At 63.0% G+C, this 55,136-nt stretch carries 57 protein-coding genes and 1 pseudogene (2 of these 58 running past the window's edge); 25 read left to right on the top strand and 33 right to left on the bottom strand.

Going from position 1 to position 55,136, the window contains the following annotated elements; all coding sequences use genetic code 11:
- Window positions 1–96, top strand: partial view of a LysE family translocator gene (locus ASD12_RS29090; RefSeq protein WP_056594983.1) — the 3' end only. 519 nt of this gene lie to the left of the window's left edge; only the last 96 of its 615 coding nucleotides appear in the window; its start codon lies beyond the left edge, outside the window; it ends in the stop codon at window positions 94–96.
- A gap of 189 nt (window positions 97–285) precedes the next feature.
- Here the strand turns inward: ASD12_RS29090 and ASD12_RS29085 are convergent, their stop codons facing one another.
- Window positions 286–1,227 carry a nucleoside hydrolase gene (locus ASD12_RS29085; protein ID WP_056595245.1) on the bottom strand — a complete coding sequence of 314 codons (942 nt, stop codon included), beginning with the start codon at window positions 1,225–1,227 and terminating at the stop codon, window positions 286–288.
- Between the two features lie 315 nt (window positions 1,228–1,542).
- On the opposite strand from ASD12_RS29085, the gene ASD12_RS29080 reads away from it, so the two are divergent.
- Both ASD12_RS29080 and ASD12_RS29075 read left to right on the top strand, forming a co-directional pair.
- The gene (locus ASD12_RS29080) at window positions 1,543–1,968 is read left to right on the top strand and encodes an Hsp20 family protein (protein ID WP_023760739.1); all 426 of its coding nucleotides are present in this window, start codon (window positions 1,543–1,545) and stop codon (window positions 1,966–1,968) included.
- A 65-nt stretch (window positions 1,969–2,033) separates the two neighbouring features.
- On the top strand, window positions 2,034–2,288 hold the full coding sequence (locus tag ASD12_RS29075) for a DUF1150 family protein (RefSeq protein ID WP_023760740.1): 255 nt from the start codon (window positions 2,034–2,036) through the stop codon (window positions 2,286–2,288).
- A 68-nt stretch (window positions 2,289–2,356) separates the two neighbouring features.
- Here ASD12_RS29075 and ptsN read toward each other — a convergent pair whose 3' ends face one another.
- The 7 genes from ptsN to ASD12_RS29040 form a co-directional block, all read right to left on the bottom strand.
- Window positions 2,357–2,821, bottom strand: coding sequence for a PTS IIA-like nitrogen regulatory protein PtsN (gene ptsN / locus ASD12_RS29070; RefSeq protein ID WP_013529589.1), 465 nt, complete (start codon window positions 2,819–2,821; stop codon window positions 2,357–2,359).
- 106 nt (window positions 2,822–2,927) lie between these two features.
- On the bottom strand, window positions 2,928–3,512 hold the full coding sequence (gene raiA / locus ASD12_RS29065; RefSeq protein ID WP_056594980.1) for a ribosome-associated translation inhibitor RaiA: 585 nt from the start codon (window positions 3,510–3,512) through the stop codon (window positions 2,928–2,930).
- Between the two features lie 264 nt (window positions 3,513–3,776).
- The gene (rpoN, locus tag ASD12_RS29060) at window positions 3,777–5,303 is read right to left on the bottom strand and encodes an RNA polymerase factor sigma-54 (RefSeq protein WP_056594978.1); all 1,527 of its coding nucleotides are present in this window, start codon (window positions 5,301–5,303) and stop codon (window positions 3,777–3,779) included.
- A gap of 261 nt (window positions 5,304–5,564) precedes the next feature.
- On the bottom strand, window positions 5,565–6,383 hold the full coding sequence (lptB, locus tag ASD12_RS29055; RefSeq protein WP_056594977.1) for an LPS export ABC transporter ATP-binding protein: 819 nt from the start codon (window positions 6,381–6,383) through the stop codon (window positions 5,565–5,567).
- On the bottom strand, window positions 6,383–6,967 hold the full coding sequence (locus ASD12_RS29050; RefSeq protein ID WP_056594976.1) for an LptA/OstA family protein: 585 nt from the start codon (window positions 6,965–6,967) through the stop codon (window positions 6,383–6,385). The genes lptB and ASD12_RS29050 overlap by 1 nt, the downstream gene beginning before the upstream one ends.
- The gene (gene lptC / locus ASD12_RS29045) at window positions 6,954–7,667 is read right to left on the bottom strand and encodes an LPS export ABC transporter periplasmic protein LptC (protein WP_056594975.1); all 714 of its coding nucleotides are present in this window, start codon (window positions 7,665–7,667) and stop codon (window positions 6,954–6,956) included. The genes ASD12_RS29050 and lptC overlap by 14 nt, the downstream gene beginning before the upstream one ends.
- Before the next feature lie 338 nt (window positions 7,668–8,005).
- Window positions 8,006–8,200, bottom strand: coding sequence for a hypothetical protein (locus ASD12_RS29040; RefSeq protein WP_056594974.1), 195 nt, complete (start codon window positions 8,198–8,200; stop codon window positions 8,006–8,008).
- A gap of 168 nt (window positions 8,201–8,368) precedes the next feature.
- On the opposite strand from ASD12_RS29040, the gene sppA reads away from it, so the two are divergent.
- The 4 genes from sppA (at window position 8,369) to ASD12_RS29020 (ending at window position 11,121) form a co-directional block, all read left to right on the top strand.
- Window positions 8,369–9,325 carry a signal peptide peptidase SppA gene (sppA, locus tag ASD12_RS29035; protein ID WP_056594972.1) on the top strand — a complete coding sequence of 319 codons (957 nt, stop codon included), beginning with the start codon at window positions 8,369–8,371 and terminating at the stop codon, window positions 9,323–9,325.
- An 82-nt stretch (window positions 9,326–9,407) separates the two neighbouring features.
- Window positions 9,408–9,692, top strand: coding sequence for an integration host factor subunit beta (locus ASD12_RS29030; protein ID WP_006200394.1), 285 nt, complete (start codon window positions 9,408–9,410; stop codon window positions 9,690–9,692).
- Between the two features lie 57 nt (window positions 9,693–9,749).
- Entirely contained in the window at window positions 9,750–10,118 is a 369-nt protein-coding gene (locus ASD12_RS29025) for a LapA family protein (RefSeq protein WP_056594970.1), read from the top strand.
- Window positions 10,119–10,155: 37 nt separating this feature from the next.
- Window positions 10,156–11,121: an ornithine cyclodeaminase family protein gene (locus ASD12_RS29020; RefSeq protein WP_056594968.1), complete on the top strand. Its 966-nt coding sequence runs from the start codon at window positions 10,156–10,158 to the stop codon at window positions 11,119–11,121.
- Here ASD12_RS29020 and ASD12_RS33750 read toward each other — a convergent pair.
- From ASD12_RS33750 to ASD12_RS29010, 3 genes and pseudogenes are all read right to left on the bottom strand, one after another.
- Window positions 11,118–11,267: pseudogene (locus tag ASD12_RS33750) on the bottom strand (EVE domain-containing protein); the annotation flags it as partial. The gene ASD12_RS29020 and the pseudogene ASD12_RS33750 overlap by 4 nt on opposite strands.
- A gap of 4 nt (window positions 11,268–11,271) precedes the next feature.
- On the bottom strand, window positions 11,272–11,667 hold the full coding sequence (locus tag ASD12_RS29015; RefSeq protein ID WP_056594966.1) for a VOC family protein: 396 nt from the start codon (window positions 11,665–11,667) through the stop codon (window positions 11,272–11,274).
- A 77-nt stretch (window positions 11,668–11,744) separates the two neighbouring features.
- Entirely contained in the window at window positions 11,745–12,434 is a 690-nt protein-coding gene (locus tag ASD12_RS29010; RefSeq protein ID WP_056594964.1) for a YafY family protein, read from the bottom strand.
- Between the two features lie 136 nt (window positions 12,435–12,570).
- On the opposite strand from ASD12_RS29010, the gene ASD12_RS29005 reads away from it, so the two are divergent.
- From ASD12_RS29005 to ASD12_RS28980, 6 genes are all read left to right on the top strand, one after another.
- Complete coding sequence (locus tag ASD12_RS29005) at window positions 12,571–13,656, top strand: class I SAM-dependent rRNA methyltransferase (RefSeq protein WP_056594962.1); 1,086 nt, start codon at window positions 12,571–12,573, stop codon at window positions 13,654–13,656.
- Window positions 13,657–14,514: an RNA methyltransferase gene (locus ASD12_RS29000; protein ID WP_056594960.1), complete on the top strand. Its 858-nt coding sequence runs from the start codon at window positions 13,657–13,659 to the stop codon at window positions 14,512–14,514.
- 13 nt (window positions 14,515–14,527) lie between these two features.
- Window positions 14,528–15,040: a signal peptidase II gene (gene lspA / locus ASD12_RS28995; protein WP_056594957.1), complete on the top strand. Its 513-nt coding sequence runs from the start codon at window positions 14,528–14,530 to the stop codon at window positions 15,038–15,040.
- A 57-nt stretch (window positions 15,041–15,097) separates the two neighbouring features.
- On the top strand, window positions 15,098–16,087 hold the full coding sequence (locus tag ASD12_RS28990; RefSeq protein WP_056594955.1) for an MDR family oxidoreductase: 990 nt from the start codon (window positions 15,098–15,100) through the stop codon (window positions 16,085–16,087).
- Window positions 16,088–16,230: 143 nt separating this feature from the next.
- On the top strand, window positions 16,231–18,522 hold the full coding sequence (locus ASD12_RS28985; RefSeq protein ID WP_056594953.1) for a PAS domain-containing hybrid sensor histidine kinase/response regulator: 2,292 nt from the start codon (window positions 16,231–16,233) through the stop codon (window positions 18,520–18,522).
- Between the two features lie 169 nt (window positions 18,523–18,691).
- Window positions 18,692–19,579 (top strand): GNAT family N-acetyltransferase, encoded by an 888-nt coding sequence (locus tag ASD12_RS28980; RefSeq protein ID WP_082525740.1) that lies wholly within the window; start codon window positions 18,692–18,694, stop codon window positions 19,577–19,579.
- 77 nt (window positions 19,580–19,656) lie between these two features.
- Here the strand turns inward: ASD12_RS28980 and ASD12_RS28975 are convergent, their stop codons facing one another.
- Together ASD12_RS28975 and grpE are read right to left on the bottom strand one after the other, a co-directional pair.
- Window positions 19,657–20,289: a trimeric intracellular cation channel family protein gene (locus ASD12_RS28975; RefSeq protein WP_056594949.1), complete on the bottom strand. Its 633-nt coding sequence runs from the start codon at window positions 20,287–20,289 to the stop codon at window positions 19,657–19,659.
- Window positions 20,290–20,406: 117 nt separating this feature from the next.
- A complete protein-coding gene (gene grpE / locus ASD12_RS28970) occupies window positions 20,407–21,042 on the bottom strand; it encodes a nucleotide exchange factor GrpE (RefSeq protein ID WP_056594947.1) in 636 nt (211 codons plus the stop codon).
- Window positions 21,043–21,280: 238 nt separating this feature from the next.
- On the opposite strand from grpE, the gene ASD12_RS28965 reads away from it, so the two are divergent.
- From ASD12_RS28965 to ASD12_RS28955, 3 genes are all read left to right on the top strand, one after another.
- A complete protein-coding gene (locus tag ASD12_RS28965) occupies window positions 21,281–21,481 on the top strand; it encodes a hypothetical protein (protein WP_056594945.1) in 201 nt (66 codons plus the stop codon).
- Between the two features lie 120 nt (window positions 21,482–21,601).
- A complete protein-coding gene (locus ASD12_RS34710) occupies window positions 21,602–21,847 on the top strand; it encodes a hypothetical protein (protein WP_056594943.1) in 246 nt (81 codons plus the stop codon).
- Window positions 21,848–22,171: 324 nt separating this feature from the next.
- A complete protein-coding gene (locus ASD12_RS28955) occupies window positions 22,172–23,194 on the top strand; it encodes a fatty acid desaturase (RefSeq protein WP_056594941.1) in 1,023 nt (340 codons plus the stop codon).
- Between the two features lie 131 nt (window positions 23,195–23,325).
- Here the strand turns inward: ASD12_RS28955 and ASD12_RS28950 are convergent, their stop codons facing one another.
- From ASD12_RS28950 to cysG, 7 genes are all read right to left on the bottom strand, one after another.
- Window positions 23,326–23,946 carry a DJ-1/PfpI family protein gene (locus tag ASD12_RS28950; RefSeq protein ID WP_056594939.1) on the bottom strand — a complete coding sequence of 207 codons (621 nt, stop codon included), beginning with the start codon at window positions 23,944–23,946 and terminating at the stop codon, window positions 23,326–23,328.
- Between the two features lie 56 nt (window positions 23,947–24,002).
- Window positions 24,003–24,218: a GMC family oxidoreductase N-terminal domain-containing protein gene (locus ASD12_RS28945; RefSeq protein WP_056594937.1), complete on the bottom strand. Its 216-nt coding sequence runs from the start codon at window positions 24,216–24,218 to the stop codon at window positions 24,003–24,005.
- Between the two features lie 96 nt (window positions 24,219–24,314).
- Window positions 24,315–24,848 (bottom strand): DUF934 domain-containing protein, encoded by a 534-nt coding sequence (locus ASD12_RS28940; RefSeq protein ID WP_056594935.1) that lies wholly within the window; start codon window positions 24,846–24,848, stop codon window positions 24,315–24,317.
- Window positions 24,849–25,026: 178 nt separating this feature from the next.
- Window positions 25,027–25,791, bottom strand: coding sequence for a phosphoadenylyl-sulfate reductase (locus ASD12_RS28935; RefSeq protein ID WP_056594933.1), 765 nt, complete (start codon window positions 25,789–25,791; stop codon window positions 25,027–25,029).
- Window positions 25,766–27,436, bottom strand: a complete 1,671-nt coding sequence (locus ASD12_RS28930) for a nitrite/sulfite reductase (protein ID WP_056594931.1) — start codon at window positions 27,434–27,436, stop codon at window positions 25,766–25,768. Before ASD12_RS28930 ends, ASD12_RS28935 begins: the two co-directional genes overlap by 26 nt.
- Before the next feature lie 43 nt (window positions 27,437–27,479).
- Complete coding sequence (locus ASD12_RS28925; protein WP_056594929.1) at window positions 27,480–27,785, bottom strand: DUF2849 domain-containing protein; 306 nt, start codon at window positions 27,783–27,785, stop codon at window positions 27,480–27,482.
- On the bottom strand, window positions 27,782–29,233 hold the full coding sequence (cysG, locus tag ASD12_RS28920; RefSeq protein WP_056594927.1) for a siroheme synthase CysG: 1,452 nt from the start codon (window positions 29,231–29,233) through the stop codon (window positions 27,782–27,784). The genes ASD12_RS28925 and cysG overlap by 4 nt, the downstream gene beginning before the upstream one ends.
- 418 nt (window positions 29,234–29,651) lie before the next feature.
- On the opposite strand from cysG, the gene ASD12_RS28915 reads away from it, so the two are divergent.
- A complete protein-coding gene (locus ASD12_RS28915) occupies window positions 29,652–30,101 on the top strand; it encodes a host attachment protein (protein WP_056595243.1) in 450 nt (149 codons plus the stop codon).
- A gap of 222 nt (window positions 30,102–30,323) precedes the next feature.
- Window positions 30,324–32,108, top strand: coding sequence for a YbaL family putative K(+) efflux transporter (ybaL, locus tag ASD12_RS28910; protein WP_056594925.1), 1,785 nt, complete (start codon window positions 30,324–30,326; stop codon window positions 32,106–32,108).
- A 57-nt stretch (window positions 32,109–32,165) separates the two neighbouring features.
- On the opposite strand, the gene ASD12_RS28905 is transcribed toward ybaL, so the two are convergent.
- Window positions 32,166–32,975 carry a helix-turn-helix transcriptional regulator gene (locus ASD12_RS28905; protein WP_056594923.1) on the bottom strand — a complete coding sequence of 270 codons (810 nt, stop codon included), beginning with the start codon at window positions 32,973–32,975 and terminating at the stop codon, window positions 32,166–32,168.
- 216 nt (window positions 32,976–33,191) lie between these two features.
- Here ASD12_RS28905 and ASD12_RS28900 point away from each other — a divergent pair, with 216 nt between their 5' ends.
- Window positions 33,192–34,112: a zinc-binding dehydrogenase gene (locus ASD12_RS28900; protein ID WP_056594921.1), complete on the top strand. Its 921-nt coding sequence runs from the start codon at window positions 33,192–33,194 to the stop codon at window positions 34,110–34,112.
- Between the two features lie 26 nt (window positions 34,113–34,138).
- Here the strand turns inward: ASD12_RS28900 and ASD12_RS28895 are convergent, their stop codons facing one another.
- From ASD12_RS28895 to ASD12_RS28880, 4 genes are all read right to left on the bottom strand, one after another.
- Window positions 34,139–34,891, bottom strand: a complete 753-nt coding sequence (locus ASD12_RS28895; protein WP_056594919.1) for an SDR family oxidoreductase — start codon at window positions 34,889–34,891, stop codon at window positions 34,139–34,141.
- A 146-nt stretch (window positions 34,892–35,037) separates the two neighbouring features.
- Window positions 35,038–37,311, bottom strand: coding sequence for a transglycosylase domain-containing protein (locus ASD12_RS28890; RefSeq protein ID WP_056594917.1), 2,274 nt, complete (start codon window positions 37,309–37,311; stop codon window positions 35,038–35,040).
- Between the two features lie 377 nt (window positions 37,312–37,688).
- Complete coding sequence (locus ASD12_RS28885; RefSeq protein ID WP_056594915.1) at window positions 37,689–38,072, bottom strand: hypothetical protein; 384 nt, start codon at window positions 38,070–38,072, stop codon at window positions 37,689–37,691.
- 113 nt (window positions 38,073–38,185) lie between these two features.
- Window positions 38,186–38,977, bottom strand: coding sequence for a hypothetical protein (locus tag ASD12_RS28880; RefSeq protein ID WP_244483011.1), 792 nt, complete (start codon window positions 38,975–38,977; stop codon window positions 38,186–38,188).
- Here ASD12_RS28880 and ASD12_RS35645 point away from each other — a divergent pair.
- Window positions 38,963–39,226: a hypothetical protein gene (locus ASD12_RS35645; protein ID WP_244483010.1), complete on the top strand. Its 264-nt coding sequence runs from the start codon at window positions 38,963–38,965 to the stop codon at window positions 39,224–39,226. The two genes, ASD12_RS28880 and ASD12_RS35645, sit on opposite strands and share 15 nt — an antisense overlap.
- Before the next feature lie 57 nt (window positions 39,227–39,283).
- On the opposite strand, the gene ASD12_RS28875 is transcribed toward ASD12_RS35645, so the two are convergent.
- From ASD12_RS28875 to ASD12_RS28855, 6 genes are all read right to left on the bottom strand, one after another.
- A complete protein-coding gene (locus tag ASD12_RS28875) occupies window positions 39,284–40,198 on the bottom strand; it encodes a hypothetical protein (protein WP_056594911.1) in 915 nt (304 codons plus the stop codon).
- An 18-nt stretch (window positions 40,199–40,216) separates the two neighbouring features.
- A complete protein-coding gene (locus tag ASD12_RS34990) occupies window positions 40,217–40,363 on the bottom strand; it encodes a hypothetical protein (protein ID WP_082525739.1) in 147 nt (48 codons plus the stop codon).
- A 24-nt stretch (window positions 40,364–40,387) separates the two neighbouring features.
- Complete coding sequence (locus tag ASD12_RS28870; RefSeq protein WP_056594910.1) at window positions 40,388–40,642, bottom strand: GlsB/YeaQ/YmgE family stress response membrane protein; 255 nt, start codon at window positions 40,640–40,642, stop codon at window positions 40,388–40,390.
- A gap of 110 nt (window positions 40,643–40,752) precedes the next feature.
- A complete protein-coding gene (locus ASD12_RS28865; protein WP_056594907.1) occupies window positions 40,753–40,956 on the bottom strand; it encodes a hypothetical protein in 204 nt (67 codons plus the stop codon).
- 83 nt (window positions 40,957–41,039) lie between these two features.
- Window positions 41,040–41,660 carry a ribonuclease D gene (locus tag ASD12_RS28860; RefSeq protein WP_056594906.1) on the bottom strand — a complete coding sequence of 207 codons (621 nt, stop codon included), beginning with the start codon at window positions 41,658–41,660 and terminating at the stop codon, window positions 41,040–41,042.
- 124 nt (window positions 41,661–41,784) lie between these two features.
- Window positions 41,785–43,170: a M20/M25/M40 family metallo-hydrolase gene (locus ASD12_RS28855; RefSeq protein ID WP_056594904.1), complete on the bottom strand. Its 1,386-nt coding sequence runs from the start codon at window positions 43,168–43,170 to the stop codon at window positions 41,785–41,787.
- Window positions 43,171–43,591: 421 nt separating this feature from the next.
- On the opposite strand from ASD12_RS28855, the gene polA reads away from it, so the two are divergent.
- Window positions 43,592–46,549 (top strand): DNA polymerase I, encoded by a 2,958-nt coding sequence (gene polA, locus ASD12_RS28850; protein ID WP_056595241.1) that lies wholly within the window; start codon window positions 43,592–43,594, stop codon window positions 46,547–46,549.
- Window positions 46,550–46,684: 135 nt separating this feature from the next.
- Here the strand turns inward: polA and ASD12_RS28845 are convergent, their stop codons facing one another.
- Together ASD12_RS28845 and ASD12_RS28840 are read right to left on the bottom strand one after the other, a co-directional pair.
- Complete coding sequence (locus ASD12_RS28845; RefSeq protein ID WP_162252302.1) at window positions 46,685–47,845, bottom strand: PHB depolymerase family esterase; 1,161 nt, start codon at window positions 47,843–47,845, stop codon at window positions 46,685–46,687.
- Between the two features lie 272 nt (window positions 47,846–48,117).
- Window positions 48,118–48,522 carry a Fur family transcriptional regulator gene (locus ASD12_RS28840; RefSeq protein ID WP_056594898.1) on the bottom strand — a complete coding sequence of 135 codons (405 nt, stop codon included), beginning with the start codon at window positions 48,520–48,522 and terminating at the stop codon, window positions 48,118–48,120.
- A gap of 245 nt (window positions 48,523–48,767) precedes the next feature.
- On the opposite strand from ASD12_RS28840, the gene ASD12_RS28835 reads away from it, so the two are divergent.
- The 4 genes from ASD12_RS28835 to ASD12_RS28820 all read left to right on the top strand — a co-directional run.
- Window positions 48,768–50,972: a caspase family protein gene (locus ASD12_RS28835; protein ID WP_056594896.1), complete on the top strand. Its 2,205-nt coding sequence runs from the start codon at window positions 48,768–48,770 to the stop codon at window positions 50,970–50,972.
- 158 nt (window positions 50,973–51,130) lie between these two features.
- Complete coding sequence (locus ASD12_RS28830; protein ID WP_244483009.1) at window positions 51,131–51,478, top strand: hypothetical protein; 348 nt, start codon at window positions 51,131–51,133, stop codon at window positions 51,476–51,478.
- Window positions 51,475–52,182, top strand: a complete 708-nt coding sequence (locus ASD12_RS28825) for a hypothetical protein (RefSeq protein WP_056594894.1) — start codon at window positions 51,475–51,477, stop codon at window positions 52,180–52,182. The genes ASD12_RS28830 and ASD12_RS28825 overlap by 4 nt, the downstream gene beginning before the upstream one ends.
- Before the next feature lie 50 nt (window positions 52,183–52,232).
- On the top strand, window positions 52,233–55,136 hold the 5' portion of the coding sequence (locus ASD12_RS28820; protein ID WP_082525738.1) for a caspase family protein. 75 nt of this gene lie beyond the right edge of the window; only the first 2,904 of its 2,979 coding nucleotides appear in the window; it begins with the start codon at window positions 52,233–52,235; its stop codon lies beyond the right edge, outside the window.

The raw sequence follows: 55,136 nt of genomic DNA, 5'->3' as shown, positions 1-55,136 counted from the left end.
CTGCTGTCGACCAGCCGAATCAAGCTTTTGTCGAGGATCAGCGGCAGCTTCATGGTCGGCGGCGGCCTGTGGCTGGCGTTTTCGAGGGCGAAGTAAGCGCCCTTCCCTCGCCCCGTTTACGGGGGTCCGAAGGACGGGCGAGACAGGCGGCTCGCCCCGGCATGGGTGGTCGCGAAGCGATCGGGTGAGGGGCAGCTCCAAGGCTGCAAATAGCAAGTCAACGCTTGTGCCGCCCCTCATCCCCCTGCCGGGACCTTCTCCCCGCAAACGGGGTGAAGGGAGCTCTCACAGCCGCCCCAGCCTCTCCACCAGCAAGGCGAAAAAGCCGTCATGGTCGATCTCGCGCATCACCATGGCGTTCTTCGGCCGCTTGGTGACGCCCCACCAGTCGATCACGGTCATGCCCATGGTCAGTTCCGAATTGGTTTCCACGCTGACATTGCAGTTGCGGCCCTTGAACAGGTCCGGCTTCAACAGATAGGCGATGACGCAGGGGTCGTGCAGCGGCCCGCCGTCGGTGCCGTACTTCTCCTCGTCGAAGCGCTCGAAGAACTCCAGCATCTCTGCGGTCGCGGTGCCGACCGTGGTGCCGAGCGCGCGGAAGGCCAGCGTGCGCTTGGCGGTGGTCAGCGCCTTGTGGGTGACGTCGAGCGGCATCATCACGATCGGAATGCCGGACTTGAGCACAACGTCGGCGGCATGCGGATCGACATAGATGTTGAACTCGGCCGACGGCGTGACATTGCCGCCTTCGAAGAAGCCGCCGCCCATCAGCACGATTTCCTTGATGCGCGGTGCGATGCGCGGTTCGCGGATCAGCGCCAGCGCAATGTTGGTGAGTGGCCCGAGCGCGCAAAGCGTGATTGTGCCGCTCTCTTCCCCCATCAGTGTCTCGACGATGAAATCGACCGCGTACTGGTCCTGCAGCTTCATCGTCGGTTCGGCCAATTGCGGTCCGTTGAGGCCGGTCTTGCCATGCACTTCCTCGGCGGTGACCAGTTCGCGCATCAGGGGCCGGATAGCGCCGGCATAGACCTTGATGTCCGGGCGGCCGGCCAGCTCGCAGATCTTGCGGGCATTCTTTTCGGTAAGCTTCAGCGGCACGTTGCCGGCAACCGCTGTGATGCCGACGATCTCCAGTTCGGCGCTGCCGAGCGCCAGCAAAATGGCGACGGCATCATCCTGGCCGGGATCCGTGTCGATGATGATCTTGCGTGATTGGGGCATTTCAATTCCTTGTTTGGCGAGGCCGTGGACCTGAATGAATCCGATCGAAACATCCAAATGACGCCGAAGCGGCCGAGAGCTGCCATGTCGAACCGCTCGACCGGGGAAGACAGTCCCGGCTCGCGCGCTTCTCCTTGCATCTGCTCGCCGTTTCAAGCGCCATGTCGATCATTCCTGTGAGTCCACGACCTGGTCTTTTTGGGCGGGTCTTTTGACGGCTTGAACTTGGTCGCGGGGCGGACCATATCAAGACCATCGGGAAAAATGCCATCTGGGTTTTTCCACTTTATGTCGCTCTTGAGAGGACAGTGTAACATGAGCCGAATGACGCCCTTTTCCAGCCCGCTTCTCCTTGGTTTCGACGCCATGGAAAAGACTCTGGAGCGCTTGGCGAAGTCCGGTGACAGCTACCCTCCCTACAACATCGAACGCCTCAGCGGCGCCGACGGCAAGACCGAAAGGTTGCGCATCACATTGGCGGTTGCCGGTTTCGCCGAAAGCGATCTCGATGTCACCACGGAGGAAAACCAGCTGGTCGTGCGCGGCCGTCAGACCGACGACACCGAGCGCGAATTTCTTCATCGCGGGATCGCCGCGCGCCAGTTCCAGCGCTGTTTCGTGCTGGCCGACGGCATGCGGGTGATCGCGGCGGAGCTGAAGAATGGCCTTTTGTCGATCGACCTCGATCGGCCGGAGTCCGAACGGCTGGTACGGAAAATAAACATATCGGTGAAAGACTGATCTTTACCGATGGCTCTCATGCGGGATGGCCTTGAGCGGCGTCCTCGCGCCAAGGAGGCTTTGAAATGACCAGAACTGAAAATATCACCATGACCAATGGCGAATTCGCCCATCTCGGCGAGGGCTCGGTCGCTTATCTCAGAAAGGTCTCGAGCGACGAATTGCTCGGCCGTTTCCCGAATCTCGGCGAAATTGCTCCCGGCATGGAACTGTGGGCGCTGTTTGCCGCCAATGGCCAGCCGATCCTGCTTTCCGACGCGCGTGACCGCGCTCTGGCCGGCGCCATGGAAAACGACCTGACCACGGTCGCCATTCACTGACAGCAATTTCCGGCTGAAACGGAAAGGGCCGCCCATGGCGGCCCTTGTGGCGGTATCACTCTCAAAATTCAGGCCGCGTGCGAGGCCTGGGTGTCCGACAACAGCGCGTGGATCGCCGCGGCGTCGCGCGTGCCCCTGATCTTGGCCACCGTGTCGGCGTCGCGCAACACCCGTGCGATGCGCGACAGTGCCTTGAGATGATCGGCGCCCGCCCCTTCCGGTGCCAGCAGCAGAAACACCAGATCGACCGGCTGATCGTCCAGCGATTCGAAATCGACAGGCGTCTCTAGCCGGGCGAAAACACCGGCGATGCGCTTCACGCCGGCCAGCTTGCCGTGCGGAATGGCGATGCCATTACCGACGCCGGTCGAGCCCAGCCGCTCACGCTGCAGGATGGTGTCGAACACTTCCCGCTCCGGAATGCCCGAAATCGCAGCTGCCCGTTCGGACAGCAGTTGCAGCAGCTGCTTCTTGGAGTTCGCCTTCAACGCCGGCAATATCGCCGGAACGTTGATAAGATCGCTCAGATCCATGCTTGAAAAATCCCTTGTTCGCCTGCCGTCACCAGTCCTCACCCCTCGTGCGGCCGGCTTTTATCCCCGTGCGACCCTTGTCGTCACGCCCGTGCGACCCTTGTCGTCACGCTTGGGCGACCTTGGTCGTGGACGGGTCGATCCAGCCGATGTTTCCATCGGGCCGGCGATAGACGATGTTGAGATGGTCGTTTCTGGCGTTGCGGAAGACGAAGACCGGGCTGTCCTTGGTGTCGAGCTCGATGACCGCCGACGCCACCGACATGGTTTTCAGCGTCATGGTTGATTCGGCGACGATGGCCGGTGCGAAATTCTCCGGAATGTCCTCGTCGTCATCGGCAAGCGGCGCCATCACCGTATAGGCAATGTCGGTCGGTTCGCCATTGGCGGCGCCCAAATTGTGCGATTTCAGCCGGCGTTTGTAACGCCTCAGGCGGGTCTCCAGACGATCCGCCGCCGCCTCGAAGGCAAGCGTCGGATCCTGGGCATCGCCGGTGGCCTGCAGCGAAGTGCCGGAATCCAGCCGGATCATGCAATCCGCCGAGTAGCGCGAGCCCGATTTGATGACCGTGACGTGTCCGGCAAAGCCGCGATCGAAATATTTGCCAATCGCTTCGCCGACACGATCGTTGATGCGTGTACGAAACGCATCGCCGATATCCATGTGTTTTCCCGATATGCGCAGATTCATCTGAAAACTGACCTTCCTTGCTCAGGCTTCAAACTGGCCCGAGTTTATACTCGTGATCCGTGCGCACAAGCTTTGCGGCGTCACTCGCGCCGATTTTAAATCCGAACTTTCCGGTTGATCACAAGCCGCCCTTTGACCGTCCCGAGGCCAACGTCGTGACGGACCATCCGCATGCAGGCATCTAGCCCTTCTCATGCGGGCGGGCTTCTAGCCACTTCACCGCGGCTTGTCAATGAAGTGCGGCCCTTTGGAAATCGGACGGCCTCAGCGCCTGGCGCTGGCCAGCGCCCGTTTCTCGCGCCGGCGCTGCACCGAGGAGGGAATATTCATGCCTTCCCGGTACTTGGCGACCGTACGCCTGGCAATATCGACGCCACTCTCGCGCAACATGTCGACGATCGCATCGTCGGAAAGCACGTCGACCGGTTTTTCCTCATCGATCAATTGTTTGATGCGATCGCGCACGGCTTCCGAGGAATGCGCATCGCCGCCGCCCGACGCAGCGATTGAGGCGGTGAAGAAGTAACGAAGCTCGAACACGCCGCGCGGTGTCAACATGTATTTGTTCGCGGTGACCCGGCTGACCGTCGATTCGTGCATGCCGATGGCATCGGCCACCGTGCGCAGGTTGAGCGGCTTCAGCTGGCGCACGCCATGGACGAGGAAGGCATCCTGCTGGCGAACGATTTCCGAGGCGACCTTGAGGATGGTCTTCGCCCGCTGGTCGAGGCTTCGCGTCAGCCAGTTGGCGTTCTGCAGGCATTCGGCCAGAAAATCCTTTTCCGCCTGATTCTTCGCCTGCGGCGAGACCTGGGCGAAATAGATATGGTCGACCAAAACGCGCGGCAGCGTTTCGGCGTTGAGTTCGACCGTCCAGCTGCCGTCATTGGCCGCACGCACCTCGACATCGGCGACGATCGCGTCGCTGGCGCCGCCCGAAAACGCCATGCCCGGCCGGGGATCGAGTGCCCGGATCTCGGCCAGCATGTCGAGCAGGTCCTCCTCGTCGACACCGCAGATCCGTTTCAATGCGTGGAAATCACGCCGCCCCAGCAGTTCGAGATTGGCGATCAGCGCTTTCATTGCCGGATCGAGCCGGTCCCGCACGGCAAGCTGCAGCGACAGGCATTCGGCAAGGTCGCGGGCGAACAGGCCGGCCGGCTCGAAAGTCTGGCACGTCGCCAGCACCTTACCCACCGCGGCGGCGTCGGTACCGAGACGAGCGGCGATCTCGGCCATGTCGGCGCGCAAATAGCCGCTCTCGTCGAGGCAGTCGGCGAGGTCGGCGGCGATCAGCCGCGCGGCCGGGTCAGCGAAGGCAAGCGCGACCTGTTCGCCGACATGGTCGCGCAGCGTGATCGCCGCGGCCGCCATGTCGCCGGCGTCAAAACCCTCGGATGAGGAACTCGCGCCGTTTCCGGAAGCCGATTTCCATTGCGCCGTCAGATCTGGACCGAGCCGCTCGCTGGTGCCCGGATCGTCGGGAAACAGGTTTTCCAGCGACGTGTCGAGCTTGTCCGAGATCGCCTCGGCGCTCCACTGCGTCTCGTTTTCGAACCAGTCGCCGTCAGTGGTGGCTTGCGGCTCCGCCTCGATCTTCTGGGCCTGGTCGCCGGTGGCATCGTCCTGCGGTTCGGCGCGCTCCAGCAGCGGGTTGCGCTCGATTTCCTCATCGATGAAATGTTCGAGTTCGACATGGGTGAACTGCAGCAGCCGAATCGACTGCATCAGCTGCGGCGTCATCACCAGCGACTGCGATTGTCGTAGCTGTAGTTTGGCCGCCAACGCCATGGTTCGGTTTCAAACGCCTCGTCTACGCATCCGGCCTTCCGGACAATAATTTTTGCAACCGGCCATAGAAACTGGCCCGGCTTTTGCTTGTCAAGGCAATTGCTAGCAAAACGCGCTTACCGGAGCGTTATCTCGAAGCAAAATCGAGGAAAATGAGCCTGGCGAACCGCAAAAATCGTGTCAGGAAACAAATTTCACGCTCAAGGCAATTCCAGGAAAAGTCTGTTGCGGTTTTCCGTTCGGAATTGCGGGGAAAAAGACTCAGAGCGTAAAACCCTCGCCGAGGTAAAGCCGCCGCACATCCGGGTTTGCAACCACTTCGTCGGCCCTTCCATGGGTCAGCACCTGGCCGGCATGGATAATGTAGGCGCGGTCGATCAGCCCGAGCGTTTCGCGCACATTGTGATCGGTGATGAGGACCCCGATGCCGCGCGCCGTCAGGTGGCGCACCAATTGCTGGATGTCGGCGACGGCGATCGGATCGATGCCGGCAAAAGGCTCGTCGAGCAGCATGTAGGCCGGACGCGTCGCCAGCGCGCGTGCGATTTCCAGGCGTCGCCGCTCGCCGCCTGAGAGCGACATGGATGGCGCCTTGCGCAGATGGCTGATGTGGAATTCCTCGAGCAGCTCGTCGAGATTGCGCTCGCGCACCTTGCGGTCCTTTTCGACCACCTCCAGCACGGCACGGATATTCTGCTCGACATTGAGGCCGCGAAAAATCGACGCTTCCTGCGGCAGATAGCCGATGCCGAGGCGGGCGCGACGGTACATCGGCATCGACGTGACATCGAAGCCGTCGATCTCGATCGTGCCTTCATCCACCGGCACGAGGCCGGTAACCATGTAGAAACAGGTTGTCTTGCCAGCGCCATTGGGGCCAAGCAATCCTACGGCCTCGCCAGCACGCACGCCGATGGTGACGCCGCTGACAACCTTGCGGCCCTTGTAGCTCTTGGTCAAACCCTTGGCGATCAGGGTTCCCTTGAACTTTCCCGCATCGACGGTCACCGTGGCGGGCGCCGAAATCTTGCCGGCGGCCCGTCCCGGAAGACGCGCCGTCAGCGACGACAGGCTGGCCATCAGGGGTTCGTCGCTCCCGATTTCGGCGGCGGCGTGATCGACATCTGGACACGTTGCCCAGCACATGGATCAACCTGGGCCAGCCCGCTTTTCATCTGCACGGTGAGCTTGCAGCCGACCAGGACGTTGTCGTTCTGCGACAGAACGACCTTTTTGCCCGAAAGCACCAGCACCTGGCTCTTCATATCGAAGCTGCCTTGATCGCCGGTCGCGACCTGCGCATCCGACTTGATGTAAACCTTGTCGGAGATCTCCAGGTGGTCGATGTTGGCCGAGCCGGTCATCGCCGCTGCGCCAGCCGCTTCCGCACCCTTGGCGCCGGCGTTGGGATCCTTGACGTAATAGACCATCATCTTGCCGGCCTTCATCAATGTCGGCCCTTGGACCACGCTGACATTGCCCGTGAAGATGGCGACACTGTCAGCCTGGCGGACCTCCAGCTTGTCACTTTCGATCTGGATCGGCTTGTCGCCGGACAATTTGAGGCCTGATTGGCTGGTTGTCTGTGCCCATGACGGCACAAGTCCGAGCAGCAGCAACGCTGAAGTTGCAGCCGCGAGCCGCGTCGAACTACTGAGCCGCATTGGTTTCTCCGCTGTTTCCCTCTGCCGTCTTCAAGGCGGCGGAATCGATGTTGACGCGCACTTTGTTCTCGAAAACCAGAATCTTGCCATTTTCCTGGACCGACATCGAATCCGCCGTGATCCGCGACCCGCCACGGCTGACATCGACGGGATCTCCCGTCTTCATAGTGCCTTTGCCCATGTCGAGGAAGACCGATTTGAACTTGGCCTGCATGCCGTCGGTTGTGGTGATCGTCACGTCGCTGGTCAGGTTCATCGTATTGCCGTCGCGATCATAGGTGCCGTGCGAGGCCTTGACCGCCGCCACATTGTCGGGCGCGATCGGCACCTTGGCGTCGATGCCTTCCAGTTCGATGATACCTTGCGTGCTGACATCCTGAATGGCGCGCAGCGCCGTCATCGAATAGGGCTGCTTCTGCTTGGTGAAACCGTTGAGCTTGGGATTGGCCATCACCAGCTTGCCGTTGGAAAAGGCGGTGCCTTCCGCCTGTATTTTCACGGAGACGGGGGCGGCCAGGTAGGAGTAGACTGGGAAAGCGATGGCGATCAGGGCCGCAGCCAGCGGCACGGCAAACTTGAGAATGCGCACACGGCGCGAATGACGTTGCGCGCGGTCGAACGCGTCGCCACGCGTCCGGTCGTCCGCCTGGGGGACCAACTCCATCTCGGCGTCGGTCTGTTCAATCGGTCGCGCTAACATTCACTGCTTTCTTCTAAACCCCAGCCACCCCACCGGGAGCACCGCCTATAGGTGGGACGCAGGCGCCTTCAAGCAAGCACAAGCCCACGAAAACTGCAAAAATGTGACAGCCGCACTTGTACAGATGAAAACCCGATCCACACAACTGCCCGTTCTTCATAGCAGAAACAGACACGCGGGGTAAAATTTCTCAGCTGTCTGCCTCGCCCGACCTCGCGTTGATTGCGCAAGAACGCGAGGGTAAGAAGTCGGATGCCCGCCTGGCAAGCCTGGTCAATCGTGTATGCAGCGTTGCCGATCACGTCGGCGGGCGCTTTTTCCCTTAGATCCGGTCGGCGTCAGGCGACCTTCCGCTGTATGAGACCAACCAGAACGGTGCGCATTCCCGAATACGATAGGCTGCCAATTTTCACTTCCCAATCAGTGTTGCGTTTCCGAGGGTGCTTCGCGTTACGCAACGCTTCGCGGAACGTATTTGGGTCGACACCGACAGTTCGAGCCATATCTTCGGCGGTTGTGTGTTTGGCGATCATGACGTCTCCTATGCCTTTTGCCGGTATATAGGGCGTTTGCACAACTCGGCCAAAGGATTAGGCGTTTCCGCAAATTTCAAAATGAGACACTGCCGGGAAAGAGAACTGCTTCCCGATGGAAGGATCATGGTCTAAAAGCGTCTCCTCTCGCCGACTGAAAGGCTGACCATGGCATTGAGAGCCGACGACCTGATCGACCGCCGCCGCTTGCGGCGCAAGCTGACATTCTGGCGCGTCGTCGCCATAGGCATCGTGGCACTTGGGGTGATCGCGCTTTCAGCCTGGTTCTATGGCGACGATTTCGGCGGCTCGGCGGTCGACCATATCGCCAAGGTCAAGATCGAAGGCACGATCACCGAAGACGAGGAACTGATCAAGCGGCTGGAAACTATCCGCCTGTCGTCGAAGGTGAAAGCCGTGATCCTGTCGATCGATTCGCCTGGCGGCACCACGGTCGGCGGTGAATCGATCTACGAAGAGGTGCGCAAGCTGGCTGCCGACAAGCCGGTGGCGGCGGAAGTCGGCACCCTCGCCGCATCAGCGGGCTATATGATCGCCAGTGCCGCCGATCACATCGTTGCCCGCAAGACTTCGATCGTCGGCTCGATCGGCGTGCTGATCCAGTATCCCGACGTCAGCGGCCTGATGGACAAGCTCGGCGTCAAGCTGGAGGAAGTGAAATCCTCGCCGCTGAAGGCCGCCCCCTCTCCCTTCAAGCCGACCAATGACGACGAGCGCGCAATGGTCCGCAAGCTCATCCTCGACAGCTACGACTGGTTCGTGGGCATCGTTGCCGAGCGCCGCAAGATGACCCGCGAGCAAGCGCTGGCGCTTGCCGACGGCTCGATCTTCACCGGGCGCCAGGGCGTCGCCAACGGACTGATCGACGCCGTCGGGGGCGAGACTGAAGCGATCGACTGGCTGGCGACCAAGGGCGTCGATGCCAAACTCAAGGTCGTCGAATGGAAGGACACCGAACGGGGCGGCGGCTTCCTGTTCTCCAAAGCAATGGTGCAAACAATCGGCAGTGCGCTCGGTCTGCCGGCCTACAGCGGCGACATCATCCATGAACTCGGTGCCGACCGCTTGTTTCTTGACGGTCTCGTTTCCGTCTGGCACCCTTGAGATGCCGTTTGGGGCAAGTGAAAAAAGCAAATAAAATCATCCTCATACTTTTGACCGCACTGCTTTCACGGGGACACGTCTCATGATCAAGTCCGAACTTGTGCAGATTATTGCCACGCGCAATCCGCATCTTTTCCTGCGCGACGTCGAAAACATCGTCGGCGCGATCTTCGATGAAATCACCGACGCCCTTGCCGAAGGCAACCGGGTCGAGTTGCGTGGCTTCGGCGCGTTTTCGGTGAAAAACCGTCCCGCCCGCACTGGCCGCAATCCGCGCACCGGCGAATCCGTCGAGGTCGAGGAGAAGTGGGTGCCGTTCTTCAAGACCGGCAAGGAATTGCGTGAAAGGCTGAACGGCGGCAAGTAGGCGTGGCGTCAGCGCCAGACGGCCTTTCGGACAGGCCAGCTTCCGACAGAAAACATCATGTTCAATCGCTTCATTCTCATCGTGATCTTCGTGCCGTTGGCGATCATCCTGATCGCACTGGCCGTTGCCAACCGCGAACTGGTCGCCTTCACGCTGGATCCGTTCAACCCCGGAAATCCGAAGCTGACGCTGACTTTGCCGCTGTTCATCTTCCTGTTCCTTGCGCTCGCCATCGGCATGATCGTCGGCAGCCTGGCAACCTGGGTCAAGCAAGGTCGCTACCGCAAACTGGCGCGCCAGCGTGGCGTCGAGGCCGAGAACCTGCGCCAGGCGGTCAGCCGTACGCCGGCGGCACCGCAAAGCCCAATCCAGGGGTCGGCCCAAGGGTCCGCCCAAGGATCGGCATTGCCGAAGCCGACCACTTGAACCGCCGGTCGGCGGTTTTGTCCCCACGGAGTTTTTCATGCTGACCATTTCGGCCGCAGAGGTCGACCATGCGCTGACCTTTCCCGGACTGGTCGAGACGCTGCGCACGGCGTTTCGCGACGGTGCGGTGCAGCCGGTCAGGCACCATCATACGATCGAGCGGCCCGACGGCGCGGCCTCGACCCTGCTTTTGATGCCGGCCTGGACCGATCTCAACGCGGCAGGCACATCGGCCGGTGGCCACGTCGGCGTCAAGATCGTCACCGTTTCGCCCGACAACAACGCCATCGGCAAGCCTGCGGTGATGGGGCTCTATCTCCTGCTCAATGGCGCCACCGGCGAACCTGAAGCCTTGATCGACGGCCAGCGGCTGACCCAGTGGCGCACGGCCTGCGCTTCGGCGCTCGCGGCCTCCTATCTCGCTCGCGACGATGCCTCGCGGCTGCTTGTGGTCGGCGCCGGCGCCCTGTCGCCTTTCCTCGCCAAGGCGCATTCTGCCGTGCGGCCGATCAAGACCATCCGCATCTGGAACCGCACCCCGGCCAATGCCGAGAAGGTCGCGGCCGATCTGCGCGCCGAGGGCTTCGCGGCCAGCGCGGCAATTGATCTCGATGCCGAACTTGGGCAGGCCGATATCGTCTCCTCGGTGACCATCACGACGACACCGCTGATCAAGGGCGCATTGTTGCGGCCGGGAACCCATGTCGACCTGGTCGGCGGCTTTACGCCTACGATGCGCGAAAGCGATGACGATGCGATCAGGCTCGCCCGCGTCTATGTCGACACCCGCGCCGGCGCCACCAAGGAAGCCGGCGACATCGTCCAGCCGCTGGCTTCCGGCGTGCTGAAGCCGGAAGCCATCGTCGCCGATCTGCACGAATTGGCGCGTGGCCAGAAGAAGGGGCGCGAGGGCGCCCGTGAGATCACGCTGTTCAAGTCCGTCGGCGCGGCGCTCGAGGACCTTGCCGCCGGCATTGCCGTCTACAAGGCGCTCACTGCCTAGTTCGCCGGTATAGCCATCTTGGCGCCCATCGCCTCGGCGATCACACGAAAATCGTGATCCCCGATTTCGAAAAGGCCGAAGCGAAGCTGATAGCCCCAGTTCGACCTGCCGGCGGTGAAGTGCAGCCTGTCGAGTAACGGCTTGACGCGCTCATTTCTGTTCCCCATCAACCTGTTCCCCGTCGGACAGCCAGTAGACGCGCAGGCGATGACTGTCGGGATCGAGCGCGACAAAAGTGCGGCCGAAATCCATGTCGGTCGGTGTCTGCAGGATCGTCAGCCCACGCCCGGACCAGTCGGCATGGGTGGCATCGACGGCATCGGACGTATCCAGCGCAAAGACGATTTCGGCGCCGCCACCTGCCGCGGCAGCCGCCGGCTCCACCGTATGGCGCGACCAGAGCCCCAGCTTGAAGCCGTTGTCGAGCACGAACAGCACGAAGGTCGGCGCGCTTTCGACCGGCTCACGATCGAGCAGCGCGCTGTAAAAGGCACCGCTCCGTTGCGGCTGGTCGACATAGAGGATGATGAAATTCGGGGCGGTCATATCTGCTCTCCAAGGTGTTTCAGCGTTTCGGCTTGGCGAACATAGGATTGGCCACTGTCAGATTATGGCAGTAGCCATCACGAACCGCGTGGCCTGTCGAGCGTCGCCCGCCATTCCTTGAGCAACGCCTGGCGACGACGCGGATAGCGTGTGTCTGTTGCTTGGAGCCCGGCGATGCGATCGGCGCGAAAATGCCGGAAGTCCTGCCGCATCTCGCACCACGCCACCACCACCCGCACCTTGTCGAAGAAGGCCAGCGCGAACGGCCAGACCACACGTTCGGACGCAGCGCCGTCGGCGTCGCGGTATAGAAAGCCGAGCTTGCGCTCGTTGCGGATGGCCTGCCGCACCAGACCAAGGTCGATGCCCTCGATGGCCGCGGCGGGAGGGCCAACCAGCAGTGTGCTCGCATCGAGATCCTCGCGCAGATCGTCCGGCAGCACGGCAGCGATCTTGGCCAACGCGTTGGCGGCGGCGGCCGAGAGACGCTGGTCCGGCTGCTTGGCGACCCAGCGCGAGCCGAGCACCATGGCTTCGATCTCCTCGTCGCTGAACATCAGCGGCGGCAGCATGAAGCCCGGCTTGAGCACATAGCCCAGCCCCGCCTCACCCTCGATCGGCGCACCCTGGCCCTGCAGCGTTGCGATGTCTCGGTAGAGCGTGCGGATCGAAATCCCAAGCTCATCGGCCAGCGCCTGCCCGCTCACCGGCCGGCGGTGCCGACGCAGCGTCTGGATCAGATCGAGCAGGCGTTCGGAGCGGGACATCCGGCAGATTTGCCTGTTTCTTTGACATTGGTCCATCGCCGCCCGACATAAACCGGAAAGGCCGCCGTGTCGGACTTGGTTGCGAAGCCGGTTGCCCTATGTCAAAAGCGGCCACGCCGCTCGGAGTTGCCCCCGCTTGAAGTCTTTTCGCGACAAACGCCGCGACAACCGTCCGCATCCATCCGCGAAGGGTGCGGCGGACGTGTCACGTCCGCGCCCCGTTCCTGCCAGAACGGACGCGCAGCCGCGCGACCGGCATGAGGCAAAGATGGACGACCGTTCCGAACCGAAACCGGCGCCGCGCGTTCTTGCCCGCCGCGACGGCGTCCTGCCCGCTGAACATCTTCCGGTGATCCTCGAAGTCGCCCCGAATGCCGATTATGCGCTGCTCGACAGCGGCGCCGGCCAGAAGCTCGAACAATACGGCCCCTACCGGATCGTCCGGCCCGAGGGCCAGGCGATCTGGCAAAAGGCCTTGCCGGCGAAAGACTGGGAGCGCGCCGACGCCATCTTCACCGGTGATACCGACGAGGAAGGCATCGGCCGATGGCGCTTCCCCAGGACGCCGCTCGGCGAGACCTGGCCGATGAAGCATGACGGAATCGATTATCTCGGCCGTTTCACCTCGTTTCGCCATGTCGGCGTCTTTCCCGAGCAGGCCTCCCATTGGGACCATATGGCGGGGCTGATCGCGGCGGCGAAGCGGCCGGTCAAGGTGTTGAACCTGTTCGGCTATACCGGTCTTGCCTCGTTGGTGGCGGCCCGCGCCGGCGCAGAGGTCACCCATGTCGATGCCTCGAAGAAAGCGATCGGCTGGGCCCGTGAAAACCAGGAGAGGGCCGGCCTCGGCAGCAAGCCGATCCGATGGATCGTCGACGACGCGGTGAAATTCGCCGAGCGCGAGGAGCGCCGCGGCAGCCGCTATGACATCATCCTGTTCGACCCGCCGGCCTATGGCCGCGGCCCCAAGGGCGAGGTCTGGCAATTGTTCGAGGACCTGCCCGATTTGACCGACCTTTGCCGCGCGATCCTGACGCCGAAGCCGCTCGCCGTGGTGCTGACCGCCTATTCAATCCGCGCCTCCTTCTTCGCCATCCATGCCTTGATGCGCGACACCTTTGCCGGCATGGGCGGCAAAATCGAATCGGGTGAACTGATCATCCGCGAAAAGTCCGCCGGCCGGGCGCTTTCGACCTCATTGTTTTCGCGTTGGGTGGCCTGAATGAACGAGCGGCACGCAGGCGCACCCGGGCAGGTGAAGGAAGTCACCAGCCTCGCCAATCCGCTGGTCAAGGACATCAAGGCACTCGCGCAGAAGAAATTCCGCGACCAGCAGAACGCCTTCATGGCCGAGGGACTGAAGCTGGTCATCGATGCGCTCGATCTCGGCTGGCAGATCAGGACATTGGTTTTCGCCAAGGCCGGGCGCGGCAACGCGGCGGTGGAGAAGGTCGCGGCACGCACGGTTGCCGCCGGCGGCATGGTTCTCGAAGTGTCGGAAAAGGTGCTCGTAGCCATCACCCGTCGCGACAATCCGCAAATGGTGGTCGGCGTCTTTTCGCAAAAATTCCTGGCCTTGAAGGATGTCCGCGCTGACAATGGCGACGTCTGGGTGGCGCTCGACCGGGTGCGCGATCCCGGCAATCTCGGCACCGTCATCCGCACCGTCGATGCCGTCGGCGCCAAGGGCGTCATCCTGGTCGGCGACACCACTGATCCTTTCTCCGTGGAGACGGTGCGCGCCACCATGGGTTCGATCTTTGCCGTGCCGGTGGCCAAGGCGACAACCGAGGCTTTCCTTGCCTGGCGAGGCGGGTTTTCAGGCCTCGTCGCCGGAACCCACCTGAAAGGTGCCGTCGACTACCGCTCGGTCGATTTTTCCCGCGGGCCGGTGCTGCTGATGATGGGCAACGAGCAGCAGGGACTGCCAGAAAGCCTGGCTGCGAGTTGCGACAGGCTGCTCAGGATTCCGCAAGCGGGCCGTGCCGATTCCCTCAATCTGGCCGTTGCCACCGGCATCATGCTGTTCGAGATCCGGCGGGGCGCGCTGAAGCTCGAACCAATCGTGGATCAGCAATGAAGGTTGCCTGCCCGTGAGATCATGGTCTCCCTACGCGCTGCTCGTCGTCGCTGCCATAGCGCTTGACCAGTGGATAAAACACCTGGTCGAGACCGGTCTGCCTTTTCAGGAAAAGCTCGATCTGGTGCCCTTCCTGGCGCTGTTTCGCACCTACAACACCGGCATCGCCTTCTCGATGTTCTCGTCTTTCGGCGACACCGGGCTGATCGTCATTTCGCTTGCGGTCGTTGCGTTCGTGCTGTTCCTGGCGACGCGAATCGCGCCGTCCCAGATCCTTGCCCGCACCGGTTTTGCGCTGATCGTCGGCGGTGCGCTCGGCAATCTGATCGACCGCGCCGTCTACGGCCACGTCATCGACTACATCCTGTTCCACACGGCGGTCTGGTCCTTCGCCGTCTTCAACCTTGCCGACGCCTTCATCTCTGTGGGTGCGGCACTGGTCGTCTTCGATGAACTGTTCGGCTGGCGGCGCGAGACCAGGCCTTCAAACGCCAAGCCTTTCAAAGCCAAGCCTTCCAAAGATTGACCCCGTGCGGCCATCGCCGCACTGTTCATGTCGCCAAACAAGATCGCGGAGAAAGAGATGCCCGAAACCTTCAAAGCCATCCTCGTTTCGCGCGACGCCGAGAAAAAGCAGTCGGTAATCGTGACCGATCTCACCGAAGCCGACTTGATGGAAGGCGATGTCACCGTCGCAGTCGAGGCGACGACGGTGAACTACAAGGATGGCCTGGCGATCACAGGCAAGGCGCCGGTGATCCGCCGCTGGCCGCTGGTGCCGGGCATCGATTTCGCCGGCACCGTCATCTCGTCTTCCAATCCCGACTGGCGCACCGGGGACAAGGTCATTCTGAACGGCTGGGGCGTCGGCGAAACCCATTTCGGCGCCTATGCCGGCCGCGCGCGTGTCAAGGGCGACTGGCTGGTGCCGCTCCCGCAAGGCGTCAGCCCGCATGACGCGATGGCCGTCGGCACCGCAGGCTATACCGCCATGCTCTGCGTCATGGCGCTGGAGCGGCACGGTATCCTGCCCGATCGCGGCCCGGTGGTGGTAACAGGGGCGGCCGGCGGCGTCGGCTCGGTCGCGGTCTCGATCCTGTCCAGCCTCGGCTACCATGTCATCGCGTCCACCGGCCGCAATGCCGAAAGCCCCTATTTGATCAACCTTGGCGCCGCCGAAGTGATATCGCGCGAAGAGCTTGCCCAGCCGGCCAAGCCGCTGGCCAAGGAGCGCTGGGCCGGCGGCGTCGACGCCGTCGGCAGCCACACGCTGGCCAATGTGCTGTCGATGACCTCCTATGGCGGCGCGGTCGCCGCCTGCGGCCTGGCCGGCGGCATGGACCTGCCGACCAGCGTCGCTCCTTTCATCCTGCGTGGCGTCTCATTGCTCGGCATCGATTCGGTGATGGCGCCGAAGGCAGTCCGCCTCGAGGCATGGCGCCGCATCGGCACCGATCTCGATCTGCAGAAGCTCGCCAGCCTGTCCAGGACCATCGGTTTCGACGGCATCATCGATGCCGCGCGCGACATCGTCGACGGCAAGATTCGCGGGCGCGTCGTCGTGGACATGTGAACCGCTCGACTGCCGGAGAAGGCGGACGGAAATCGCCATGTCTGGTGGCAAATCCGCCGCCGCCTCGGCAAAAAGCGCTCATCCGCTAAAATTCGAACGATCCGCCGCAATTTTCCATAATCTCTGTCTGGCAAGGATTTCGCATGATCGCGGAATCCGGCAGCCAAGAGGCGGACACTGGCGACGACGTCGATGCGGCGCCCCCGCCGACGTCGACGCGGCGCTTTGTCGCCGCGCCGTCGCTGGTGCCCGAACCGGAATTCTCCAGGCGCGAAAACCTGCCCTTTCTGACATTCGTCGCCATCGTGGTGGTGGCCGGCCTGGCGCATCTGACCGGGGCACCGATCTTCATCAGCGTCGCATTGCTGGCAACCGGCCTTGCCGGTCTTGCCATGCATCTGCGCACCAGGCGGAGCGAACACCGCACCGCCGCCCTTCTTGACGAAACCACTGCCCGCAGCCGCGCCGAGATCGAGACGCTGGCCGACCGCATGTGGGAAATGCAGGAGAGCGATGAGCGCTTTCGCGGCCTGATCGACGCGCTTGGTGATCTCGTCATCCATCGCGACCGCGATGGCTACATCGTCTATGCCAACAAGGTCTTCGCCGATCTCGTCGAAATCGATCAACGCGACCTTGCCGGCAAGACCCTGGCGGAACTCGGCATTGAGGTCGGCATCGTTCCCGATGCCGCCTTTTCCGACCATGAGTGCCTGAGTTCCACCGATGTCGCCATCCGCACGCCGACCGGCCCGCGTTGGTTCTCGTGGATCGAACTGTCGGTGCGTGACAAGGACAGCGATGCGGTTTCGCATCGCGCGATCGCTCGCGACATAACCGCCCGCAAACGCGCCGAATCCTCGCTGATCACCGCACGCGAGCGGGCCGAATATGCCAGCCAGGCCAAATCGCGCTTCCTCGCCACCGTCAGCCATGAAATTCGCACGCCGATGAACGGCATCATGGGCATGGCCAGATTGCTGGCCGACACCAGCCTGTCGCCGGAGCAGCAGACCTATGTCGGCGCCATCTCGACCTCGGCCAGCGCATTGCTTGCCCTGATCGAGGATCTTCTCGACTACTCCAAGATCGAAGCCGGGCGCTTCGACCCGGAGCCGCAGCCGATGTCGGTGCGCGAGATCGCCGACAACATCATCGAGTTGCTGGCCGCGCGCGCTTTCGCCAAGGGCATCGGGCTGGGCTGCCATGTCGAACCCGACGTGCCGCAGTTGATCACCGCCGATCCGGGCAAGGTCAGGCAGGTGTTGCTCAACCTTATCGGCAACGCCATCAAGTTCACCGACAGCGGCGGCGTGTTGGTGAGCATCGCACGCGCGCGCACCGAAACCAGCGACCGCGTATGCTTCACCATCGCCGATACCGGTCCAGGCCTGCATGATCAGGATCTGGATCGCATTTTCGAGGAGTTCGAGCAGGCCGACGGCACGTCGACGCGCACGCATGGCGGTGCCGGCCTCGGCCTTGCCATCTCCAGGCGCCTGGTGGCCGCCATGGGCGGCACGATCTCGGTATCCAGCCGGCTCGGCCAGGGATCCGAGTTCGTCTTCGAAATCCCGGCGATAGCGGCCACCGAAGCGCCGCAGGGCCGCCAGAACGCGCTCTCGGGCAGGCGCGCGGTGATCCTGTCGAAAAACGCCGTCGAGGCGGACGCCATCGCCCGCACCATCCGCGCCAATGGCGGCGCGGTCGACGTCGCCATCACTGCCGCACAGGCCGCGGCCTTCGCCGCAGGCTGCGATGTGATTCTGGTCGATGCGGCCATGGAAGAAAGCGACGGAAGGCTGCTCAAGCGCCTGCGCCAGAGCGGCTTTTCCGACTGCGAGGCCATCACACTGATCGCGCCTACCGACCGCGGCATGCTTGGCGAGTTCCGCGCCAGCGGCTACGCAACGTTCCTGGCCAGGCCAGTGCGTGGCGGAACGCTTCTGCGTGTGCTGTTGAGCAGCCATGCCCCCAGCCTCGCCCAGCCGCAGCCGGAAAGGCGCGGCGCGCCCATGCTGCGCGCCGTCGGCAACCGGCAGCGGGGCCTGTCGGTGCTGATCGCCGAGGACAATGACATCAACGCCATGCTGGCCCGCGCCACGCTGCTGAAGGCCGGGCATCGCGTCAAGGTGGTCGGTAACGGCAAGGCCGCCGTCGAGGCCGTCACCGGCGCCGGGCACAGGGACCGCTTCGATGTGGTCTTGATGGATCTGCATATGCCGGTCATGGACGGGCTGGACGCGATTGCCGCCATCCGCCGCCATGAAGAAGAAACCGCCGTGTCGCCGGTGCCGATCATGGTGCTGTCGGCCGACAGCCAGGAAAAGACCCGCCATGCGGTGCTGGCCCATGGCGCGAGCGGCTTTGTCACCAAGCCGCTCGACCCTGAGGCGCTGGTGAATGCGGTCGAGGGACAGGTCGTCGCGGCCTGAGCTTTCCACCGCCATTCCGCGCCGCGCGATCACTAAAACGTAGCCGGTTGATCGTATTCGCCAGCCGACGAAGTATTGCCCACGACATCGTATCACGGTACTGTCACAATCCTGTTGCACCTACACCGTATCCCCGTGCCAAGAGGGATGGCTCGAAGGAGAATCACTCGTGCATACAGTTATGCCGGAATGTGACACTCGGCCGAACGCCAGCAGCGCCTTGCTTGCCGGACGTAACGTCGATTCCGTCACAAGGGGCGCGGCACTGGGCCGTATAGGCAATCTTGAAGTGCGGCTCGCTCGCAACGAGGCAGAGATCGCGGCCGCGCAGGAAGTGCGCTACCGGGTGTTCTACGACGAACTAGGCGCCAGGAAGGACCTGTTCCAGGCCCATGACCGCCGTGATGCCGACCGGTTCGATCCGCTCTGCGACCATCTGCTGGTTTTGGACACCACGCTTTCCGGTCCCGAACATCGCCGCATCGTCGGCACGTATCGGCTGCTGCGGCAAGAAATCGCGGCCACGGCCGGAGGGTTTTATTCGGAAGGTGAATTTGAGCTGACCAAGCTCATCGCTCGCCACCCCGGCCAGCGTTTTCTCGAACTCGGCCGCTCCTGCGTTTTGCCGGAATACCGCTCGAAGCGCACCATCGAGGCGCTGTGGCAAGGCATCTGGGCTTACATCAACCATTACGAGATCGGTGTGATGACCGGATGCGCGTCCTTCCACGGCACCGTGCCGGCGGCGCATGCCGAGGCACTCACCTACCTCGCCCACCACTGCCGGACCAATTCGGCCTGGGATGTGCGCGCGGTATCCGGGCGCTACTGCTCGATGGATCTGATGCCGATCGAGGCGGTCAATGCCAAGGCGGCGATCGCCGCGATGCCGCCTTTGGTTAAGGGCTATCTGCGCGTCGGTGCGCGCATCGGCGACGGCTGCGTCATCGACCGCGAATTCTCGACGGTCGACGTCTTCGTCGTGATGCCGGTCAAGGAAATCGGCGCCCGCTACGTCAATTATTATGGCGGGGAAGCCCAACGCTTCGCTGCCTGACGCTAGCGAATAGCCAGGCGCTACGCCGCAATCCTGCGGACTGCTATCCCCTATTCGCTACTCCCTATTCCCTCTCTTTACGGAATATCTTCCGGCCGCCGGCCGGGTCGGCTCTTGTAGGACGGAAACGACCAGCCGAATTTGAGCGCGCCGCCGCGCACTAGGAACGCCGCCGCAAAACCGGCGAGGTCCGAGGCGAGCGGCGGCAGCCCGGCAAGATCGCCAAGTGTGTAGAGGCCCGCCCCCGCAAGGGCTGCTGTGACGTAGATTTCGGGCCTGAGCAGCACCGATGGCTCGCCGGCAAGGAGGTCGCGCAGAATTCCGCCGAAAGTGGCGGTAAGCACGCCGGTGACGACGGAGACGACCGGCGAACCGGTAATCGCAAGTCCCTTGGCCGCGCCCATCACCGAAAAGGCGGCGAGCCCGATGGCGTCGAGCCAGAGCAGCCATTTCCAGCGCGATTCGACACGATGCGCGCTGAAGAAGACCAGCACCGCAACCACGGCGCAGATCAGCACATAGCCGGAGTTGGCCACCCAGAAAACCGGCAGGTTGAGGATGACGTCGCGAAGCGTGCCGCCGCCTATCCCGGTGACGCTGGCCAGGAACAGGAAGCCGATAATGTCGAGCTGCTTGCGAGAAGCCGCAAGCGCCCCGGTCGCCGCGAAGACGGCGACACCGGCATAGTCGAGAAGCGCGATGAGGTTCATGAAGCGAACAATGAAAGAGTGAGTAGCGAATAGCGAGTAGCGAATAGCACGAAGCCGCGCAGCAACTCTTGCATATTTCCCTACTCGCTACTCGCTATTGCCTATTCGCTTGTCCGTTCAGGCGTCCTTCTCGGCCTGCTCATTGACAGGCCCCGGCTCGACCGGCGCTTCAGCGGCGGCAAGCTTAGGCCCGCCCTTGGCGACGCCGACCATGGCTGGGCGCAGCACCCGATCGCCGATCGAATAGCCCGGCTGCACCACCTGGACCACGGTATTGGCCGGAACGTCCGGGTTGGGCACTTCAAACATCGCCTGGTGGAAATTGGGGTCGAACTTCTCACCTTCCGGCGCGAGCTTCTTGACCCCGTGGCGTTCCAGCGCCGACAGCATGGCGCGCTCGGTGAGGTCGACGCCTTCGATCAAGGCCTTGAAGCCGGCGTCACCCGACGCCTTGGCCTCGGTGGGGATAGCGTCCAGCGCGCGGCGCAGATTGTCCGACACCGACAGCATGTCACGCGCGAAATTCGCGACCGCGTAGGTGCGCGCGTCATGCACGTCGCGCGCCGTGCGGCGACGCAGGTTTTCCATCTCGGCCGCCACGCGCAGCGCGCGGTCCTTCAGTTCTTCATTTTCCTTCAGCAGCCGCACAAGGGCTTCATAGTCGCCGTCGATGCTGCCTTCCGTGCGCTCGGCAGTGGCCTCGGTCGCCTCGACTTCATCGGGCACGCGTTCGTCTTTTGCCTGGTCGCTCATCGCCGTTTCCCGTCAATCTCGAATGATGTGGATTTTGTGCCCGATATCGAGGTTCGGGAGCCAAAAATCAAGGGGTAAGCGATTGTGGAGGCTATCGGCCAAGGCTGGACAACGACAGGCAAGACATTCGATTTTAATTCAAATTTTACCCTAACCGCCGGCTTTGCTTGCCACAAAGGCGTGATGGGGGAACCATTCCCTTACTGGAGGAGTTTCGAAGCCGACACAGGATTTTGAGATAATGACCCGCAACAAGGGTGAAAAGGCACAAGGGCTGGCCGCCGAGGTCAGGCGTCAGTTCGGTGCCGAAGCGGTGACGCGCTTTATGCGCACCTTGCCGGCCTTCCGTACCGAGGCCGACATTCCTGACCGATTCAGAGAATTGCTCGACCGCCTCGACGGAGCGGAAGACGGTGACGTCGGCCGGCGCCGCCACTAACGCGACAGGCAAATCTTTGCAGCAAACCTCTATCGGCAATAGCCTGAAGAGCCGAACCATCTAATGATGGATCGTTGTGGTTCAAATGGAGGACGTGATGCGCAAGGTTCGATCACCTTATTGCTTTCGGCGCTTGTCGGCCTCGGCGCCGTCACCTTGGTTGCCTTTCCGGCACAAGCACAGGATCTGCAGCTGCAATTGGGCAAACATGGCCTGCTGCTGAAGCTCATGGAAGATTGCGATCCCGCCTATGACGGTTGCGAAGGCCTCGCGACGACCGGCGCAACCGCCGTCAATCGCGAGGCTGCACGGAAGACCGGGCTCTCGACAAGGCGGATCGGATGGGCATCCGCCGGACAAGGATAGAGTCCGTCGGCCGCCGGGAGATCACTGTCCGCGGCAGGCAGGGTGGCGACCGCGTGCGCGTGACTTTTGGCACCGAGCGCGGCTGTCCTATCCTCGATCGCGAATAGAGATCGGCCCCAAGAGTGGGAAACCCGATGCTCAAACAGAAGAGAGAGCATCGGATTCCGAACGATTGGGCTTGAAAGCCAGCCGCTTCGGCAGCGTATCATCAAACGGGTCGATCTGCTGGCGGGCGGGCTCGACCGCCACCACGCGACAATTACGCACAGTAATTTTGCGTGATTGTCGGCTTGCGGTGGCGGGACACCCCGCCTATGCTTCCTGATGAACATGATTTCCCCCGAGGCGGCCGCCAACAGCAAGCGCGCCTGGCTGAAGATTCTGGCGCGCTACAAAAAGCCCGACAGGCGGCGCAGCGCCGTCGAACTCGCCATCACACTCATTCCGTTCGCCGTACTCTGGGGACTGTCTTCGGCGGCCTATGCCTATGGCCATTGGTGGGGACTGGTGCTGATCCTTCCCGCGGCCGGGTTTCTGGTGCGCATCTTCATGATCCAGCACGATTGCGGCCACGGCTCCTTCTTCGCCAATCGCTACGCGGACGACTGGATCGGCCGCGCGCTCGGCATACTGACGCTGACGCCCTACGACTGCTGGCGGCGCGCCCACGCGACGCACCACGCCAGCGCCGGCAATCTTGACGAACGCGGCATGGGCGACATCAGGACGCTGACCGTTGCCGAATACCGGCAAATGTCATGGCGAGGCCGCCTCGCCTATCGTCTCTATCGCCACCCGCTGGTGATGTTCGGGCTCGGGCCGATCTGGCTGTTCATCTTCGAGCAAAGGCTGCCCGTCGGCATGATGCGCGGCGGCCTGACGCCCTGGGTGTCGTCGATGACCACCAACCTTGGCATCGCGGTTGCAGCAGCCATCCTCATCTGGTTCGTCGGCCCCGGCGCGTTCCTGGTGGTCCATCTGCCGATCGTCATCCTCGCCGGTTCGGCCGGCATCTGGCTGTTCTACGTCCAGCACCAGTTCGAGGAAACGGAATGGGCGAAGGATGCCGACTGGGAATTCCAGCACGCCGCCCTGCACGGATCGTCTTACTACGACCTGCCGCCGGTGCTGAACTGGTTCACCGGCAATATCGGTGTCCATCACGTCCACCACCTCTCCGCCAAGGTGCCATGCTACCGGTTGCAGGAAGTGCTGCGGGATTATCCCGAGCTACGCAGCATCGGCCGCGTCACGCTGCTCGAAAGCCTGCGCTGCGTCAAACTGGCATTATGGGACGAAAACCGCCGCAAGCTCGTGTCGTTCCGCGAAGCGCTGGCGGCCGCCTAAGCAATTCCAGGAAAAGTGTGAAACGGTTTTCCCGGGAAAAGCACATGGCGCTTTCCCTTGGGAATTGCGTCAAACAAGAAAAATAGAAAGACCGCCGCGTCGTGGACGCGGCGGCTTTGCAAACTCCCGGGTCAGGCCGCCTGACGCTCGTCGCGCATCAATATCTCGCCATGGCGGACCTCGGTGCCCAGCACCTTCAGGCATTCGCGGATGAAGTTGGACAGGCCCGGCCAACCCTTGGCTGAAACGAGATTGCCGTCGACATGGGCGCCGGTCGGCGCGACGTCGATATAGATGCCACCGGCCAGCGTCACCTCCGGCTCGCAGTACTGGAGCGCCGCGACTTCCCGGCCCCGCACCACCCCGTCCACGGCAATCAGGATCTGCACGCCATGGCAGATGGTGAAGATCGGCTTGCCGGCCTCGTGGAAATGCCGCACCAGCCCCTGCACCCGCTTGTCGATACGGATGTATTCCGGGCCGCGCCCGCCCGCTGCGTAGACGGCATCGTAGCCGGCTGGATTCACCTCGGAAAACGTCTTGTTGAGGATGTAGTCGTGGCCGAGCTTTTCGGTATAGGTCTGGTGGCCTTCGAAGTCGTGCAGCGACGTTTTCAATATATCGCCCGCCTTCTTGTCCGGACAGACGACATGGACGATGTGGCCAACCGCATGCATCGCCTGCTCAAAGACGAAAATCTCATATTCCTCGCTGAACTCGCCAACGAGCATCAGTATCTTCTTGCCAGCCATTCCCGGTTCCTCCCTATGACCATATTTATTTCGGATCGCGAAATAATAAATTTATCCTAAGGGCAGGATGGCGAAAGGGAAAGCACAAATCGCACAATTGGTAAGACCAGTTGATGTCGATTGGCACCGCCGGCCGGGGCGCGGACGAGCAGGTTCCTGCCCTCGCCGCCGGCTTCTATCAGGCAGACCGTCTTCGATGGATCCTCGGAGAGCCGCGCGGCGCGCGTACAGCCGGCGGATCCGCCGCCAGCGATGACATAGTCGAAATCCATGATCTCCCTCCTCGCAACCGGCGGATATTTCCGTCCGGATAGCCCAGAGAAGGACCGATCGGAACCGACGTAAAGACGTCGGGAATTACCGCAGCGTCAACTGTTGCGAAGGCGCCGCCAGGAATATTTCGGCCCGTTCGGCTCCGACACGGCGGCCGGTTGGTAGTAGAGCCCCAACCCGCCGGTGCGGCCCTCCTCCAGGCGCTTCAACAGCACCGGGTTCGATATCTCGAACTCGTCGAAGCCAAGCCGCAGCATATGCGGCAACTGGTCGACCAGCACCTGGCCGGTGGCGCGCACTGTGCCCTCGAAATGATAGCGCCCACGCAGCAGTTCGCCCTTGGAGAAGGAGCGGCCGTCGCTGAAGGCCGGGAAGGCCAGCGCCACCAGCGAGAGCTGGTCAAGCAGGCCGGCGATCTTCTCGAGCTGATCGCCGGGCTGCAGCACCACACCGAGCCGTTCCTTGGCAGAGCGGCGCACCTCCGGATCGAGATCGAGGAACGCTTGCAGTGGCAGGATGAAGCGGCCATTGCCGGACAGCGCATCGGCGCTCTCGGCATGCGCCCACTCGTCCTCGCGGAAACCCGTCGGGGTCCAGAGGCGCGTCTCCGGTATCGTCGGTTCAGTCATCAAAAATTCCCAAAAATTCGAAGAAACACGTTTGTGTTGAGATTCAGGTCAGGCCGCACCGAAAATGGCGGCTTCCGGGGTCGCCCTGCGACGAGCGGAGCGTACTTGAAGTACGTGAGCACCGGAAGCGCAGGAAGCTGCCGTTTGCAGGCCAGCCTCACCTGAATATCACCATACCCTAAAGGGACGCGTCGGTCAGCGACTTCTCCAGCCCCGACAGGTGAATGCCGCACTCGGTCTTGGCATGACCGGCCCAGCGGCCGCTGCGCGCGTCCTCGCCCGGCTGCACCGGCTGCGTGCACGGGAAGCAGCCGATCGACAGGTATCCATAGGCGACCAGCGGATTTTCGCGCAGCGCATGCGCGCGCATATAGTCCGCCTGGTCCGATGTCGTCCAGTGCGCCAACGGATTGATGCGGATACGCGGGCCGACCGCTTCAAACACCGGAAGCGCTGCCCGGGTCGAGGCCTGGAAACGCTTGCGGCCGGTGAACCAGGCACGGAAGGGAGCGACACCCCGCGCCAGCGGCTCGACCTTGCGCACGTCGCAGCAGGCGTCGGTGTTGCTCTGATGCAGATTGCCCGTCGGATCGATCCGTTCGAGCGCCGCTTCCTCGGGCTTGATCACCCTTATGTTGGTCAGCCCGAAATCGGCTGCAAGCGCGTCGCGATAGCCGAGCGTCTCCTCGAAATGCTTGCCGGTGTCGAGGAAGATGACCGGCAGCGTCCGGTCGATCTTGGCGATCATGTGCAGCAGCACAGCCGAGTCCGCACCGAACGACGACACCGCGGCGATCTCGTCATGGAACAGTTCGCGGGCCGAGCGTTCGATGATCTCGAGCGGGTTCAGATGACCGTAGAGCGCATCCAGCCCCGCCGCCTTGGCGGCGATGCCGTCATCGACATCGGCTATATGGTCAAGCGGCCTTGGCTTCGCCAGCATAGAGCGCCTCCTTGAACGGCGCGGGACCGACTCGGCGGTAGGCGTCGATGAATTTCTCTTGTGGGTCGAGCCGAAGGCCGAGATAGGTCTCGACGATCTGCTCGATGGCGTCGGTGATCTCCTCCGAGGAGAAGCCGCGGCCGATGATCTCGCCGACCGAGGTGTTCTCGTCGGCCGAGCCGCCCAGCGTCACCTGATAGAGCTCGGAGCCCTTCTTCTCGACGCCGAGAATGCCGATATGGCCGACATGGTGATGACCGCAGGCGTTGATGCAGCCGGAGATCTTCAGCTTCAGTTCTCCGATCTCGCGCTGCCGCTCCAGCGAGGCGAAGCGGCGCGAGATTTCCTGCGCGATCGGGATCGAACGCGCGGTGGCCAGGGCGCAATAATCGAGGCCCGGGCAAGCGATGATGTCTGAGATCAGGTTGGAATTGGCCGTCGCCAGGCCGATGCCGACCAGCGCATCATGGACCGCCTTGAGGTCGGCGCGCGCCACATGCGGCAGGATCAGGTTCTGCTCATGGCTAACGCGCAGCTCGTCAAAGGCATATCTCTCGGCGATGTCGGCGACCGCTTCCATCTGGCTGCCCGAGGCGTCGCCGGGCACCTCGCCGATGCCCTTCAGCGAGATCGTCACCGCCGCGTAGTCGGGATGGCGGTGGGTGACGACATTCTGGTCGAGCCACTCCGAGAACCCCTTGGAATCCAGACGCGCCAGCTTGACCGCCTGGTCGCCCTCCGGCCGCTCCGTGAGCGCCGGCGGCGCGAAATAGGCCTCGATGGCGCGGATATCCGCCTCCGGCAGCTTCAGCTCGGCGTCCTTCAAGTCCTGCCACTCGGCCTCGACCTGGCGGGTGATTTCCTCGACGCCGGTCTCGTGCACGAGGATCTTGATGCGCGCCTTGTACTTGTTGTCGCGGCGGCCATAGAGGTTGTAAACGCGCAGGATCGCCGTGCAGTAGGACAGGAGGTCGGCTTCCGGCAGGAAGTCGCGGATCTTGCGGGCGACCATCGGTGTGCGGCCCTGGCCGCCGCCGATATAGACGGCGAAACCCAGTTCGCCGGCGGCGTTCTTCTTCAAGTGCAGGCCGATGTCGTGGGTCTGGATGGCGGCGCGGTCGCGCTCGGCACCCGTCACCGCGATCTTGAACTTGCGCGGCAGGAACGAGAATTCCGGATGCACCGACGACCACTGGCGCAAGATTTCCGCATAGGGCCGCGGATCGGCGACCTCATCGGCGGCAGCGCCGGCGAAATGGTCGGCGGTGACATTGCGGATGCAATTGCCGCTGGTCTGGATGGCGTGCATCTCAACGCTTGCCAGATCGGCCAGGATCGCAGGAATGTCCGACAGCGCCGGCCAGTTGAACTGGATGTTCTGGCGCGTGGTGAAATGGCCGTAGCCCTTGTCGTATTTGCGGGCGATGTGGCCCAGCATGCGCAACTGCTTGCCGTTCAGCGTGCCATAGGGCACCGCGATGCGCAGCATGTAGGCGTGCAGCTGAAGATAGACGCCGTTCATCAGCCTGAGCGGCCGGAACTGGTCCTCGGTGATCTCGCCGGCAAGGCGGCGCTGGACCTGGTCGCTGAACTCGGCGACGCGGGCCTGGACAAAATCGTGGTCGAACTCATCGTAGCGGTACATGCTTCGTCTTTCAGGGCGCGTCCGCCCATGCCTGGTGTCTTGGTTATGCTGCCCAAGGTGCCTGCTTGGCAGCCTGCTTGCCGAGATCGCTGCGGATGGTCGGGCCTGCGGCGCGGATTTTCTCGCGCAACCGCACCGGCTCGACGACGCCGTTGACGACGTCCGCATCGATCAAATTCACGTCGACCACTTCGTTGGCGGCATAGGCCTGTGCGCCGAGTGCCTCGAGGCGATCCTCGGCCGCCTTGTCATGGGCAAGGTCGGCATGGTCGACCGTCTCGGCCCAGCCGCCATCGACGTACCAGACGGCAATGCCGTCGCTGAGGCGGTTGGCGGTCAATATCTTCATTGCTGAACTCCTTCGGCGACCGAACTGGACACGCCTTCATGCCTGTGTGCCGCGAGCGGCTCGGACCGTTCAAAGTTGGCCCCGGCGACCGCATCGCCAATGATGGTCATGACCGGACCGGAGAGATCGGCGCGCGCTTCCAGCGACGGCAGGTCGGCAAGCGTGCCGTGGAACCGGCGCCTGTTGGCAAGGCTGGCATTCTCGACCACGGCGACCGCCGTATCCGGCGACAGGCCGGCCTCGATCAGCCGGCCGGCAACCTCGGCCGCCACCGAGCGGCCCATGTAGACGGCGACGGTGGCGCCCGAAATCGCGAGCTTGGCCCAGTCGGGCAGCGAATTGCCCTTGAGGTCGTGGCCGGTCGTGAACACCATCGATGAGGAAACACCGCGCAAGGTCAGCGGCAGTTCGAAATCGGCGGCGGCGGCGAACGCCGCGGTGACACCCGGAACCACCTCATAGGCGATGCCGGCATCGCGCAGTGCCGCCATCTCTTCGCCAGCCCGGCCGAACACCAGCGGATCGCCCGATTTCAGCCGCACGACACGCTTGCCTTCACGGCCAAGCTCGACCAGCAGCGCATTGATCTGCGCCTGGCTCTTGGTGTGGCAGCCCTTGCGTTTTCCGACCGGCAGGCGCTCGGCATCGCGGCGCCCCATGGCAACGACCGCCTCCGGCACCAGCGCATCATGAACGATGACATCGGCTTCCATCAGCAGACGGTGCGCTCGCAAGGTCAAAAGATCCTCGGCCCCCGGGCCGGCGCCGACCAGGGCGATGTGGCCGCAAGCCGGCGTGTTCGACAGCAGAAGATCGACGGCGGCGTCGTGCGCCTGCGAAAGCTGGCCCGCTTCAGCCGCGCGGGCAGGAGCGCCAGCGAAGAAATCATTCCAGAAGCGGCGGCGGGCATTGCCTCTCGGCAGCAGCCTCTCGGCAGCCCCGCGAAACGACGCGGCAAGAATTGCCAGGGGGCCGAGCGAGGGCGACAGCATGCGGTCGATGCGGCTGCGCAGCATCTGGGCAAGCACCGGGCCTGCACCTTCTGTGCCGATGGCGATAGCGACCGGCGCCCGGTTGACCAGCGCCGGGGTGAAGAAATCGCAAAGCTCGGGCCGGTCGACGGCATTGACCGGAATGCCAAGCCGGCGCGCATCCGTGGCCACGCGGCGGTCGAGTTCCTCATCGCCGCTGGCGGCAAACACCATGACCGCGCCTTCGAGCTGTGACGCGTCGTAAGCGGCGGCAAAATGGGTCGTGCCGGTCTGAGCGATAAAGGCCAGCAGGTCGGGCTCAGCGTCTTCCGCGACGATGCGCAGGACCGCGCTCGACTGTCCGATCAGCCGCGCCTTGGCCAGCGCCTCTTCGCCGCCGCCGACGATGGCCACGGTCTGCCCCTCGACCCGCATGAAGACGGGGAAGGAATTGAGTTTGGGAGCAGTGTGCGACATGGGCGCGAGCGGAATCCTGAACGGGCTTGCAGTTCTACGCGCGGGCGCGAAAAACCAGAAGGAACGCACTCGCGCATCGCCTGTCGGGATGCAATCGCTTTTCTGAAAGCATCCCGGCCAAGAGAAAAATATTCCTCGTTGGCGGATGGAGCGGATTCAAGCTGCTGTCGCAGGCCTTGATTTGTAGGTCTTTTAGCGCCCAACGAGAAATGCCACAAAACAGTTTTTTCTAAATTCTACCAATTTAGTAGATTAAAGCCGCGGGCATTGGACAACCCGAATGGCCGACACCCGCGAGGGCCTGGTTGGAACATTACCGGTTCGGGGCGCGTTCCCCAAAAAGCCCATCACGTCGGATCGAAACCCGGCCGCGACATGTCACAAGATGCCCGAGCGACCCAAGAAGGAACCAGTCATCATGAGCACAATCAATCTGAAGCACGGCATCTGGGTCATGGTGGCCGATGGCGAGAAGGCGCTTTTCCTCAGGAACGCCGGCGACAACACATATCCGAACCTCGAGGTGGTGCAGGAAATGCAGCAGGACAACCCGCCCACCCGCGAGCAAGGCAGTGACAGCCCGGGCCGATACAATGATGGTCCCTCCGTACACCGCAGCGCGGTCGAGGATACGGACTGGCACCGCATCGGCAAGGAGCGTTTCGCCGACGAGATCGCCGCCCGGCTCTACAAGCTCGCGCATAGCGGCGAGTTCAAAGAGATCGTGCTTGTCGCACCGCCGATGCTGCTTGGGACAATGCGCAAGAAGCTGCACAAGGAAGTCGGGGACAAGGTGACCGCCGAAATTCCCAAGACACTGACCAACCACGCCATATTCGAGATCGAGGCCCTGCTGCAGGCAGCCTGATCGTCGTCGATCGATCGCGCCGGATCAACGGAACATCATCGCGCGACTTCAAATCCGACCGGCGGCTTCTTCGGCCGCCGGTCCAGTTTTTGCGGCCGCACCGTCGATTTCATGGCTTTGCGGGTTGCGTCGCCGACACCCAATCCACCATATTGCAAACAGGCGACGGCTCCGGGCGGCGCCCATCCAACATCGCTGGTTTTGAAGGGCGCTCCATAGACAATGCCGCATGACACGCCCCTTATCGCCACCATCGTCGCCGGTCTGGGGCTGGCTTTCGTCTTCGGCGCCCTCGCCAACCGCTTCCGTATTCCGCCGCTGGTCGGCTATCTCGTAGCCGGCGTGCTGGTCGGGCCGAACACGCCCGGCTTCGTCGCCGATGCCGGCCTTGCCAACGAACTGGCCGAAATCGGCGTCATCCTGCTGATGTTCGGCGTCGGCCTGCACTTCTCGTTGAAGGATCTTCTGTCGGTGCGCGCCATCGCCGTGCCCGGCGCCATCGTCCAGATCGGCTTTGCCACCGCGCTCGGCGCCGGGCTGTCGTGGATGCTCGGCTGGTCGATGGGCGCGGGGCTGGTTTTCGGCCTGGCGCTGTCGGTCGCCTCGACCGTGGTGCTGCTGCGCGCGCTGCAGGAGCGGCGGATGATCGAGACCGAGCGCGGCCGGATCGCGGTCGGCTGGCTGATCGTCGAGGACCTGGCCATGGTGCTGGCGCTGGTGCTGCTGCCGGCACTCGCCGGCGTGCTCGGCGGCCAGGAACAGGCGGACGCACATGCGAGCGGCCTGCTGTCGCTGCCGGCCAGCTACGGCATCTGGGGCGTCGTCGGCATCACGCTAGCCAAGGTCGCCGCTTTCGTCATCGTCATGCTGGTGGTCGGCCGCCGGGTCATTCCCTGGATCCTGCACTATGTTGCCCACACCGGCTCGCGCGAATTGTTCCGGCTGGCGGTGCTCGCCATAGCCCTCGGCGTCGCCTTCGGCGCGGCCAAACTGTTCGGGGTCTCGCTGGCGCTAGGTGCCTTCTTCGCCGGCATGATCATGAGCGAGTCCGAACTCAGCCACCGCGCGGCGGAAGAATCGCTGCCGCTGCGCGATGCCTTTTCCGTGCTGTTCTTCGTCTCGGTCGGCATGCTGTTCGATCCGTTCAGCCTGATCAGCAATGGCTGGCCGATCCTGGCAACACTGGCCATCATCGTCATCGGCAAATCGTTGGCGGCGTTCGTCATCGTCGTTGCCTTCGGCTATCCCCTGGCCACGGCACTGATGATCTCGGCAAGCCTTGCGCAGATCGGCGAATTTTCCTTCATCCTGGCCGAGCTCGGCGTCGGCCTAAAGCTGTTGCCCGAACAAGGCCGCGACCTCATTCTGGCCGGCGCCATCTTGTCGATCGTGCTGAACCCGCTGATGTTCCTGGCCATCGACTGGATAAAGCCATGGCTGGAGCGGCGCGCCGCCAGGACGGCACCGCCGGTCGAGGCAAAGCCGGTCGGTCCGGCGACGGAACCGGGCCAGGTGGCCTCCGTTGCAGCCACAACGAAAGCGGAAGACGGCCCGCCGCCCAGGACAACCCTCACCAACCACGCCATCCTGATCGGCTATGGCCGCGTCGGCAGTCTCGTCGGTGCGTCGTTGAAAGAGGCCGCCTTGCCCTTCCTCGTCGTCGAGGATGCCGACAAGACGCTGGCGAGACTGAAAGCCGATGGCGTCGAGACCGTCTCCGGCAACGCGGCCAACGCTGAAGTCTTCTCCGCCGCCAATCCTGAAGGGGCCAAGCGGCTGATCCTGGCCATTCCCAATGCCTTCGAGGCCGGCCAGATCGTGCTCAGGGCACGCGCCGCCAACCCCGGCATCAACGTCATCGCCCGAGCCCATTCCGACGCCGAGGTCGAGCACCTCAAGGGCCTCGGCGCAGACACGGTGATCATGGGCGAGCGCGAGATCGCCCGTGGCATTGTCGAAGAGGTGCTTGGCCACAAGCCGAAGGCGGCTGAACCGTCCGCTGCCTGAGCCGATCCTGGTCGGCGACAGATTGCCGTGTCGATCGTCTGCTCGTAAGCAGATTGATCACGCGACGAAAGCAGAGCCGCCACGGTGCACGACGCTGCTGAGGTATTTTGCCGGGGGCTTGCCAAGCGCCTTCTTGAACATGGTGATGAAGGCCGTGACGGATTCATAGCCGAGATCGGCCGAAACCTGCTGCACGCTGGCGCCGGAGGCCAGCTCTCGTATTGCGACGATCAAGTGCAATTGCTGACGCCAGCGCCCAAAGCTCAGCCCTGTCTCCTTCACCACGAGACGGGCGAGACTGCTCTCACTGAGCGCAAGGCGATTGGCCCATTCTGCCAGTGTGCTGCGGTCGGCGGGATCTTGCGCCAACGCTTCGGCGATCCGCCTCAAGCGCGGCTCGGGTGAGATCGGCAGGTGCAGCTGCTGGACAGGCATACGTGGCAGCTCGGCAAGCAGTGTCTTGGTCAACAGCTCATCCCGCGCCTGATCGTCCTCCACACCATCGGACAGTTCGATGATCAGTTCGCGCAGCAACGGCGAAATCGAAAGCGTGCAGCACCGGTCCGGCAGATGAGCGGCTCCCGGCTCGATATACACGAAAAAAATCCGGGCGTTGGCAGTGGCGATATTGCTGTGCTCCATGCCGCTTGGAATCCACACCCCGCAATGAGGCGGCACCATCCACAGGCCGCTTGGGACACGGCATGTGACGCCGCCTCCCAGCGCGAAGACGAGTTGGCCTTTGCGATGCCGATGGGCGGGAACCTCCGCTGTGGTTTCGGGGACGTCAACGCGCACGGCAATCGCCGGCGCGGAAGGGTCATCCACATCGAGATTGAACCAGGGGTAGCGAAGGGGTTGTCTCATGATTGACCGTTTTTAGCGATCAGATGCCTTAATATCTAGATTATTCGAAGGGGAAAATCGATAGGTTCCGCTTGTGAAACGAGCAATTCAGGATCGTGCGCAGCTGGCGAACTTGACATCGCCAGTGGCGCCCGCCGGCGCTCCAAAGTCGAACCAGCAAGACCGGGCAAAGCAACTGTCCAAAGGCGTCCACCACGCAGCAGTGAGGTATGAACCATGCTCGCCCTAGTCATTTCTTCCGACAGCACGACAGGACTAAGGCTGGTGGAGCTTGCCGAGCCACATGCGGCCTCGAACGAGGCGCTTGTCTCGGTCCGCGCGACCTCGTTGAACCGCGGCGAACTGCGCTTGCTCGCCACCCGTTCAAACGGCTGGATACCAGGCCAAGACATCGTGGGGATTGTCGAACGGGCAGCAGCCGATGGCTCCGGACCAGCCGTGGGCGCCCGAGTTGCGGCTCTGGTCGACCAGGCCGGATGGGCCGAACGGGTCGCCGTTCCAACCGACCGTCTCGCCGTCCTGCCGGATGACGTCAGTTTCGTTTCCGCAGCCACGCTTCCAGTCGCCGGCACGACGGCACTGAGGACTTTGCGCCATGGCGGCGGCCTGGCCGGCCAGCAGGTCCTGATCACCGGCGCAAGCGGTGCGGTCGGTCGGTTCCAGATCCAGCTCGCCCATCAGCAGGGTGGGCACGTGACCGCGGTCGCCGCCTCCCGGCATGCCGAGGATCTCCGCGGCCTTGGAGCCGAGCAGGTTGTCGATGCGATCGAACTGGCCGAGGGGCCGTTTTCGCTGATCACAGAGTCGGTCGGCGGCAAAAGTCTCGCTCGCGCGATCGAACGCGTCGCACCTGGCGGGACCATCGTCATGTTCGGTTCGAGCAGTGGCGAACTCACGCCCATTGGATTCCGCCAGTTCGTTCCGGATCATGAAGGGGCAAGGCTTCAGACTTTTGCGTACTACACGTCTGGTCCAGGCATTGGCGCGGACATCGCCTCGCTGCTCACTCCAGTCGCGGCCGGCAGGCTCGAAACGCGCGTGGCCTTGACCGTGCCGTGGACAGACATCGCCCAAGCCCTGGACGCACTGCGACAGCGCAGCTTCAGCGGCAAGGCTGTTCTCACCATGGCCGAATGAGCAGTCCTCGGCCTGAAGCTGGCCGCTCACACGTGCTGGCCACCATTGATGTGGATTTCCGAGCCCGTCACATAGGACGCCTGCTGCGAGCACAGGAAGAAGATGATATCGGCGACTTCCGCCGTGGTGCCAAGCCTTCTCAACGGGATCGTCTCGACGATCTTGTCCGTGCCCGGCGACAGGATAGCGGTGTCGATCTCGCCGGGCGCTATGGCATTGACGCGAATGCCGTGCGGGCCGAAATCATGCGCCATCTCGCGCGTCAGTGAACCGAGCGCCGCCTTCGATGTCGCATAGGCCGTGCCGGCGAAGGGGTGCACGCGGGTACCGGCGATCGAGGTGACGTTGACGATCGAGCCCTTGGCCGCCGCCAGTTCCTTGAACAGGCCCCGCGCCAGCATGATCGGCGCGAAGAAATTGACCTGGAACACATCGCGCCAGACATGCATCGGCGTGTCGATCGAGTCCATTCGGCCGTTGCCGTCCTTGAGCTTCGGCGAGATGCCGGCATTGTTGACCAGCGCGTGCAGCTGGCCGCCATGCGCTTCCAGCCGGTGGCGGATTTCCGACACCGCGATGCCGACATCCTCCTGGTCGGCGAGATCGACCTTGATGTGGTCTTCCGGCCCCGCCGGCCACGGGCAATCCTCGGCAAAGGCCTGGCGCGAGCAGGTGATGACGCGCCAGCCCTCGCGCGAAAAGCGCTTGACCGTGGCGTGGCCGATGCCGCGGCTGGCGCCGGTCAGCACGATGGTCTTTCTGGTGTCGAGTTCAGCCATTTCAGGATCTCCGGGCCGGAGATGTAGCCGAACGACGCCAACGTGGCGAGAGGCGAGTTGCCGCTAGTGCATGTCGCTCAAAAGTGGCCCCGGTTTTGAGGCAACGACATGCATGGAAACAAAAGAGCTAAAGCGCGCGACGCGCTTTAGCCGCCGCCAAGGAGGTCGAGGATCGAGGTCTGCCGCTTCTTGCGCGGACCGCCGACGTCGCCTGGCGGCACCGGGTGCTTGATCGACGCGGTCGCGCCGTCGTCCTCCGGCATGGAAAGGCCATCGGCATCGACGGTCTGGGCGGGACGGGCCGCGCGGACCGGCGCCTGGGCGACCGGCGCGGCCGGCCGCGCCGCCGGCGCCTGCTGGCCGACGGAGGCGGATGGAACCGGCGCCGGCGGCGCGTTGTTCGCCGAAGGTATCTCGTCGGGCACGATGGTATCGGCCGGCGTCGATTTCCAGGTGCCGGGCAGCGGCCGCACCGGCACGCCCTCGTGGGCGGCGACCATGAATTCGTGCCAGGCCTGCGCCGGCAATGCGCCGCCGGTGACCTTCTTCATCGGACTGCCATCATCATTGCCGAACCACACGCCGGTGGTGAGGTTGGCGGTGTAGCCGACGAACCAGGCGTCACGCGAATTCTGGCTGGTGCCGGTCTTGCCGGCTGAAGGCCAGGCGAAAGCCGCTTTGCGGGCGGTGCCGATCTCGACCGTACCGGTCATCATCGAGTTCATCATGCCGACGATCTCGGGCTTGACGACACGCGGCGCGCTGCCGCCACCGCTGTCGTAGAGCACCTTGCCGTCGGTGGTCGTCACGCGGCGGATGAAATGGATGTCCGGCTTGTAGCCGCCATTGGCGAAGGGGACATAGGCCGACGTCAGTTCCAGCGGCGTCACTTCCGACGTGCCGAGCGCGATCGACGTGTTGGACTGCAGGTCGGACTGGATGCCCATGCGGTGCGCTGCCTCGACAACCGCGTTCGGCCCGACCTCCATAGTCAGTTGGGCGGCGACCGAGTTCAGCGATTTGGCCAGTGCGGTGGCCAGCGTCACCTTGCCGAAATACTTGCCGCCGTAATTGTCGGGCGTCCAGTTGCCGATCTTGATCGGCGCATCGTTGCGCACGCTGTCGGGTGTGCGGCCGGCTTCAAGCGCGGCCATGTAGACGAACGGCTTGAACGCCGAGCCTGGCTGGCGGCGTGCCTCCGAGGCGCGGTCGAACTGGCTGGTCGAATAGTCGTAGCCGCCGACCATGGCGCGCACCGCGCCGGAATCGTCGATCGACACCAGGGCGCCCTGAGTGACGTTGAGCTTCTTGCCGCTGTCGTCGATCAGCCTGCGGATCGACTGTTCGGCAAGCTTCTGCAGGTTCAGGTCGACGGTGCTGTCGACGACGATGTCGCCGCGCACGTCGCCGATCAGATCGGGCAGTTCTTCCATGATGGTATCGGCGACATAGTTCTCCGAGCCGGTCCAGTAGGACGGCGCGCGCGTTGCCGGTGCGCTCATCGCCGAGGTCAGTTCCTTGGCGCTGATCTTGCCTTCATCGCGCATGGCGGCAAGCACCAACTGCGAGCGTTCCTCGGCAGCCTTGGGATCGCGTGCCGGCGACAGCCGCGACGGCGCCTTCAACAGGCCGGCAAGCAATGCGGCTTCCGACAAGGTGACGTCGCGCGCGCTCTTGCCGAAATAACGCCGCGAGGCCGCCTCGACACCATAGGCGCCGGAACCGAAATAGACCCGGTTGAGGTACATTTCGAGAATCTGGTCCTTGGTATGCTTGTGCTCCAGCCACAGCGCCAGCAGCACCTCCTGCACCTTGCGCTCCAGCGTGCGGTCGGGCGTCAGGAACAGGTTCTTGGCCAATTGTTGGGTCAGTGTCGAACCGCCCTGCGAGAAATGCCCGCCAATCACGTTGGTGACCATGGCGCGGGAAAGGCCGATCGGGTCGATGCCGAAATGCGAATAGAAGCGGCGGTCCTCGATGGCGATGACGGCCTCCGGGATATAGGGCGACATTTCGTGCAAGCCGACGGCCTCGCCGCCGCTCATGCCGCGATTGGCGAGCAATTGGCCATCGGCCGAGACGATCTTGATGTTGGGGGCGCGGTCGGGGATCGACCAGGTCGTCGCCGCCGGCATCTTGGCGCCGTAATAGACGACGATGCCGGCCACCGCGATGCCGCCCCAGATGGCAAGCACGAAGCACCAGTAGAACAGCCGGCCGAGCACGCCGAACAGGCCGCGCCGGCTTCTGCCGCGCTTGGCCCGCGACGATTTCCCTTTGGCCGGCTTGCGTTTGGCGGAGGCTTTGCGGTTGCTCGGCACGACGCGATCCTCCTCGTTCACCGAAAGCCCCGCCGGGGATCGCGCCTGCGGCGCCCCCTCGAAACTGGGTTCGATGCGGCTGTCTCTGCGGTTCGCCATGCGCTGTGCTTGATATCCCCGATGCCTATGGCGTTCGGGTTGAAGAGTAGATGCGGCGATTTAAGGGCGGGTTAAGTCGGAAAAATTCAAAGCGATTGATAATCAAATGCTTGGGGTCCGGCCGTTGTCTCCCGGTTCGAGGCACCTGTTTTGGCGCTGGCAAGCGCTCCACACCCCCGAAGATAGAACAATCAGAAACCGTAGTATTTTTGTTCGGGGGCCAAAGATCCAACTCCTGCCAGCCGCTGCGCGGACAAGCCTTTGGCGGGCGTTGCAACCATGTTCCTCGTTAGGGCGCGATCGCAAGTGGTTGCGGCTTCGCGTTGGACCGCGCCCTAATTCATCTCGTCACAATGTGATCACCTGGCGGACATGCGTCAGCCGATCGCCGCACGAACCGAAAGCGCTGCCCTGGACGATTGCATAACCTCGCCGACATGGCAGTAGCAGACAATCTCGTGCAGTTGGTGGTCGGTCAGTTCGAAGAAGCGCTTGGCTTCGCCATAGCTGTCGTCTTTCAGACCCTCGTCATGCAAAATGGGGTCCGTGAAGGCAACCGCTATCGGCGAGCCATCGCCTCGCATCACATCGCGCTCGGGCGGCGCACGGTATTCGGTCCCGGCAAGCGCGTTCAGGAGCCGGCTGGGCTCACGTTCAAGGAGTTCGGCCCAACGTACGAGACGCTGGGTTCGGCTCATTACCGGCTGTTTAGTGTTGATCTCGGCCACTGCATGCAGTTGGTCCAGTGTTTGGTGCTTCATGGCAACCTCCTAATGGTTAGGTTGGTTGGCCCAAACGCCCTATGCCGCCATCATAGCGCCGAAACGTCGATCCGTCATTCTAATTCCATGTCGGGTTGGGCTCTCTTCCGTCGCTACGCCAGTGCAATGGCCCTGCCTTGCCGGCAATCTTCAACCGCACCGAGTATCGTCGACAGGGAGAAAAAGGCCAGCGGCTGCTCTTCGCAGGTCACAGCCACGATGCTGTTGGACCGGTCGATATCGAGGCCCTTCGGCCCGCCCTCGTCAAAACTGGCCCTGCCGCGCAGGAAGGTTGCCTCGTCGAGCACGGCAACCGAGCGTGCGGGCTCGCGACGCTCCTTCCAGCCACCGTCGCTGGCATAGACATGCACCATCTGGCTGCCCGCGTCGGCGACGAGGATGTGCCGATCATCAGCCGTAAAGCGCACGCCGTGCGGATAGCCGGCGTTCTGTAGGACGCCGGCCGGTTCACTCTCCGGTCCAAGCGACCCGGACATCCGGTAGAGTTTTACGTCCTTTGTGCCGTGGCTGCTGACGGCGATCCACTTTCCATTATGGCTGAGCGCAATGCCGTCCGGTATATCAAGACCGCGCTTCAGAAGCAGTTGATTGCTTGTAGCGCGATAGCCAAGCCACCGGTTGACGACGTGCCGGGTAACCAGATGCGTGTAGTTGTTGCAAACCAGCACGCTGACCCGGCCATGTGACTCAAGCCTGACTGCAATCGAACCCGGCGAATTCAGTTTGTGGGGCTGCCTGCCTCGGAGTTGGCGAATGGCCGCGATCCGACGACTCTGGCCAACCGGTTCTTCACGCGGCAGAGCAAACAGCGCAACCAGCCCATCGCGGTTGGCGATCGCCAAGGTGCGGTCATTGATGAAATCGAGACCATGGATTTCGCCCATGCTGTCGGACGTCAACTCCATGAAATTGTGGAGTGTGACGCCTGGGCCATCAGGTCCCGTCTCGACGTCGACGCGCAGGACCAGGCAGCGCTTGCGCGCATATCCGGCAATTGCCAGCAGCCGGTTGTCAGGCGAAAAGCGCAGGTCTTCGGTGCGTCCGATTTCCGCAAGCGCGGCCCGCACGGCGTCGCCTGCCTTGAAATCGATCTGGTGGATCGTCATGCGCCTCTCATTGGCATTGAAGGCTGAAAATCTGTCTCGTCGGCCCGGCCCATTGCCAAACCCTGCCCGGCTTTGATGTCTCGTTCAGATAGGCTCGAACTTCACATCCGGCTGGTCAGGACCGCCGGCTTGCCGCAACAGCGCGAGAATGTGTTCGCCCCTGTCAACCTGCTGTCGCCTCCAGTTTGAGGCGTTCGTCACATGCAGCCAGCCATCGACCACCATGAAAAAATCCTCGGATTGATCATGTCCCGCGCCGAAGCGAAGCGATTTGTTTTCAGCGAACCGAACCAGTGCCGGATCGATCGACCTGTAGAGCAGCGGCCAGTTGCCGCCACCGGAATCCATATGAAACTTGTAGCTCGGGGCGAAATCCAGCCGTCGCCGCAACAGGCTTCCATCAAAAAAACAGAACCCGGGCCACAGGAACCAGCCGCCCGGCGTTGGCGTGTCGCGCCGCACGCTGCCGTAGAGGCTTTTGCCCTCCATCCGGGCGCGGATCGAAAATGGTTCAGTCGGAAAGATGTCATGATCGATGAAGCCGAAGAGCCTCGGACCGAACCTGGGCAAGAAATTCCGCACGATCCAGTTGAGCGCTTGACCATGCGATCTGCTGACGACCAGCCTGTTCTTCGGCAATGCGACATAGGGGACATGCTGGCGACGGCAGAGAGCGCGGATCGCTTCCCTTGCATCGTCCTTCTTGCTGTTGTCGAAGACGATGTAGCTGTCGTGCTCGGCCAGATATCGGCGCACGAGATGGATCTGCCATTCGACCACGTCGGGTCGGTTGAAGGCCACGGTGGCGATGATCGCATCGCGGAAGGCCTGCTCTCGCCCCTGCAGTTCGCTGACGGGGGCGGATGACCTCAGGAAGCGAAATACCCGCCAATGATAGCGCAGCCACGCCTCGCGCCTTGGCGGCCTGTTCAGCCTCTCCCATTCAGCGACGGTAATCCCAGGCTGATCGACGTCTTCCGGAGCGTCAGAAGCCACCATGTCGCGCTCCCGAATGGCTCAGTTCTGCTGGATCGAGATGCCCTTGTCGTCGATCTTGAGCTCGACGCCCTTGGGTTTGGTCTGCTCGCGATAGACGTAGATACCGAGCGCGATGACAACGACGACGAGCGCGCCAATGAGGAGATAGAGTGTGTTCTGCTTCATGGCGCGCTCTTTCGTTGTCGAGCGTCAAGCTCGCTTCAGGACCTTGACCAGCACCAGCAGGATGATGGCGCCGATGGTGGCATGGATGATCGAGGCGAGAATGCCACCGCCGATGGAGAAGCCGATCCGCGGAAACAGCCAGCCGGCGATGAACGCGCCGACGATGCCGACGATGATGTTGCCGATCAGGCCGAAGCCGAAGCCGGAAACGATGAGACCGGCGAGCCAGCCGGCGATGGCACCGATGATGATGAAGACGAGCAGGCTTTCGACGCCCATAGCGATTTCCTCCGAGCAAGAGGGCGACGACGGAACGGAAAGCTCCGAATCGGCCTCGATATCTACGGCTTCAGGCTATTCGAAAGCGGCCGGCCTCGCCAGCGGCGCGCTCACTGATCGTCATCGTCGTTTGCGGCAGGCCGCCAGCTGGTCGGCTCGACCTTCTTTTGCGTGTGACTGTCGATGTAGACCCACCAGCCGTCGTCGCGATATTGCGCGATGGATTCGTTGATGACGCCGTCGCTGTCCTTCCACGTGACGGAGACCTTGGAGCCGTCGGTCGGCGCGGTCGCTATCGGCTTTCTGTCCGTCATGTCATTCCCCGTCGAGCCGACAGAACGCCGCGGCTTGCATCTGGTTCCAACCCGCCATCGGCAGCAGATCGCCGTGACGACCGTCAGCTATGGGCGAAGATATCCTCTTCGTCCCAGCCCATCAGATCGAGTTTGGCACGCGTCGGCAGGAAGCGGAAGCAGGCATCGGCCTCCTTGGTCCGCCCATCGCGCGCCAGCCGTCCGGCCAGCACATCGCGCAACCGGTGCAGATAGAGCACATCGGAAGCGGCATATTCGAGCTGTTCGGGCGACAGCGTCTCGGCCGCCCAGTCCGACGATTGCTGCGCCTTGGACAGGCCGACGCCGAGAAGCTCAAAGCAGATGTCCTTCAGCCCGTGCCGGTCGGTATAGGTGCGCGTCAGCCGCGAGGCGATCTTGGTGCAGAATACAGGATCGGGCATCACGCCGAACGCATTGTAGAGCACGGCAAGGTCGAAGCGTCCGTAGTGGAACAGCTTGGTTATGCCGCGATTTCTCAGCAGGCTGACGAGGTTCGGCGCCTTCTTCTGGCCGGGCGCGATCTGGATGACATCGGCGCTGCCGTCGCCAGGCGAAATCTGCACCACGCACAGCCGGTCACGATGCGGATTGAGACCCAGCGTCTCGGTGTCGATGGCCACTGCCCCGACATTGTAGTGCGAGAGGTCGGGCAGGTCATTTTTGTGGAAACGGATATCGGCCATTGTCTTCTCCGGTCGGGCCTTGCGCGTCTCTTGACCCGCAAGGGACGCTGTAGCGTTTCGTCTTGTGGCCCGTCCTCGCCGCGATCCGTTGAAAAATCAACAGGAAAACGAGGGTTTCGCTGCCTCAGCGCGTCAAGGCATCGAGAATCCGCGCCCAGGAGCGCTGGCCCTTGTGGAAGGAGCTGAGCTCGTATTTCTCATTGGGCGAGTGGATGCGATCGTCGTCGAGGCCGAACCCGACCAGCAGCGATTCCATGCCGAGATAGGTCTGGAAGTCGCCGACCACCGGGATCGACCCGCCGCTGCCGGTTGTCACCGCCGGCCTTGGCCATTCGTCGGATAGCGCATCCTTGGCCTTGGCCAGGAATGGCGAGTCGTAGGAAAGCTGGATTGCCGGCGAGCCGCCATGCGGATGGAATTCGACCGAACAGTCGGCCGGAATCCGCTCCTGGACGAATTTCTGGAACGCCGCACGGATTTTCTTGGGATCCTGCTTGTGCACGAGGCGAAACGAAACCTTCGCCGAGGCTTCCGCAGCGATCACCGTCTTGAAGCCCTTGCCGGTATAACCACCGATGATGCCGTTGAACTCGGCCGTCGGCCGCGCCCAGGTGAGTTCCAGCACCGAGCGGCCCTTTTCGCCTGACGGGATCGACAGGCCGACTGGTCCCAGGAACGTCTCCGCCGTCTCGCCAAGCGTCTCCCAGGATTTCAGGATCTGCGACGGCGTTTCCTCGACCCCGTCATAGAAGCCGGGAATGGTGACGTGGCCGTCCCTGTCGTGGATATCGGCCAGCACCCTGGCCAATATGCGGATCGGGTTGGCGGCGGCACCGCCATAGAGGCCGGAATGCAGGTCGCGGTCGGCGGCCTTCACCGTGATCTCCTCACCGACCAGCCCGCGCAATCCGACGCAGATCGACGGCGTGTCGCGATCCCACATGCCGGTATCGCAGACCAGCGCGAAATCAGCCTTGAGCTCGTCGGCATTGGCCTCGAGGAACGGCTTCAGCGACGGCGAGCCGGATTCCTCCTCGCCCTCGAACAGGATGGTGATGCCGCAAGGCAGATTGCCATGCACCTGCTTCCAGGCGCGGCAAGCCTCGACGAAGGTCATCAACTGGCCCTTGTCGTCGGCCGAGCCGCGTCCCGTGATCACCTTGTGGCCCGGTCCGACCTCCTTGATGTCAGGCGCGAACGGATCGCTTTCCCACAATTCGATCGGATCGACCGGCTGCACGTCATAATGGCCGTAAAACAGCACATGCGGCGAACCATCTGGCCCGTCATGATGCGCGACCACCATCGGGTGTCCGGGTGTGTCGCGAACGCTGGCGTCGAAGCCGATCAGCTTGAGTTCGCCCACCAGCCATTCCGCCGCCTTGCGGCAGTCGGCGGCATAGGCCGGATCGGTGGAGATCGACTTGATCCTGAGCAGGCCGAACAGGCGTTCGAGGCTCTGGTCGAGGTTCTTGTCGAGACGGTCGAGGACGGGGGAAACTGCGGACATGTGTGAAGCCTTTCGATTCAGAACCGGAACCGTAAAGGCAGGACAGGAAAACGAAAAGCCCGCGATCATTGGACCACGGGCTGCAAATGTCCGTCCGAGGCAAAAAAAGACCGCCGTGGTGGAGGGGGAACCACGGCGGCCTTCTACTCGAAACGATGCGGCAGCCCGGAGAGGGGGGATAGGCTGCCGCAGGTGTCCGGGATAGGCGGGGGACGGGCCTTGCTCCGGACTCGGCGAAAACTGCCGATGACCTGTATTTGTGTCTTTGAACGTGGCGATTCAAGGGCACGAGCATTACACTTTTGTAACATGGGCGTGAGCGGGGTGGCCTGTCAGCGGTCTGTCAGGGTGTTGCCGGAACCGGTGGGTGCCGGTGCCTTTGGCATGGACCAAGCCGCCGCGCCGCGCTATCCCTGCCGACATGAAAAAAGGCGATCATCTCTTCCTTGTCGACGGCTCCGGCTACATCTTCCGTGCCTATCATGCGCTGCCGCCGCTGACCCGCAAATCCGACGGTCTGCCGGTGGGCGCCGTTTCCGGCTTCTGCAACATGCTGTGGAAGCTGATGCTCGACGCCCGCAACACCGATGTAGGCATTGTGCCGACGCATTTCGCGGTGATTTTCGACTATTCGTCGAAAACCTTCCGCAACGACCTCTACCCCGAATACAAGGCCAACCGCTCGGCCCCGCCGGAAGACCTGATCCCGCAATTCGGCCTGATCCGCCAGGCGACCAGGGCGTTCAACCTGCCTTGCATCGAGATCGAAGGCTATGAGGCCGACGATCTCATCGCCACCTATGCCAGGCTGGCCCGTGAGGCAGGCGGCGACACCACCATCATCTCCTCCGACAAGGACCTGATGCAGCTGGTCGGCGCCACGGTCGGCATGTACGACCCGATGAAGGACCGCCAGATCGGCATTCCGGAGGTGATCGAGAAATGGGGCGTGCCGCCGGAGAAAATGGTCGACCTGCAGGCTTTGACCGGTGACTCGGTCGACAATGTGCCTGGCGTGCCTGGCATCGGCCCGAAAACGGCGGCGCAGTTGCTGGAACAATTCGGCGACCTCGACACGCTGCTTGCCCGCGTCAGCGAGATCAAGCAGGAGAAACGACGGGAATCCATCATCGTCAACGCCGACAAGGCGCGCATTTCGCGTCAGCTGGTAACGCTGATGAATGATGTACCGGTAGCCGAGGGACTGGACGACTTCGTTCTGCACGCCCCGGACGGGCCGAAGCTGATCGGCTTCCTCAAGACCATGGAATTCACCTCGCTAACCCGCCGCGTGGCTGAGGCGACCAGCACCGAGGTCGGTGACGTCCAGGCTGTCGCAGTGACCGTCGAACGTGCCGATAACGCGCATGGCCCCGATGTCGGCGCGGGAGCTTCCGGCGAGGCGCGACCCGCCGGGACCGGCGAAGTCGGCGCTGCAGACGAGGTGCCGGGCGCCGAGAAACCCACCAGCGGCGACACCCCTTCCCTGCTCGCCGCGCTGCGGCTGGAGAGTGCGGCCACCCGCAAGATCGATACATCAGCCTATCACTGCATCCGCGACGTCGCGACCTTGAAAGCCTGGGTCGCCGAGGCAACCGGGACCGGCCTTGCCGCTTTCGATGTCAGGGCAACGTCGGCCGATCCGATGCAAGCCGAGTTGATCGGCATATCCATCGCCACGGGGCCCGGCCGCGCCGCCTATATTCCTTTCACCCACAAGAGCGGCAACGGTGACCTGCTCGGTGGCGGAATGGTCGAAAACCAGATCCCTCTTCGCGAGGCGCTGGCCCTGCTGAAACCGCTGCTGGAAGACAGATCGGTCCTCAAGATCGCGCAGAACTTGAAATACGATCTTGTCGTCATGAGCCGCTATGGCATCGATGTCGCGCCGTTCGACGACACCATGCTCATCTCCTACGTGCTCGATGCCGGCACGCCCCATGGTCACGGCTTGGACTCGCTTGCCGAGAAATGGCTGGGTCATACCCCTCTCCAGCTCAAGGACGTCACCGGCTCCGGCAAAAGCTCCGTCGGTTTCGATCAGGTCGACATCGACAAGGCGACCGCTCATGCCGCCGAAGACGCCGATATGGCGCTGCGGCTCTGGCTGGTGCTGAAGCCACGGCTTTCCGCCAAGGGGCTGGTGTCGGTCTATGAACGGCTGGAACGGCCGCTGGTGCCGGTGCTGGCGCGCATGGAACAGCGCGGCATCTCTGTCGACCGTCAGATCCTGTCGCGGCTCTCGGGCGAACTGGCCCAGGGCGCCGCTCGCCTCGAAGAGGAAATCTACCAACTCATCGGCGAGCGCATCAACATCGGCTCGCCAAAACAGCTCGGCGATATCCTGTTCGGGCGTATGGGCCTACCCGGCGGCTCGAAGACCAAGACCGGCCAGTGGTCGACCTCGGCGCAGCTTCTCGAAGACCTCGCCGCCGAAGGCCATGAACTGCCGCGCAAGATCGTCGACTGGCGCCAGCTGACCAAGCTGAAATCGACCTATACCGATGCGCTGCCGGGCTTCATCCACCCGGACACCAAGCGCGTCCACACCTCCTACGCGCTGGCCGCGACGACGACGGGCCGGCTGTCGTCCTCCGACCCGAACCTGCAGAACATTCCGGTGCGCACCGCCGAAGGCCGCAAGATCAGGACTGCCTTCATCACCGACAAGAGCCATCGGCTGGTCTCGGCCGACTACAGCCAGATTGAGTTGCGCGTCCTCGCCCACGTCGCCGAGATTCCGCAACTGCGGCAGGCCTTTGCCGACGGCGCCGATATCCACGCCATCACTGCGTCGGAGATGTTCAACGTGCCGGTCGAAGGCATGCCTTCGGAAGTCCGCCGCCGCGCCAAGGCGATCAATTTCGGCATCATCTACGGCATTTCGGCCTTCGGCCTCGCCAACCAGCTGTCGATCCCGCGCGAGGAGGCGAGCAACTACATCAAGAAATACTTCGAGCGCTTCCCCGGCATCCGCGACTATATCGAGGAGACCAAGGCCTATGCCCGCGAGCACGGCTTTGTCGAAACGATCTTCGGGCGCCGCATCCATTACCCGGACATAAGATCGTCCAACCCCTCGGTCCGCGCGTTCAACGAGCGCGCCTCGATCAATGCCCGGCTCCAAGGCACCGCCGCCGACATCATCCGCCGAGCCATGATCCGCATGGAGGAGGCGCTGGAAAAAGCTGGCCTTTCAGCACGCATGCTGTTGCAGGTGCATGACGAACTGATCTTCGAGACCCTCGAGGGCGAAGTCGAGGCGACGATCCCGGTGGTGCGTCATGTCATGGAGAATGCGGCGATGCCGGCGGTTTCGATGTCGGTGCCGCTGCATGTCGACGCGCGTGCCGCCAACAACTGGGACGAGGCGCATTAGCACGGCCGCACCAAAGGGACACTTCCCTCGTGAAAGCCAATGGATAGGCTCTTATCCGCGATGATCGCCACCGTGACCGTGACCAGTGGCGCGGGACCGAGGGTATCGGTCATTGCTGAGCGCAGAATGCGCTAGCTAACGCATCAACCCGGCTGCGCGAAGAGCGTCTTCGATCACCTTGCCAATGCCATTTATGGAACTGCGTGAATCATCCGGACGCGGATCTTCGACGAGGCCAACACGAGCTGGCCTGGACTTTTCCGGAGCTACATATGTCCGCAAAGCCGTGGTCGCAGCGAGCGGGCTCGGGGCAGTCTGGAAGCTCGCTTCATTTCGTGCATCGTGGCTTGTGAGCCCCCAGAAGGCCGCCATGCGGCGTGTCGACGATATTCCGACGTCCAGCATGAATGGCGCGGCATTGCCCAAGCCGTCATCACCGACCGTCTTCAAGGGGGTGCCATGAGCCATGCCGGCAACGGTGTATTTCTCGATCAAGACGTTGCCATCGGCGTCGCTCCAGACCTGCCGAGTTTGTCCATCGACCATTTCGTTTCGATCAGGGCTGGTACCCAAACCATGAACCCCTTGCCATTGGGCCAAGATGGAGTCCGCGTTGGACGGCACCACCGTATTGTCGGCCGTGCCTTGCCAGATTGAAATCGTCGGCCATGACCCGTTGTGGGGCGAGGCCTCTGCCAGGCGCCGCTGGAGTTCCGCTCTGGATGGACCGCCATGGCCACGCATGCGATCGAACGCTTCCGGGATCGTTGCAGCGCTGCCATAAGCGAGGCCAGCAATGATTGCGCCGCCGGCGAAAACCTCCGGGTATGTGGCCAACATCGCTGCCGTCATGGCGCCGCCGGCCGAAAGCCCGGTGATGAAAATGCGCCGGCTGTCGAGGCCATGTTTTGTCACCATGGCTTCGATCATCTGGCGGATGGAGAGTGCTTCACCGCGATCGCGCGTGACATCTTCGGGCACGAACCAGTTGAAGCAGAGATTGACATTGTTGGCACGTTGTTGTTCCGGGAACAGCACCGCAAACCCTTTCTCGGCTGCCAGGCGTGACCACCCAGACCCGTGATCGTAGCCAGCTGCGGTTTGTGTGCAGCCGTGCAGGACAACCACCAGTGCAGCTCCGCGCGGCAGATTGTCAGCAACGTGGAAGCGCGCACGCAAGGCGCCTGGATTGGACCCGAATGCCCCCATGTCGGATAAATTGTCATGGTGGCTTTGTCGGCCTGTCTGGCCCCTCATCGCGCTCAGGCGAGTGATTGTATCTGAGATATTCCGCAAAACGAGATCCTTGACTGCCGGGGTGGCGAAGTTCGAGCACAGTGCACAATCAGCAACATCGTTGTTGCACTGCACAATAGCAAATTTACGCAGGGGCAACGCAGGAGCGGTGTGAACCATTCATTGTCCTCAAGTGAGCTTCCCGCAATCGATAGGAATTTTGGCATGGCGCCGAGGGGGGCTGCAGACGAGAACCCCGTCGGCCAACCCGGATGGCGACGGGGCAGAGCATGGCGCGGGACCGTCAGGGCTGCTCGTCTCGGAAGACGATCTTAGGCGGCCTCGGCCAGGCACTTGGCACACGTCCCGCGGAACTCGATCACCGCCTTCTTGGCGGCGAAGCCGGTGGAGCGCACCCATTCGTCCAGCTGGTGGCCGACATCGTGGTCGGACATTTCGGTCACCTGCCCGCACGTGTCGCAGATGGCGAAGGCGGTCATCGAATGGTTGTGGTCGTGCGGCTCGGCGCAGGCGACGAAGGAGTTGATGCTTTCGAGCCGATGCACGAAGCCGGACTTCACCAGCGTGTCGAGCGCGCGATAGACCTGCAGTGGGGCGCGAAAGCCCCTCTCGCGCAGCTGGTCGAGCAAGGTATAGGCGCTAAGCGGTCCGCTGGCGGTCTCGAGTTTCTCGAGCACGCACAACTGGTTCTTCGTCAGCACATCCCTTGCCGCCATGGTCCTGATCCACTCGTCTTGCGTCGCTCGCGCATCATGTCCGCGCAAACGATCCCTGTCTCACCCAGATAGCGACGAACAGCCATTTTTGCTACTGTTTCCCACATCTGCATGGAAGAGACCGCTATCATCGACCGGATTGGATAACAGGCAGGTTGCTCTCCGACGCAACATTCAAAATACTGACAAGATCTTCGGCAAGAGTCGCCGCGCTTGGAAATTCGATCGGGCTTGGGGAAGCAATCATGATCAAATTGACGCGGCGGACGCTGCTGGTCGGCACGTCCGCGATGACGATGGCCGGCATGGTGTCGTTCCGGACCATGGCCGCATCGCGCACCTACCATGCGCTGCTGATCGCCTGCACCGAATATCCTGCTCTGCCGCAGAGGAACTGGCTGATCGGGCCGAAGAACGATGCCAGCCTCGTCCACGAATATCTCCTGAAGAGCGTGCCCGATCCGGTGCGGTTCGCGCCGGAGAACGTCACGCTGCTCGCCAAGGATGTCCCCGGCGCCAGTGGCCTGCCGACCCATGCGGCGATCAAGACCGCACTGGCCGATCTTGCCGCCAAGGTTCAGCGCGACGATTTCGTCTATCTGCATCTGTCCGGGCACGGCGCCCAGCAACCGCAGATGGTCAAGGGCGACGAGACCGACGGCCTCGACGAGATCTTCCTGCCTGTCGATATCGAAAAATGGATCAACCGCGACGCCGGCGTGCCCAATGCGCTGGTCGACAACGAAATCGGCGCAGCACTCGATGCCATCCGCGACAAGGGCGCCTTCGTCTGGGTGGTGTTCGACTGCTGCCATTCCGGCACCGCGACGCGCGCCGTCGAGGTCGACGACGAGTTGGAGCGCAAGGTCGAGTTCGCCGACCTGGTCGGCGGCAACGAAGCCGAACGGGCCGCCGCGATCAAGGCCTATGACGAGGTGATTTCGGCCGCCGGCTCGCGCGGCGTCGACGACAACGGCACACGCAAGCCTGCCTTCAGCCTGACCCCGACCGGCGGCGAACCGATCGCCAAGGGCAAGCTGGTCGCCTTCTATGCCGCGCAGACGGTGGAGACGACACCGGAAATGCCGTTGCCCAAGGGCATGGCGGATGCGCCGCGCTTCGGCCTGTTCACCTTCACCATCCTGTCGAAACTGGCCGAAAACCCCAACGTCACCTATCGCCAGCTTGGCCAGGCCGTGCTGCAGCAATATTCAGCCGACAGCCGCACTAGGCCAACACCGCTGTTCGAGGGTGAATTGGACGCACGAGTGTTCGGCACCGACAAGACAGACGCGGTCATGCAGTGGCCTGTCGTCATCAAGGACGGCGAGGCGACGATCAGCGCCGGGCTGCTGCATCGCCTCACTCCCGGCAGCAAGCTCGCCATCCTGCCTTCGGCGCTGTCGCCGCTTTCCGACGCGGTCGGATTTCTGGAAGTGCAGTCGGCCAAGAACCTGGAAAGCCGCGTCAAGTCGGTCGAGTTCGACAAGAAGCCGGCGCTCAAGCTCGCCGACATTCCCGCCAATGCCTATGCGCGGGTGGCGGAGATCGCCGTCGATTACAAGCTCGTCGTGGCGCGTCCGGCTGCCACCAAGGGACTTGAGAAGGAAACCGCTCTGGTCAATTCGGTTCTCGACCAACTGGCCACAGCCAAGGAGACGGGTTTCAACATTGAGTTGGTCGAGTCCGGCAAAAGTGCCGAGCTCCGCTTCGCGGTGATGCGCGAGAATGCTGTTCCCGGCGCCGCCAAGGACGCGACCGACAAGCCGGCCCTGTGGTTCCTGCCGGCGTCGGGCGACGTGACCTTGACGGACGGCAGCAAGCCACCGCTGATCATCATCCACTTGGATGACCGTCAGAAGCTGGTCGATGCAACGGCCAGGAACCTGCGCACCATCTTCCGCGCCACCGGGCTTTCGCGGCTGGCGGCAGCCTCCGACTACAAGCCCGAAGACGTCGACGTCCAGTTCCAGGTCAAACGTCGCGACAAGGACGGCCTCGAACCGCTGCAGGCTTCGGTTGTGCCGCGCGTCTCACCGGGCGACGAAGTGCATGTGCTGGCCAAGAACAGCTCGGACCTTCTGGTCGACATCAACGTGCTCTATGTCGGCAGCGACTATTCGATCACCCATATCGTTGCCGAACGCCTCGCCCCGCAGGCCACGCTCGAGGAGGGACTGCTGGCCTTTACCGACACCAGCTTCGGCATGGAACGGATGATCGCGGTTCTGACCGAGGCACCGCCGGAGAGCGAGAAGGAGGATCTGGGCTTCCTGGCGCAGGACGGCGTTGCCTCGGCGACGCGCGGAACGGGCTCCGCCGGCTTCTCCGACATGCTGACCGATCTCGGCATGGCCCCGGCAACTCGCTCGGTGATGCGGCTTGCCGACAGGAGTGGCCCGAAGGGCGCGGTGATGATTTTCCCCATGGAGACGGTGCCGCGCGCCTGAACGAACCCCGGCGCCAAAGCCTCTTGGCTCTGTTGCGCCGGCTCTTGCGCGATCGGCGCGATGTGAGAACATTCCCGGCCGCAGCCTTGGCGCATGACGGCCGGATGAAACGGATAGGATCGATTGTGAAGAATTCTGTGTTTTCCTGGCGTGGAACGGTGGCCGGCCTTGCCGGCGGCCTGTTGCTGATCGCCAACGCTTCGGCGGACGAGGCCTGCGGCCTGTGCGTCAAGCAGATCGTCACCAATTCGGAACTGGCGACGTGTTTTCTTGATCAGTACGACCAGATCGCCAAAGGCGGCAGCGGCGCCGTTGTCGTCGATCTCAGCAACTGCGCCTCGCGCGGCGTCGTCGAAGCCTTGCCGTCACCGAACAAGGGGGCGGCGGAGCCCGACGTACAGTTCATGATTTCGCGCCTGCAGTTGCAATGCCTGAAAAAGAAGCTGGAGGCGCCGGGCATCGTGCTGGATCCCTCCGCCACCATCGAACTGGACACCTGCGGATGAAGAAACCGGCGGGCAACACCCGGCAGACGGCTGCCGCCGCACCCGCAAAGGCGCCGGCCGGCAGACCGGCGCTGCCGGAAACCACCGAAGGTTTCCCGTGGCCAAGCAGCCACGAGATCAAGAAGGAGAGCAATCCCTTCACCGACCGCGACTGGCGCATGCTGGTCTATGCCTGGTCGGGCATGGCAGTTCGTCTCGCCATCATCTTCACCTTGATGTTCTCGGTCTATCAGTTCCTGGCCAACCAGGAGCAAAAGCGCGTCGAGCAGACCATGTCGCTGGTCGAACTCTGGGAAACCAAAGACTACCAGCAGGCGCAGCGTGCCCTGAAGGATCGACTGACGGCCCTCAACGCCAAATATGACAATCTGCTCAGCGCCAACCCCTCGCCGACCGAAGAGCAGGTGTTCCGGCAACGGATCGGCATCGAGGCGATGACCGCCTCCGGTGGTGATATGCCGCTCGCCGATTTCAGCGAGAATTTCGATCGCATCGTCTATTTCCTCAACCGCCTGTCCTTCTGCGTCGACGGCGACCTGTGTTCGCGCAAAGTGACCGATGCCTATTTCCGCGACTATGCCGTCTCCTTCTGGAGCTATTTTGCCGGCTATGTCGACAAGCAGCGCAAGGCTGGGTCACCCACTTTTGCCTCGGCGATCGAGACCTATGTGCGCAATGGGCCGCCCGCGGCCGAAGCCAAATAGCGATGGTAAAACCCGGCCTCCCCCTGATACGTACCTGTCGCTGGCTGGCCATGGCCGGGGCTTTGATTGCGAGTTCGGTTGCCCGAGCCGAGGACGCACCGGATTTTCACCTCGATCTCGATACCGGTGGGCACAGTGCGCAGGTCACCGACCTCGCCTTCACACCCGACGGCGAGGACATCGTCTCGGCATCAAACGACAAGACCATCCGCGTCTGGGACTGGCATAGCGGAGTGACGCTGCGCACCATCCGCGGCTATATCGGCAATGGCAGCGACGGCAAGATCTTCGCGGTCGCGGTCTCGCCCGACGGCAAGACCATCGCCGCAGGCGGTTATTTCGGCGCCAGCCTTGGCGACAAGCCGCCCTATGGTGACATCAGGCTGTTCGACTTCGCCACCGGCAAGATGAAGGCGGTGCTCAGGGCCGCCGACTACGCGACGTACGATCTCGCCTTCTCTCCCGATGGCAAGACGCTGGCTGCCGGTGGCGCCGACGGCGTCGTCTATCTCTGGCGGCTGGACGACAAATCCGCGACCGGCTGGACGCTGGACAAGAAGCTCGACGCCGATTCCTGGCACATCGACAAGCTCGCTTTCGCCGCCGCGGGAACCCGGCTGGCAGCGACCACCACCGACAATGGCATCCGGCTTTGGGACGTCGTGAAGGGCGAAGAGATCGCACTGCCTGACGAAGCCGAGCCGCTGCGGGACATCAGCGTCACAGCGCTGGCCGTTTCGCAGGACGGCAGCCTGTTTGCCACCGGCAGCAAGGATGGGCTGGTGCAGCTCTGGCGGGCTGCTGACGGCACGCTGGCGCGCGCCATGCCGGCGCAGGATTTCCTCATTGGCTCGCTGACCTTTGCCAAGGGATCGCGGTTGGTCGCCTCCTGCGGCTATCGCTGCGCCGACAAGCGCCGTTCCATCGTCTGGAACACCGACACCGGCGAGAAGGTGCTCGACTACACCGGCCATGACGGCACGGTCTATGCCAGCGCCGCCAATGCCGATGGCTCGCAGGTGGCGACCGCCGGCGGCACGCGCAACGCCATCCAGGTCTGGGACCCCGCGACCGGCGAGCGCAAGGCGCTGCTGCAGGGCGTGGGCGAACCGGTAACCGCGGTCGGTATCGATGCGGCGAACGACGTCATCGCCTGGGGCAACACCAACCCTTGCCCCGATCGCGTGGCCTGCCCTGAACAACAGGGCGCGCTGGACAAAGTGCTGGCGTTGCCGACCACGGAGCGTTTCTTCGAGGACCCGCAGCCGCTGACGGAGCCGGGCTCGTTTGCGCGCGCCGCTCTGGCCAACGGCCAGTGGTCGCTGCGCGCCGCGCCTGGCGGCAAGGACGCGCTGGAAAACGCCGTGCTGGAGATCGCCAATGGCGGCAAGGTGGTGCGCGGCATCGAGAACGACGCCACCAACGGCTTTGTCCACTCCGCCTACACGCTGATCGACAAGGGCCTTGGCCTGATCACCGGCGGCAATGATGGCACGCTGATCGAATACCGGACCGCGACCGCGAAAGTGTCGGGCGAATTCACCGGCCACACCGGCGAGATCAACGCCATGGTTGCCTCGGAGAAGGCCGGCCTGCTGGTCACCGGCAGCGCCGACCAGACGCTGAGACTGTGGGATCTGAAGACGCATGAGCTGATCGTGTCGATGTTCTTTGCCGGCTCGCAATGGATCGTCTGGATGCCGCAGGGCTATTATTATTCCTCCGACGAGGGCGACAAGCTGATCGGCTGGCAGGTCAACCAGGGCCGCGACCATGAAGGCCGCTTCATCCGCGCCGGCCAGTTGAAGAAATACCTCTGGAGCCCGGAAATGGTGCGCCGGGCAATCACCCTGCGCAGCGCCAAACAGGCGGTCAAGGAAATGCGGCCGGGCGTCGACAACGAGTTGCAGAAGCTGCTGCAGCGCAAGCCGCCGGAGTTCGCCATCCGCCTCGCCGACGACCAGAGCAAGGTCCGCGACGGTTATGTCGCCGTCGAGATATCGGGCGCCAAAGAAGCAGGAACGGATGTCGCCGGCTTCTCGATCCTGTCGAACAGCCGCAATGTCGGCGATGTCACGGCCCGCTCGGTGGACGGCAACAGCACCATTGTCGAGATACCGGTCGAGAATGGCGAGAACATCATCCGCATCACCGGCACCAACGAATTCGGCTATCTGACCGAACGCAGCGTGACGGCACTGGCGAGAAAGACCGAGAAGGCCGAGGCCAAGGGCAAGCTCTATGTCGCGGTCATCGGCGTCGACAAGTATCCGTTCCTGACCGATGCCTGCTCGGGCCGCGCCTGCGACCTGCGCTACCCCGTCGATGACGCGACCGAGTTTCTCAAGGTGATCTCGCAGAAATCGGCACCGCTGTTCTCATCGATGGAGACGCTGGTTCTGGTCAACCGCGAGGCGCTCGACGAGAGCCCCGACAAGGCCAAGCTGACCTACGCCGTCGCCAGTGCCGACGCCATCATGGAACCTGACTCCGACACGATCGACGACCAGCTCGCCGATTTCCTCGACCGGCCGGGAGAGCACGACACCACCATCATCTTCGTTGCCGGCCACGGCATCAACATCGACGAGGACTATTATTTCATCCCGACCGACGGCCGCAAGCAGGATGCCGAGCGCTGGAAACGCTCCTCGCTTGTCGACTGGTCGGACATCCAGAAGTCGGTCGAGCGTGCAAAAGGCATGCGCTTCATGCTGCTCGACACCTGCCATGCCGCCAACGCCTTCAATCCACGCCTGGAAAAGGACGCGCAGGACGCACGCATCGTCGTATTTTCGGCGACCGCCGCCAACAACACCGCCGCCGAACTGCCGGAACTCGGCCACGGCGTTTTCACCTATTCGATCCTGGAAGGCTTGCGCGGCAAGGCCAGGACGTCGGACGGCGGCGTCACACTGTTCGGCCTTGCCGACTATATTTCGCGCGAGGTGGTG

Origin of the sequence: Mesorhizobium sp. Root102, from assembly GCF_001425625.1 — a bacterium.
Lineage (GTDB): Bacteria > Pseudomonadota > Alphaproteobacteria > Rhizobiales > Rhizobiaceae > Mesorhizobium.
Note: the sequence above shows the minus strand (reverse complement) of the source record. Positions and strands in the feature narration are given on the sequence as shown.

What these genes read in the sequence shown, in the direction of transcription:
- ASD12_RS29020 (WP_056594968.1), top strand. Translation starts at nt 10,156, where the DNA reads ATGCTGACCATTTCGGCCGCAGAGGTCGACCATGCGCTGACCTTTCCC.
- raiA (WP_056594980.1), bottom strand. Translation starts at nt 3,512, where the DNA reads ATGAATCTGCGCATATCGGGAAAACACATGGATATCGGCGATGCGTTT.
- ASD12_RS28875 (WP_056594911.1), bottom strand. Translation starts at nt 40,198, where the DNA reads ATGGTGGCTTCTGACGCTCCGGAAGACGTCGATCAGCCTGGGATTACC.
- ASD12_RS28840 (WP_056594898.1), bottom strand. Translation starts at nt 48,522, where the DNA reads ATGGCGGCAAGGGATGTGCTGACGAAGAACCAGTTGTGCGTGCTCGAG.
- cysG (WP_056594927.1), bottom strand. Translation starts at nt 29,233, where the DNA reads ATGTCGCACACTGCTCCCAAACTCAATTCCTTCCCCGTCTTCATGCGG.
- ASD12_RS28940 (WP_056594935.1), bottom strand. Translation starts at nt 24,848, where the DNA reads ATGACTGAACCGACGATACCGGAGACGCGCCTCTGGACCCCGACGGGT.
- ASD12_RS29085 (WP_056595245.1), bottom strand. Translation starts at nt 1,227, where the DNA reads ATGCCCCAATCACGCAAGATCATCATCGACACGGATCCCGGCCAGGAT.
- ASD12_RS28905 (WP_056594923.1), bottom strand. Translation starts at nt 32,975, where the DNA reads ATGAGACAACCCCTTCGCTACCCCTGGTTCAATCTCGATGTGGATGAC.
- ASD12_RS28860 (WP_056594906.1), bottom strand. Translation starts at nt 41,660, where the DNA reads ATGGCCGATATCCGTTTCCACAAAAATGACCTGCCCGACCTCTCGCAC.
- ASD12_RS28985 (WP_056594953.1), top strand. Translation starts at nt 16,231, where the DNA reads ATGATCGCGGAATCCGGCAGCCAAGAGGCGGACACTGGCGACGACGTC.
- ASD12_RS29010 (WP_056594964.1), bottom strand. Translation starts at nt 12,434, where the DNA reads ATGTCCCGCTCCGAACGCCTGCTCGATCTGATCCAGACGCTGCGTCGG.
- ASD12_RS28900 (WP_056594921.1), top strand. Translation starts at nt 33,192, where the DNA reads ATGCTCGCCCTAGTCATTTCTTCCGACAGCACGACAGGACTAAGGCTG.
- ASD12_RS29015 (WP_056594966.1), bottom strand. Translation starts at nt 11,667, where the DNA reads ATGACCGCCCCGAATTTCATCATCCTCTATGTCGACCAGCCGCAACGG.
- ASD12_RS28925 (WP_056594929.1), bottom strand. Translation starts at nt 27,785, where the DNA reads ATGAAGATATTGACCGCCAACCGCCTCAGCGACGGCATTGCCGTCTGG.
- ASD12_RS28825 (WP_056594894.1), top strand. Translation starts at nt 51,475, where the DNA reads ATGAAGAAACCGGCGGGCAACACCCGGCAGACGGCTGCCGCCGCACCC.
- ASD12_RS28945 (WP_056594937.1), bottom strand. Translation starts at nt 24,218, where the DNA reads ATGGATTTCGACTATGTCATCGCTGGCGGCGGATCCGCCGGCTGTACG.
- ASD12_RS28890 (WP_056594917.1), bottom strand. Translation starts at nt 37,311, where the DNA reads ATGGCGAACCGCAGAGACAGCCGCATCGAACCCAGTTTCGAGGGGGCG.
- lptC (WP_056594975.1), bottom strand. Translation starts at nt 7,667, where the DNA reads ATGTTAGCGCGACCGATTGAACAGACCGACGCCGAGATGGAGTTGGTC.
- grpE (WP_056594947.1), bottom strand. Translation starts at nt 21,042, where the DNA reads ATGAGCGACCAGGCAAAAGACGAACGCGTGCCCGATGAAGTCGAGGCG.
- ASD12_RS28990 (WP_056594955.1), top strand. Translation starts at nt 15,098, where the DNA reads ATGCCCGAAACCTTCAAAGCCATCCTCGTTTCGCGCGACGCCGAGAAA.
- ASD12_RS29025 (WP_056594970.1), top strand. Translation starts at nt 9,750, where the DNA reads ATGTTCAATCGCTTCATTCTCATCGTGATCTTCGTGCCGTTGGCGATC.
- sppA (WP_056594972.1), top strand. Translation starts at nt 8,369, where the DNA reads ATGGCATTGAGAGCCGACGACCTGATCGACCGCCGCCGCTTGCGGCGC.
- ASD12_RS29050 (WP_056594976.1), bottom strand. Translation starts at nt 6,967, where the DNA reads ATGCGGCTCAGTAGTTCGACGCGGCTCGCGGCTGCAACTTCAGCGTTG.
- ASD12_RS29040 (WP_056594974.1), bottom strand. Translation starts at nt 8,200, where the DNA reads ATGATCGCCAAACACACAACCGCCGAAGATATGGCTCGAACTGTCGGT.
- ASD12_RS28885 (WP_056594915.1), bottom strand. Translation starts at nt 38,072, where the DNA reads ATGAAGCACCAAACACTGGACCAACTGCATGCAGTGGCCGAGATCAAC.
- polA (WP_056595241.1), top strand. Translation starts at nt 43,592, where the DNA reads ATGAAAAAAGGCGATCATCTCTTCCTTGTCGACGGCTCCGGCTACATC.
- ASD12_RS28950 (WP_056594939.1), bottom strand. Translation starts at nt 23,946, where the DNA reads ATGGCTGGCAAGAAGATACTGATGCTCGTTGGCGAGTTCAGCGAGGAA.
- ASD12_RS28895 (WP_056594919.1), bottom strand. Translation starts at nt 34,891, where the DNA reads ATGGCTGAACTCGACACCAGAAAGACCATCGTGCTGACCGGCGCCAGC.
- ASD12_RS28855 (WP_056594904.1), bottom strand. Translation starts at nt 43,170, where the DNA reads ATGTCCGCAGTTTCCCCCGTCCTCGACCGTCTCGACAAGAACCTCGAC.
- ASD12_RS28865 (WP_056594907.1), bottom strand. Translation starts at nt 40,956, where the DNA reads ATGACGGACAGAAAGCCGATAGCGACCGCGCCGACCGACGGCTCCAAG.
- ASD12_RS28880 (WP_244483011.1), bottom strand. Translation starts at nt 38,977, where the DNA reads ATGGGCGAAATCCATGGTCTCGATTTCATCAATGACCGCACCTTGGCG.
- ASD12_RS34990 (WP_082525739.1), bottom strand. Translation starts at nt 40,363, where the DNA reads ATGAAGCAGAACACACTCTATCTCCTCATTGGCGCGCTCGTCGTCGTT.
- ptsN (WP_013529589.1), bottom strand. Translation starts at nt 2,821, where the DNA reads ATGGATCTGAGCGATCTTATCAACGTTCCGGCGATATTGCCGGCGTTG.
- ASD12_RS28935 (WP_056594933.1), bottom strand. Translation starts at nt 25,791, where the DNA reads ATGCTGGCGAAGCCAAGGCCGCTTGACCATATAGCCGATGTCGATGAC.
- ASD12_RS28915 (WP_056595243.1), top strand. Translation starts at nt 29,652, where the DNA reads ATGAGCACAATCAATCTGAAGCACGGCATCTGGGTCATGGTGGCCGAT.
- ASD12_RS29030 (WP_006200394.1), top strand. Translation starts at nt 9,408, where the DNA reads ATGATCAAGTCCGAACTTGTGCAGATTATTGCCACGCGCAATCCGCAT.
- ASD12_RS28870 (WP_056594910.1), bottom strand. Translation starts at nt 40,642, where the DNA reads ATGGGCGTCGAAAGCCTGCTCGTCTTCATCATCATCGGTGCCATCGCC.
- ASD12_RS28975 (WP_056594949.1), bottom strand. Translation starts at nt 20,289, where the DNA reads ATGAACCTCATCGCGCTTCTCGACTATGCCGGTGTCGCCGTCTTCGCG.
- rpoN (WP_056594978.1), bottom strand. Translation starts at nt 5,303, where the DNA reads ATGGCGTTGGCGGCCAAACTACAGCTACGACAATCGCAGTCGCTGGTG.
- ASD12_RS35645 (WP_244483010.1), top strand. Translation starts at nt 38,963, where the DNA reads ATGGATTTCGCCCATGCTGTCGGACGTCAACTCCATGAAATTGTGGAG.
- ASD12_RS28835 (WP_056594896.1), top strand. Translation starts at nt 48,768, where the DNA reads ATGATCAAATTGACGCGGCGGACGCTGCTGGTCGGCACGTCCGCGATG.
- ASD12_RS29075 (WP_023760740.1), top strand. Translation starts at nt 2,034, where the DNA reads ATGACCAGAACTGAAAATATCACCATGACCAATGGCGAATTCGCCCAT.
- ybaL (WP_056594925.1), top strand. Translation starts at nt 30,324, where the DNA reads ATGCCGCATGACACGCCCCTTATCGCCACCATCGTCGCCGGTCTGGGG.
- ASD12_RS29000 (WP_056594960.1), top strand. Translation starts at nt 13,657, where the DNA reads ATGAACGAGCGGCACGCAGGCGCACCCGGGCAGGTGAAGGAAGTCACC.
- ASD12_RS28955 (WP_056594941.1), top strand. Translation starts at nt 22,172, where the DNA reads ATGAACATGATTTCCCCCGAGGCGGCCGCCAACAGCAAGCGCGCCTGG.
- ASD12_RS28930 (WP_056594931.1), bottom strand. Translation starts at nt 27,436, where the DNA reads ATGTACCGCTACGATGAGTTCGACCACGATTTTGTCCAGGCCCGCGTC.
- lptB (WP_056594977.1), bottom strand. Translation starts at nt 6,383, where the DNA reads ATGGCCAGCCTGTCGTCGCTGACGGCGCGTCTTCCGGGACGGGCCGCC.
- ASD12_RS29080 (WP_023760739.1), top strand. Translation starts at nt 1,543, where the DNA reads ATGAGCCGAATGACGCCCTTTTCCAGCCCGCTTCTCCTTGGTTTCGAC.